The 57671-nt window shown below is 65.5% G+C and carries 44 protein-coding genes and 3 pseudogenes (2 of these 47 running past the window's edge); 33 read left to right on the top strand and 14 right to left on the bottom strand.

The features are described 5' to 3' along the window. The 3 genes in view from murJ to MKAN_RS14035 are tightly spaced (each overlapping or abutting the next) and all read right to left on the bottom strand, a layout consistent with a single transcriptional unit that may run on beyond the window. Positions 1–2647 carry the 5' portion of a murein biosynthesis integral membrane protein MurJ gene (gene murJ / locus MKAN_RS14045; protein ID WP_023368983.1) on the bottom strand. The gene continues 917 nt to the left of window position 1, outside the view, so the window shows 2647 of its 3564 coding nt (coding positions 1–2647); its start codon is at positions 2645–2647; its stop codon lies beyond the left edge, outside the window. Continuing rightward, positions 2644–5055, bottom strand: coding sequence for a hypothetical protein (locus MKAN_RS14040; protein ID WP_023368982.1), 2412 nt, complete (start codon positions 5053–5055; stop codon positions 2644–2646). Before MKAN_RS14040 ends, murJ begins: the two co-directional genes overlap by 4 nt. Continuing rightward, positions 5052–5792 carry an NUDIX hydrolase gene (locus MKAN_RS14035; protein WP_023368981.1) on the bottom strand — a complete coding sequence of 247 codons (741 nt, stop codon included), beginning with the start codon at positions 5790–5792 and terminating at the stop codon, positions 5052–5054. The genes MKAN_RS14040 and MKAN_RS14035 overlap by 4 nt, the downstream gene beginning before the upstream one ends. 322 nt (positions 5793–6114) lie before the next feature. On the opposite strand from MKAN_RS14035, the gene MKAN_RS14030 reads away from it, so the two are divergent. The 33 genes and pseudogenes from MKAN_RS14030 (at position 6115) to MKAN_RS13880 (ending at position 44275) form a co-directional block, all read left to right on the top strand. After that, positions 6115–7557, top strand: a complete 1443-nt coding sequence (locus tag MKAN_RS14030; RefSeq protein WP_023368979.1) for a CCA tRNA nucleotidyltransferase — start codon at positions 6115–6117, stop codon at positions 7555–7557. A 24-nt stretch (positions 7558–7581) separates the two neighbouring features. Then, positions 7582–8091: a hypothetical protein gene (locus MKAN_RS14025; protein ID WP_023368977.1), complete on the top strand. Its 510-nt coding sequence runs from the start codon at positions 7582–7584 to the stop codon at positions 8089–8091. Between the two features lie 83 nt (positions 8092–8174). Further along, positions 8175–8489 carry a DUF2563 family protein gene (locus MKAN_RS14020; RefSeq protein ID WP_036395216.1) on the top strand — a complete coding sequence of 105 codons (315 nt, stop codon included), beginning with the start codon at positions 8175–8177 and terminating at the stop codon, positions 8487–8489. Beyond that, positions 8471–8708 (top strand): annotated as a pseudogene (locus MKAN_RS33000) (putative alpha/beta hydrolase); the annotation flags it as partial. The gene MKAN_RS14020 and the pseudogene MKAN_RS33000, both read left to right, overlap by 19 nt. Positions 8709–8758: 50 nt before the next feature. Further along, positions 8759–8953 carry a YrhB domain-containing protein gene (locus tag MKAN_RS14015; protein WP_023368973.1) on the top strand — a complete coding sequence of 65 codons (195 nt, stop codon included), beginning with the start codon at positions 8759–8761 and terminating at the stop codon, positions 8951–8953. 221 nt (positions 8954–9174) lie between these two features. Further along, the gene (locus tag MKAN_RS14010) at positions 9175–9486 is read left to right on the top strand and encodes a WXG100 family type VII secretion target (RefSeq protein WP_023368971.1); all 312 of its coding nucleotides are present in this window, start codon (positions 9175–9177) and stop codon (positions 9484–9486) included. Then, positions 9479–9769 carry a WXG100 family type VII secretion target gene (locus MKAN_RS14005; RefSeq protein ID WP_023368969.1) on the top strand — a complete coding sequence of 97 codons (291 nt, stop codon included), beginning with the start codon at positions 9479–9481 and terminating at the stop codon, positions 9767–9769. The genes MKAN_RS14010 and MKAN_RS14005 overlap by 8 nt, the downstream gene beginning before the upstream one ends. Positions 9770–9854: 85 nt before the next feature. After that, positions 9855–12266, top strand: coding sequence for a WXG100-like domain-containing protein (locus MKAN_RS32595; RefSeq protein ID WP_133163501.1), 2412 nt, complete (start codon positions 9855–9857; stop codon positions 12264–12266). A 19-nt stretch (positions 12267–12285) separates the two neighbouring features. Beyond that, positions 12286–12582 (top strand): hypothetical protein, encoded by a 297-nt coding sequence (locus tag MKAN_RS13995; RefSeq protein WP_036395217.1) that lies wholly within the window; start codon positions 12286–12288, stop codon positions 12580–12582. Between the two features lie 135 nt (positions 12583–12717). Further along, positions 12718–13152, top strand: a complete 435-nt coding sequence (locus tag MKAN_RS13990; protein WP_371685991.1) for a hypothetical protein — start codon at positions 12718–12720, stop codon at positions 13150–13152. A 1441-nt stretch (positions 13153–14593) separates the two neighbouring features. Further along, on the top strand, positions 14594–15310 hold the full coding sequence (locus MKAN_RS32750; RefSeq protein WP_099184445.1) for a DUF5631 domain-containing protein: 717 nt from the start codon (positions 14594–14596) through the stop codon (positions 15308–15310). A gap of 227 nt (positions 15311–15537) precedes the next feature. Beyond that, positions 15538–16569 (top strand): hypothetical protein, encoded by a 1032-nt coding sequence (locus MKAN_RS13980; protein ID WP_023368956.1) that lies wholly within the window; start codon positions 15538–15540, stop codon positions 16567–16569. 210 nt (positions 16570–16779) lie between these two features. Continuing rightward, positions 16780–17001: a hypothetical protein gene (locus MKAN_RS29690; RefSeq protein WP_080674079.1), complete on the top strand. Its 222-nt coding sequence runs from the start codon at positions 16780–16782 to the stop codon at positions 16999–17001. A gap of 938 nt (positions 17002–17939) precedes the next feature. Beyond that, on the top strand, positions 17940–18122 hold the full coding sequence (locus MKAN_RS13975) for a hypothetical protein (RefSeq protein ID WP_023368955.1): 183 nt from the start codon (positions 17940–17942) through the stop codon (positions 18120–18122). Between the two features lie 171 nt (positions 18123–18293). Continuing rightward, on the top strand, positions 18294–19166 hold the full coding sequence (locus MKAN_RS13970) for a transglycosylase SLT domain-containing protein (RefSeq protein WP_036395091.1): 873 nt from the start codon (positions 18294–18296) through the stop codon (positions 19164–19166). A gap of 3 nt (positions 19167–19169) precedes the next feature. Beyond that, a pseudogene (eccB, locus tag MKAN_RS13965) lies at positions 19170–20649 on the top strand (type VII secretion protein EccB). A gap of 4 nt (positions 20650–20653) precedes the next feature. Then, positions 20654–24871, top strand: a complete 4218-nt coding sequence (locus tag MKAN_RS13960) for a type VII secretion protein EccC (RefSeq protein WP_023368951.1) — start codon at positions 20654–20656, stop codon at positions 24869–24871. Positions 24872–24979: 108 nt separating this feature from the next. After that, the gene (locus MKAN_RS32995) at positions 24980–25372 is read left to right on the top strand and encodes an LppA family lipoprotein (protein WP_080674078.1); all 393 of its coding nucleotides are present in this window, start codon (positions 24980–24982) and stop codon (positions 25370–25372) included. A gap of 417 nt (positions 25373–25789) precedes the next feature. Then, positions 25790–26020: pseudogene (locus MKAN_RS13950) on the top strand (PE domain-containing protein); the annotation flags it as partial. 78 nt (positions 26021–26098) lie between these two features. Then, positions 26099–27322 (top strand): PPE family protein, encoded by a 1224-nt coding sequence (locus MKAN_RS13945; protein ID WP_023368948.1) that lies wholly within the window; start codon positions 26099–26101, stop codon positions 27320–27322. Between the two features lie 89 nt (positions 27323–27411). Further along, positions 27412–27738: a WXG100 family type VII secretion target gene (locus tag MKAN_RS13940; protein WP_036395097.1), complete on the top strand. Its 327-nt coding sequence runs from the start codon at positions 27412–27414 to the stop codon at positions 27736–27738. Positions 27739–27797: 59 nt separating this feature from the next. Beyond that, positions 27798–28085 (top strand): WXG100 family type VII secretion target, encoded by a 288-nt coding sequence (locus MKAN_RS13935; protein ID WP_023368946.1) that lies wholly within the window; start codon positions 27798–27800, stop codon positions 28083–28085. A 121-nt stretch (positions 28086–28206) separates the two neighbouring features. Continuing rightward, a complete protein-coding gene (locus MKAN_RS13930; RefSeq protein WP_023368945.1) occupies positions 28207–29037 on the top strand; it encodes an ESX secretion-associated protein EspG in 831 nt (276 codons plus the stop codon). A 91-nt stretch (positions 29038–29128) separates the two neighbouring features. Continuing rightward, the gene (locus tag MKAN_RS13925; RefSeq protein WP_023368944.1) at positions 29129–30154 is read left to right on the top strand and encodes a MinD/ParA family ATP-binding protein; all 1026 of its coding nucleotides are present in this window, start codon (positions 29129–29131) and stop codon (positions 30152–30154) included. Further along, positions 30151–31680: a type VII secretion integral membrane protein EccD gene (gene eccD / locus MKAN_RS13920; protein ID WP_023368943.1), complete on the top strand. Its 1530-nt coding sequence runs from the start codon at positions 30151–30153 to the stop codon at positions 31678–31680. The genes MKAN_RS13925 and eccD (MKAN_RS13920) overlap by 4 nt, the downstream gene beginning before the upstream one ends. Further along, entirely contained in the window at positions 31665–33329 is a 1665-nt protein-coding gene (gene mycP, locus MKAN_RS13915) for a type VII secretion-associated serine protease mycosin (protein ID WP_036395099.1), read from the top strand. The genes eccD (MKAN_RS13920) and mycP (MKAN_RS13915) overlap by 16 nt, the downstream gene beginning before the upstream one ends. Continuing rightward, entirely contained in the window at positions 33326–34951 is a 1626-nt protein-coding gene (gene eccE / locus MKAN_RS13910; protein WP_023368941.1) for a type VII secretion protein EccE, read from the top strand. Before mycP (MKAN_RS13915) ends, eccE (MKAN_RS13910) begins: the two co-directional genes overlap by 4 nt. 66 nt (positions 34952–35017) lie before the next feature. After that, positions 35018–36877, top strand: a complete 1860-nt coding sequence (eccA, locus tag MKAN_RS13905; protein ID WP_099184442.1) for a type VII secretion AAA-ATPase EccA — start codon at positions 35018–35020, stop codon at positions 36875–36877. A gap of 125 nt (positions 36878–37002) precedes the next feature. Then, on the top strand, positions 37003–38343 hold the full coding sequence (mycP, locus tag MKAN_RS13900; RefSeq protein WP_023368939.1) for a type VII secretion-associated serine protease mycosin: 1341 nt from the start codon (positions 37003–37005) through the stop codon (positions 38341–38343). Next, complete coding sequence (eccE, locus tag MKAN_RS13895; protein ID WP_023368938.1) at positions 38340–39737, top strand: type VII secretion protein EccE; 1398 nt, start codon at positions 38340–38342, stop codon at positions 39735–39737. The genes mycP (MKAN_RS13900) and eccE (MKAN_RS13895) overlap by 4 nt, the downstream gene beginning before the upstream one ends. Positions 39738–39836: 99 nt before the next feature. Beyond that, positions 39837–41234: an EspB family ESX-1 secretion system-associated protein gene (gene espB / locus MKAN_RS13890; protein WP_023368937.1), complete on the top strand. Its 1398-nt coding sequence runs from the start codon at positions 39837–39839 to the stop codon at positions 41232–41234. 5 nt (positions 41235–41239) lie between these two features. Next, complete coding sequence (locus MKAN_RS13885) at positions 41240–41578, top strand: YbaB/EbfC family nucleoid-associated protein (protein ID WP_036395221.1); 339 nt, start codon at positions 41240–41242, stop codon at positions 41576–41578. Positions 41579–41971: 393 nt separating this feature from the next. After that, positions 41972–44275, top strand: a complete 2304-nt coding sequence (locus MKAN_RS13880) for a hypothetical protein (protein ID WP_023368935.1) — start codon at positions 41972–41974, stop codon at positions 44273–44275. 145 nt (positions 44276–44420) lie between these two features. Here MKAN_RS13880 and MKAN_RS13875 read toward each other — a convergent pair whose 3' ends face one another. The 11 genes from MKAN_RS13875 to eccA (MKAN_RS13820) all read right to left on the bottom strand — a co-directional run. Continuing rightward, a complete protein-coding gene (locus MKAN_RS13875; RefSeq protein WP_023368934.1) occupies positions 44421–45227 on the bottom strand; it encodes a hypothetical protein in 807 nt (268 codons plus the stop codon). Between the two features lie 113 nt (positions 45228–45340). Beyond that, positions 45341–46876, bottom strand: coding sequence for a type VII secretion integral membrane protein EccD (gene eccD / locus MKAN_RS13870; protein ID WP_023368933.1), 1536 nt, complete (start codon positions 46874–46876; stop codon positions 45341–45343). Further along, positions 46873–49320 carry a MinD/ParA family ATP-binding protein gene (locus tag MKAN_RS32990; RefSeq protein WP_080674076.1) on the bottom strand — a complete coding sequence of 816 codons (2448 nt, stop codon included), beginning with the start codon at positions 49318–49320 and terminating at the stop codon, positions 46873–46875. The genes eccD (MKAN_RS13870) and MKAN_RS32990 overlap by 4 nt, the downstream gene beginning before the upstream one ends. 116 nt (positions 49321–49436) lie before the next feature. Next, positions 49437–49724: a type VII secretion system ESX-1 WXG100 family target ESAT-6 gene (gene esxA / locus MKAN_RS13855; protein ID WP_023368930.1), complete on the bottom strand. Its 288-nt coding sequence runs from the start codon at positions 49722–49724 to the stop codon at positions 49437–49439. Positions 49725–49760: 36 nt separating this feature from the next. Then, positions 49761–50063: a type VII secretion system ESX-1 WXG100 family target CFP-10 gene (esxB, locus tag MKAN_RS13850; protein WP_023368929.1), complete on the bottom strand. Its 303-nt coding sequence runs from the start codon at positions 50061–50063 to the stop codon at positions 49761–49763. Between the two features lie 92 nt (positions 50064–50155). Further along, positions 50156–51256: a PPE family protein gene (locus MKAN_RS13845; protein ID WP_036395225.1), complete on the bottom strand. Its 1101-nt coding sequence runs from the start codon at positions 51254–51256 to the stop codon at positions 50156–50158. 48 nt (positions 51257–51304) lie between these two features. Further along, a complete protein-coding gene (locus MKAN_RS13840; protein WP_023368927.1) occupies positions 51305–51601 on the bottom strand; it encodes a PE domain-containing protein in 297 nt (98 codons plus the stop codon). Between the two features lie 140 nt (positions 51602–51741). Beyond that, positions 51742–53514 carry a type VII secretion protein EccCb gene (gene eccCb / locus MKAN_RS13835; protein WP_023368926.1) on the bottom strand — a complete coding sequence of 591 codons (1773 nt, stop codon included), beginning with the start codon at positions 53512–53514 and terminating at the stop codon, positions 51742–51744. Then, entirely contained in the window at positions 53511–55748 is a 2238-nt protein-coding gene (gene eccCa / locus MKAN_RS13830) for a type VII secretion protein EccCa (RefSeq protein WP_023368925.1), read from the bottom strand. Before eccCa ends, eccCb begins: the two co-directional genes overlap by 4 nt. Then, positions 55748–57190, bottom strand: a complete 1443-nt coding sequence (gene eccB / locus MKAN_RS13825) for a type VII secretion protein EccB (protein WP_023368924.1) — start codon at positions 57188–57190, stop codon at positions 55748–55750. Before eccB (MKAN_RS13825) ends, eccCa begins: the two co-directional genes overlap by 1 nt. Before the next feature lie 3 nt (positions 57191–57193). Then, positions 57194–57671, bottom strand: the final stretch of a protein-coding gene (eccA, locus tag MKAN_RS13820) for a type VII secretion AAA-ATPase EccA (protein ID WP_023368923.1). It continues 1244 nt past the right edge of the window; only the last 478 of its 1722 coding nucleotides appear in the window; its start codon lies beyond the right edge, outside the window; the stop codon is at positions 57194–57196.

Genomic DNA, 57671 nt, shown 5'->3' with positions numbered 1-57671 from the left:
GCAGCGGCCACTGATTGACCAGCAAGGCATACAGCGCGGCGCCAATGCCGCGGATGTCGTCTTGCGGGTTGGCTTCCGGCATGGTTGCCGGATAGGCCAGTACCACGTCGCCTTCGATGCTGACACGCACCCGGCTGGGGTGGTCGATCGAGAGGGCCACACCGGCGCGGTGCGCGGCGTCGGCGGCCGCGGCCAGCGACTGCATCGCCCGGATTGCCCCCACGGGCGACGGCGCGGTCTCGGCGACCTCGCGCAACGAACCGCCACGGATCCATTCGGCGACCACCAGACCTCCGGAACCGGTGTGCAGGACGTCGAGCACCCGCGCGATACCGGGTTTCTCGATACGGCTCAGCCGCAGGGTGCGGGCCAGGATTCCCTGGCGCACCTCCTCGGACAGCGCGCCCTCCGGGTCGACGAATGTCAACGCCACCTGGCGATCCAGCGCGGTGTCCAGCGCCTGCCAGAACCGCAGATGCGGTGTGCCGCCGTGGAAGATAAGCAGACGGTAGCGGCCGTTGGCAATGCGGGCGCCTGGAACCAGGTTGACGTCGTCCCGCGGCACCGACGGTTCCGGGCCACGCTCGCGTGGCGCATCGAACGGAATCGGCCCGCGGGTATCGGCGTCGCCGTTGAGCCGGTCGGGCCGGCGGGGCCGCGACCCGGCACCCCGATCGGGGTCGGCGGGAATGTCGGGCTGAAAGTCGTCGGCAACCGGCCGCGGTAGGTCGGTGCCGGAGACGGCGTCGGACGAGGCGGCGCTATCCGATGGGCGGTCGGTCACCTCCGGTCCTTTCGCTATCCGGGCTCTGATTGCCGGAGGTCTGCGCCGGATCGGCTGATGGACCGCAGTTTCCCCCGGCGGGGACGACTTTCTTTGCTCAGGGTACGTGACGCGGTAGCGGCCAGACGATCCATCCGCCGCAGTGACCTCGCGCCGACCGGGTTTGCCGGGCCGAACGCCGAGGCGATGCTGGATCACCCGCAGCGCCGCCTGTGCCTCCGGGACCTGCGCGCCGAGCATGACGGCGGCCAGAATCGGCACCATGATCAGACCCAGCACGAGCAGCCGCAGCAGTGAGCCGGCCCCACCGCCGTGGGCGGTCAACTGAGCCAGGCCGAGCAGCCGATCCACGACATGGGCAATCAGGCCGGCCAGCAACGAGGCGGCGGTCGTCACCAGGATGGTGCGCCCCTCGTGGGCGCCGATCAGCTGGCCACCGCCGGGCCGCAGCGCCCGTCGCAGCAGGTAATAGCCGACCGTCGCGCCGGCCAGGAATCCGAGCCCGTTGGCCAGGCCCAGATAGCCGGCAACCAATTCCGGGTCATCGGTGAGATGCGGCGCCAGTAGCGAGGCGACAATCTTGACGCCGGTGATGACGACGATGATCAGGATCGGGGTCCAGGGTTGCTCGCGGGCGTAGAACACCCGCAGTTGCAGCAGCACCAGCCCGTAGGGAATCAAGGTGAATGCCGACAACGCGATCGCGGCGCCGAGGTATCCGGCATCGACTTGGCCGAAATGTCCGTAGGCGAACAGCGCAGTGCCCATTGCCGGCCCGCCGACGGTCATGAAGGCCACCGTGGGGATCAGCGTGATCATCGTCAGCCGGGTGGCCAGCGACAGGTCGGCGAGCACGGCCGGGATGTCGTCGGCGGCGGCGTTGCGGCTCAGTCGCGGCATCACCACGGTCAGCACGGTGACACCGATCATGCCGAATGGCAGCATCAGGACCAGCCAGGTGTAGTTGTAGATCGCCGGGCCCGACGCCGCTGCCGTGCTGGCGATCTGGTTGCCGACGACCAGGCCGAGCTGACTGATCAGCACATACAGCACCATCGCGGCGGCCATCGCGCCAAATCGCTTGAGCCGCTGGTCGATTCCCCAGAGGGGCCGCAGGCTGATGTGCTCACGCCCGATCGCCACCAGCAGCACGGCGGTTTGGGCGAACACCCCCAACGTGGTGCCGATTCCCAGCACCAACAGCTTGGGGTTGCCCATCTTGACCGGATCGACCGACAGCTCACCGGGGACCGCCAGGTACAGCCCCAGGGTCGCGATGGCGACCACGTTGTTGACGACGGGCGCCCACGCCGGCGGCCCGAACACGTTGCGGGTGTTCAGGATCGCCATGAACACCGACGACAGGCCGTAGACGAGGACCTGGGGGAGTAGCAGGTAGGCGAAGGCGGTGGTCAGCGGCTCGTTGACTTGCGGATTGCGACCCAGCATCAGCCGCACCAGCAGCGGCGCCGCGGCCACCGACAAGACGGTGGCCACGACCAGCAACGTGGTAGCCAACGTCACCAGTCGCCGTACGAACGCGGCGCCGCCGTCGGGGTCGTCCCGCTCGGCACGGGCCAGCACCGGCACGAAGATCGCGGTGAAGGTGGCTTCCAGGACCAGCGCAGCCACCAGGTTCGGCAGCTGGTTGGCCACCGAGAACGAGCTGGACAATGCGGCGCCCAGGATCGCGGCCAGCAGCACGATGCGGGCGAAGCCGGTGAGCCGGCTGATCAGCGTCGCGAACGCCATTCCCCACGAGCGCGACACCAGGGCGGCGTCGGACAGTTCAGCCCGGCGCCGGGCCGGCTGCTGATCCGGGCGCTGCGTCGCTGGGTGCACTCGCCGCGGAGCCGGTTTCATACCCGGTGCTCTTCTTCGACCCGACGATCGGGCGCACCAACCTGTTGGGTGTGCCGGGCCGAGGGCGGGTCCGGGCGATCCAGGTCGGCGCGGTCGGGCTGGCCGCGGAACCGGTGCCACAGCCGCCGTCCGGCCAGTGTCACCAGCACTGCCGCGGCGGTGAGGGTGATGGCGAACAGAACCTTGCCGTAGGCGTTGGAGTGCACCGACAACCGCACGGGCTCGCCCAGCGCCATGCCGTCGGGCGTTTTGAGTGCGACGTCGATGGCGACCCGCTGGGTGAAGTTGACTTCGATAGGTACCCGCAACGGCAGATATCCGGGCGGCAGTTCGATTTGGCCGACGTCGGTGACCGTCATGCCGGGAGGAGCGTCGACCTGCAGCTTGACCCGGATGGGTACGGCCAGACCGTTGTGCAGCGCCAGGGGAAGCGGGCTGTGTTCGGTGGCCAGGGTGTAGGAGCCGCCCGGGTTGACGATGGTGACCGCACCGAAGAAGTCATTGATGGTGTTGCCGACCACCGCCAGTCGCTGCTGGGCCAGGCCGTTGCGGGTGTCCGGTGGCACCGACTGGCTCAGCGCGCGCAGCATGTCCTCGCGAAGCGGCGCGGTGTATTGCACGCCGGTCAGTCCGGTGCGGTCATCGGTGGTCAGCGCCGCGGTGAGCTTCCACAATCGGCCGACTTGGCCGGCGATCTGCGCGGTGATGTCGTCGCCGAACCGGCCGCGAGCGGTGGCGGGGTTGGCCTCGGTGCCCAGGGGCTGCGGTGGCTCGGTGTGCGCCGCCGCGTCGGCGATCAGTGCCGGCAGCGGACGCGGCACGGCCAGTCCGGCGTGAATGGTGGTGGCCAGGGCGGTCAAGATGGACTGCGCGTCGTCACCCTGCAGGTTCCACGTCGCCGGTGGCACCAGGATCTGGGTGCGCGGGGCGGCGTCCGGGTACAGGCTGCGCCACAGCAGGGCACCCAGGGCGTCCTGGCGGCGGGCCGTGGCTGAGTCGTGACTGATGTGAACCGACAGCGACGAGTCGAGGTAGGTGGGAACGATCGGGTTGGCGCCGGCCGCGGCCAGCGCGGCGCCGACAGCCGGGTCGAACGGCGCGGCGACCAGCTGGGGAGACAGCCGCCGGGGGGTGATGTCGGCGTTGGCGGAGGTTCCTTGAGCGGTTTCGGACATGTCGGGGGCCGCAAAGTCGGCTGCCGCGATGGCGACCATGCCGTCGTTGGCGCTGAGCAGGTCGACCGCACGCCTGGTCAATGGCCCGTCCGGCATCAGGGTTGCACCCCGCACGGAGTTGATGTCGAGGATCTTGTCGACGATGTCGGCGGCGCTCACGGTGGCGATCGTGCTCAACCCGGCGTCGTTGACCCGCTGCAGGGCGTCCAGGTCGGCTTGGGCGTAGGGCAACGGCGCCACGCAGGTGCGATGAGCCAGTGCCCGCAGCCGGTTCAGCCAGATGGTGGCCGCCGCTTGGCCGGTTCCCGGGTGGGTGGGGGTGCCGGGCAGCTGCCCGGGGCCGTCGGGCGAGTCGGACACCACATAGCCGGCGGTCATCGCGTTGACGGTGACCAGCAGATCCGGATCGACCGCCAGACACAGGGCGCGGGTGACGGCGCCCTCGGGGTCGACGTCGCGGCTGGTGGCGAGCTCGGCTGCGGAGAGCAGGGTGTCGAGTCGGCCGCCGTTGGCCAGCGAGTTGGCCAGGTCGTCGTCGACGAGCCGCACCGGAATGGTGCCGCCCGGGACACCGGGGGCCAGGCGGGGCCGATCAGCGAGCGGCCACAGCATGGTGATCCATACCGGCTTGGTCGTTTCCGGTGCGACGGCGGTGTCGAAGCCGGTTGCCCTATCGGACTTGTCGGGGGGCACTCCCACGACGGGCAGCAGGAACCGGGCGTTGTCGAGCCGGGCGGGGGCCCCGTAGTCGGGTGTCCCGTTGACATTGACCAGGATCGGGAAGATGCCGGGTTGGTCGATTGTCAACGACGGCTTGGTCAGCGAGCGCAGCGGAGCGGACAGGGTGAACCCCGCCCCCTGTCCGCGCTGCAGTTCCGGGGCGACGGTGACGAAGTCGGCGGCCGGCTGGTATTGGTCGGTGCTGCCGTCGAGTGACGTGCGCAAGGCCGCCGACGACGTGACGGTCCCGGCATGCTCGAGCCGGACCATGACGTCACGGACGGGGCGGTCACCGATGTTGGTTACAGTGCCGCTGACGGTGACCACGGGGTCGCTGGTGGTGGTGACGACGTCCGGGGTCACCTGATCGATGCGCACCTGCACGAATGGCGTGGGGGTGGGCTCACCCGCGGTCGCGCGCGGTGCATGGAGCACGCCCGTGAAACCGGCCACGATGCCGATCACGGCGGCGAGGCGCCACAAACCGGCCCAAGGCACTCGCAACGCAGTCACGGCCCGTGAGAGTTCTTTCGGCTCGGCGGCGATCCGTCGGCGTGCCGGGTGCGTGAGTGGGTCTGCGGCCGTCGCCGCGGTGAGCTGGGCGGAAGCGGAGGAAGTGCGGCCGGGCCGTCGGTCTGCAACTTGTCGATCAGTTCGTCGGCCACCTCGGCCAGGCGGCGTTCGTCGGCGTAGGCCAACCGTGACGGCAGCTCGCGGATCGGCACCCAGGCGACCTCGGCGACCTCGAGATCCTCGTCGCAAAGCTCGCCGCCGGAGAAACGCATCAAATAGTGATGCACGGTCTTGTGCACCCGGCGGCCGTCGGTGACGAACCAGTAGTCGATGCGACCCAACGCGGCCAGCACGCTGCCGCGGATTCCGGTTTCCTCGGCGACCTCACGGATCGCGGTCTGCTCGGCCGTCTCGCCCATTTCGATGTGCCCCTTGGGCAGGGACCACAGCATGCGTCCGCGCCGGTCGATACGGCCGATCAGCGCCGCGACCTGCTCGTCGCGCGGTCCGTCGATACCGTCGATGACCAGTCCTCCGGCGGATGTCTCGTGCACCGTGCGCAGCCGGTCCGGACGGCCGCGCCGCGAGCGGGGCCGGGCAGGCCTTGCCGATGACGGGGTGGCGGCGCCGTTGCCGGCAGGTTGGGCGTCCGTAATTTTTTCGGCGGAGGCCGCAACGCCACGACCGCGGCGCCGGCCTCGGCGCCGACGTGGTTTGGCTTGTTCGCCCTGCGACACCCAAGCGATATTAGCTGGCACGGGCTGGTCTTCCGGATGTACTCGCCGTCGTGGGCTGCATCGTTGGTGCAGGTTCGGGTGGCCCGGTCGCGCGCGGGCACGCCGGTGGGTGGCCGGCCCTGGACGAGGCGAGTCCCGTCGGCCACTTACGTCACAGGAGTCTCTGAGTTGGTGGGGCGCGCGTTGCTCACCTTCGCGCGGCTGCGCCGCGGCCATCCGACTGAACCCCGCTCGGTTGATCGGCCTCCCTCGACGAGCCGGCAGATACCCCTCAGCTACCTGTCAATGCCACGCTGATCGATTCCCATTAGGCTGATCGAACGTGCCCGACACCGTCCAGGACGCCGACCTGCTGACCGCAGCCGCGGTCGCCCTCAATCGGCATACCGCCGTGCTTCGCGAGCTCGGATCGGCATTCGCCGAAGCGGGCCACGAGTTGTATCTGGTCGGCGGTTCGGTGCGCGATGCACTGCTGGGCAGGTTGAGCCCCGATCTGGATTTCACCACCGACGCCCGTCCCGAGCAGGTGCAGAAGCTCGTGCGCTCCTGGGCTGATGCGGTATGGGACACCGGTATCGACTTCGGCACCATCGGGGTCGGCAAGGACGCCTACCGGCTGGAGATCACCACCTTTCGGGCCGACAGCTACGACCAGGTGTCGCGGCATCCCGAGGTGTCTTTCGGCGACCGCCTCCACGACGATCTGGTGCGCCGCGACTTCACCGTGAACGCCATGGCGGTGCGAGTCACGCCGAACGGTCCGGGCGAATTCCTTGATCCGCTGGGCGGTTTGGCGTCGTTGCGGGACAAGGTGCTCGACACTCCGGCACCACCGTCGGAGTCCTTCGGCGACGACCCGTTGCGGATGTTGCGCGCCGCGCGGTTCGTCTCCCAACTGGGCTTCACCGTTGCGCCGCGGGTGCGGACGGCGATCGAAGAAATGGCCCCGCAGCTGGGCCGGATCAGCGCCGAGCGGGTGGGTGCCGAACTCGACAAGCTGCTGCTCGGCGACGACCCGGTCGCCGGCATCGACCTGATGGTGCAGAGCGGAATGGGTGAGGTGGTGCTGCCCGAGGTCGGCGGCATGCGGATGGCGATCGACGAACACCACCAGCACAAGGACGTCTACCAGCATTCGCTGACCGTTTTGCGGCAGGCGATGGCGCTGGAAGACGAGGAGCCGGACCTGGTGCTGCGCTGGGCGGCGCTGCTGCACGACATCGGCAAGCCCGCCACCCGCCGACACGAGGCCAACGGCGGGGTGAGCTTCCACCACCATGAGGTAGTCGGCGCCAAGATGGTCCGCAAGCGGATGCGCGCGCTCAAATACTCCAAACAGATGATCGACGACGTCTCGCAGCTGGTGTACCTACATTTGCGGTTTCATGGCTACGGCGACGCCAAGTGGACCGATTCCGCGGTGCGCCGCTATGTCACCGACGCCGGACCGTTGCTGTCACGGCTGCACAAGTTGGTGCGTGCCGACTGCACCACCCGCAACCAGCGCCGGGCCGCGCGGCTGCAGGTCAGCTATGACCGGCTGGAGCAGCGTATTGCCGAGCTGGCCGCTCAGGAGGATCTGGCCCGGGTGCGCCCGGATCTCGACGGCAACCAGATCATGAGGCTGCTTGACATTCCGGCGGGTCCGCTGGTTGGTGAGGCGTGGCGCTACCTCAAGGAGCTGCGGCTTGATCGGGGGCCGCTGAGCACCGAGGAAGCCACCGCCGAGCTGCTGGCCTGGTGGGAAACTCGGGGGAACCCCTAGCTCGGGCATTGCGTCAGAACGGTTGTGGACTACTGCTTGGGCGGGGACGACGGGACGGCGGACATCTGGAGTCGCGCTGCCGATCTCGATCTTGATGGCGACGGCCGGTTCGATGCGATCGGGCTGGATGTGGACGGTGACGGAATGCCCGACGATGCGCTGGCCGATTTCGACGGCGACGGGCTGGCCGATCATGCCGTTCTGGATGTCGACAATGACGGCACCGCAGAGAGCTACTTCACCGACGACGGGTCGGGGACGTGGGCGGTCGCGCTCGATCGGGGCGGACAGGTGCGCTGGTTTGGGCTGGATGGCGTCGAGCACACCGGCGGTCCGCTGGTCGACTTCGACGGGTACGGCCATGTGGACGACAGGTTGATCGACAGCGACGGCGACGGACTGGCCGACCGGGTGCTGTGTGCCGGGGACGAGGGTGTGACCGCGTATGTCGACACCGACGGGGACGGGCATTGGGACGTACGGCTGCGCGATGCCGACGGCGATGGCGCCGCCGACGGCGCCAGCCCCTTGTGAATTGACCGGCACACGCACTGCCGTTAGCCTGGCCCGCAACTGCCAAGCCAAGCCGGCATCAATGCTCTCCGAAAGAGGTGGCGATGTTCGTTGACACTGGATCACTGCGCTTGGGGGCCAACGATTCTCACCGTGCGGGTGACCATGCCCAGGACGGAGCCGGCTGTCTGTCTCGCGGACCACTGCTGTCGGGGATGTTTGGGGAGTTTGCCGCAGCCGAGGCATTTCATGGCGCGGTCACCTCGGCGCATGCTCAGCAAGTGAAAACGTTGCAGGCACACCAAGATGCGCTCACCGCGGTCGGCGGCAACGCGCGTCGAGCTGCGGTGGGATTCACCGGGATGGATGACCGCAACGCCGCGGAACTGCGGGCGGTGCGATGCAGCTCCGCTACATAAGCATTCCGTTATTGGTCGGCGAGGCCGGCGGTGATCCCTGGGCGATTGACTCCAGCCTCCAAAGTGGGCGGCCCCGCACAGATTTCCGTTTTAGCCCAGGCATTTCATGATGCGGGCCGCTGTACCGCTGAGTCCAGCGCGGCCTTCGACGTGGCGGGGTCTACGACCATTCCCACTACTTTGATGACGGGTCGGAATCGCTTCGAGGTATCGATGAATGAAATGGACCTGAAAAGCGCTCGCATGCGTGCTGTCGAGGCGATTAACACATGGCGGAAGCAGAGCGGCTGGGCGAGCTGATGATCGTCGATTCGGCGATCGTGGAAACCGAAGACGCATGGCACTTTCCATACGAGGCGGTCGCGTTCGTCGTACATGGAGATATTTCTGCTGCCTTGGCCGGGAATGTGCCGGTGAAGGTACCGAGGGATGGCACCCCTATCACATACGAAGCACGCGGGTAACGAGGAGCGAGTCGCAATGTGTTGTAGGGCATGCCATTTGATGGAACCGTATCGGCAAAGCCAGGGGTTTCGTCGGGTTGAGCCGGTCTAGCGATGCCTGATGACGGTCGACAGGACCGACGGGCGGCGCGCTACCGCCACCTTTGGTGTCGTACCTCACTCCGTCAGTCGTAGGCGCCGGCTGAATTGTGGCACCGTGCTGATGTTGTTATTTTGCCGCCATGGACGCTGGTGACACGCTGCGAGTAGACCCTGTGGTGATGCAGGGTTTCGCCGAGTCGTTGCGCGGCGCGGCCGAGCATCTTGCAGCTCAGTTGGCCGAGCTTGATTCTCAGGTAGGCGAGATGCTGGGCGGATGGCGTGGCGCGTCGGGCAGCTCTTACGGGTCGGCGTGGGAGTTGTGGCATCGCGGGGCCGGCGAGGTGCATCTGGGGTTGACCATCTTGGCCGAGGCGATAGCGGAAGCCGGAGCCGGTTACCAGCAAAAGGAGTCCGCCTCCGCGCAGGCAATGCGTGAGGTCGGCGGTGGCTGAGCCGTTTCGGGTGGATCCGGCCGCGTTGGCTGACGCGGTGGAGCGGATGGCTGAGTTCGGCCGTCATGCCGAGAGCATGCTCGCCGAAATCGAGGCGCTCGTGACCCGTTTGCATGTGACGTGGACCGGGGAGGGTGCGGCGGCTCATGCTGAGGCGCACCGGCATTGGGCTCTCGGTGAAGCCATGATGCGCCAGGCGTTGGCTCAGTTGAAGGCAGCTGGGCACAGCGCGAAGGCCAATTACACCGGCGCGATGTCGACGAATTTCACCATGTGGTCGTGAGCTGATGGCACCGTTGACCGTGGATCCCACGGCTTTGGATAGCTCGGGCGCGGCGGTGGTGGCTGCCGGTGAGAATTTGGGGTCGGTGACCTCGACGCTGACCAGCGCGCTGGGCGGCTTAGCGGGGATGGCTGGTGATGATCCAGCCGGTGCGCAGTTCGGACGTGCCTACGATCAGACGGCGGCGACGGTATTGCAGGCGATGGCCGTCACGCGCAATGGGTTGTCCAATCTCGGCGATGGCGTGCGGATGACCGCGCACAATTATTCCTTGGCCGAGGCGATGTCGGATGTCGCCGGCCGGGCCGCGTCGCTACCGGTGCCGAAATCGACGAGCTGTGTCGCTGCGGCGTCGGCACCGTCGGCGATTGGTAACGGTGATAGCGCCCCGCCGGGTTGGGGCTGGGTGGCTCCTTACATCGGGATGATTTGGCCCAACGGGGATTCGGGGAAATTGCGTGCTGCGGCCGCGGCATGGCGTAACGCGGGCGCCCAGTTCGCGGTGGCAGAAATCCACGCGACCGCTGGGCCGATGGCTGCTATTCGCGCTCAACAGCTACCGGAAGCAGGGCTCATCGAGGAAGCATTTTCTGATGCCTATTCCAGCACCACCGCCATCGTGGGGCAGTGTCAGACGATCGCGACTGGGCTGGAAAAGTATGCGGCACATATCGATTCGGTGCATGCGGCAATCCTGGACTTGCTATCCCGCATCTGTGATCCGCTGACCGGGATCAAAGAGGTCTGGGAATTTCTGACCGACGAGGACGAAGACGAGATCGCACGTATCGCTCATGACATCGCAATGGTGGTCGACAATTTCAGCGCCGAAGTCGATGCATTGGGCAATGAGGTCGGCACTGCGCTCGCCCAGGCGAAGGAGACGATCACCACGATGGGCCGCCACGCGGCCAGGGAATGGAATCAGTTCTTGCATGGCAATCCCGTGGGTTGGTTGCTCAACTTCACCGGGCAGCGGTTCAAAGGCATGGGCAAGATCGCTCGGGGACTGGGCGAAGCAGTCTGGAACTATAACGAGATCCGAGCTGTAGTCGACCCCGTTGGCTTTGGCCGCACTGCCGAAGGTGCGCTGGAGGAGTTGGCGCCGCTGGTTGGTTTGGGAGGCGACCACGCGCCCGGAGTCTTGGAGTCCTGGAAGCAGACCCTTAAAGACACTGTTCACTGGGATGATTGGGCAAGGAACCCCGCAGAAGCCTATGGAGAATTAGAAGCCGACGTCGCGATGGACGTTGTCGCCAAGGGGCCGTCCGCGAAGGCGGACCAGCTAACTGACATGGCCAATAGGCTGAAAGCGCTCAGGGAGCGGTTGTTCGGACGCTCCGCCCCCGGCGCCCCGAATCCTGCCCAGGCGCCTACAAGCGCTGAGCCCAAAGCTGGACCGCCCGAACGGACTTCGCCGCCAACAGATCAACAGCCGCAATCCGGAAGCCCGACACCTGGGCCGCAGCCAAAGCCTGGGTCCGGAGACAGTCCGCTACCTAAGAGCCCCACCGAATCCAAGACACCAGTCGAAAACAAGCCAGCAACCGGAGAGTCGACCAAACCTGCATCGGGCGAGAACGTAACGCCAAATCGTTCCCAGGCGGATGAAAGTGCAACGGGTCGGAGGCCTGTGTCGTCCAGTTGTCCCGCCGAGCCAGCGCTACCCGCTGAACACCAACACCAGCCGATTCCGGCCGAGGCGTCCCCCCCGTCGAACGGACGGGGACCGGGCTCCACGCCGGCCGGTAAGCGTGGGACCGAATCATGGGTGCCGGTGAACAAGGTCCACCCGTCGGGAGGCGATGGCGCGACCGGCGGCGGCGATCTGGCCGACCATTCGAAGCCGTCTTCCTCAACTGCCGCACACGAAACTAACCCCGGCTCACAACCTGGAATAGAGGAATCTCCGCCCACCTCTAGCGCGGGCGAACACCCCTCCGAAGCCGCACGCAACAGCGGCGACGAAACATCAGATCAACACAGGAAGCCGTCGGGCGAACATCAGCTTTCGAATCAACTCACCGATGACATTGATACGTCTTCAGTCGATAGCGATTACTATCCGCCGGGAAGTCTGCCTTCTTATGAAGAGCTGCGCGATCTGACGAGGTCAGAGGCTGACAAAGCATTCTATTGGTCCGGGCGGGACGTTAGCGGAGTTGGAGTCGGACCGGACGGTTCGGGGATTGCGGAGCATTTCGCGGGCGAAGCAAATGGTACGACGCTTGAAATGTTACTCGAGCACAATGGGCTCAAACCTCTACCGAGGTGGAACGAACTCGATCCAGAATCAGTTAGGTTCTGGGAGGAAGCATCTGCCGCATATGCTGATAACGCCACAGGGACAGTCACTGCAATCGTTGGCTGCAACCTCCGGCCGGGTAATGTCTGGCAGACCATTGAGATTCCTCGATTGATAGGCAATCTCAATGTAACTAAGATAATTCAAATTGATCCAGATACTGGGCTATCGACAGTAATATTTGAACGTTAGCATAAGGGAGGCTATCGAGATGGAACCCGCGAGCGATATAGATATTAGCCGAGCGATTGAATTGTATCTAAAACATTATCCGGGGAAGAATGACGAAGAATTTGACTCGCACTTTGGATCGGCTATTGCGCCAATCGCGCGAGCGCAGGTACGGGCGATCTTAGATCAAGCGATGAGGGTCGAAGTGGATTGGACGGGACGGACATTAGTTGAAGGCGGCGAAGTCGTTAAGTCAGTGATGCGCGACAGGCACCCTGAGCTTTCGCCGCAAGCCATCGCATCAATCGGGCACTACTACACGTACTTGATGCGTTGACGTAAGAAATGCACATTAGAGAATACGATGGCACTCCGACCATTAAGCGGGCAACTGATGACTGGCGATACGATCGGCGACGTGACCACGCCACCTTCGCCCCTGCGGCCCGCGCGCACTTGGCCCCCTCTTGTCTTGGCTGCACTTGCTACTTTGGTGGCGGTCGCAGCGCTGATCGTGGCATTAGGTGGTCCGAAGCCCGCACCACCGCCGCCGACGGGTGCGGTGCCTACTTACACTGCCGCCGAGACTGCCGCTGCTCAACAGCAGCTGTGCGACACATACAAGCTGGCAGCCCGAGCCGTTGGGGTCGACACGAACGGCAATAACCCGGCGTTGGCCCGCATCGCACTTACCAATGCGGCCGCCATGCTTGACAACGCAGACGGCGACCTCGCCCTCGATGCAAGACATCGCAACGCCGCGCGGGCGCTAGCGGCGGCATACCGCACGCTCACGGCGAAGAGTAGTAGCGACGCCTTCACTGAAGCCGAGTATCGGGCTGCGCTGGCCGACGTCAACGCCAGGGAAGCGACTATGAAAGAGGTGTGTGCGGATGGTGGCGGGTGATCTGCCACCCGGCAAGTGGACGGCGGCGCTAATTGGGCCATGGTGGCCGGCATCCGCAACGATCCTCCGCGCCGCCGCTCAACACTGGATCGCGTGGATGACTCAAAAGCAAGAACTTGCTCAAAGTTTGCGTAATCAACGCGAGCTCCTGTGTCGGAACCAGGGGAAAACGGCCGAGGACCTCATAGCTCGGTATTTCGAAGGCGAAACGTCCGAGTTAGACAAAGCTGAGAAATACCAAAAGAAGGCGGATGCGTTTAATTCGGGTGCTGATGCCATCGACTATCTACGCAGCCGCCTCTCGGACATCGCAAACACTGGCAACAAAGATATCGATGACGTTCTTGCATCGAAAAAGCCAGTGCCTGAGCAATTAGCCGAAATCGAGGTGATCCAAGCCCGCTGTAACGCGGACGCGGCGAACGCCTCCCGCGATTCTGTCGATAAGATCGTTGCTGCCATGCAAAAGATCCTTGATGCCGAAGGCATTGGAGCTGACGCACGAGCTTGGGCTCGCGAACACGGGTTCAACGTCGACGACGCTTCACCTCCGCGCACTATCGCTGGGACCGACTTGGATTCCGCCACAACTGGTCCGGGTGCGCGTGGCGGCAATGCGGAGAATTTCCAGAACGCTGACGGACCGGCGCCGCAGCAAACGGCGGGTGGGGGCAGCTTCACCGGGAGCGGCGGACAGGCGGCGAACCCGCAAGCTTCGCCGCCAAGGACTGGTAATTCGAGTTGGAGTGGCAGCGGAGTACCGGTACCCGCAGGACCACCCCCCACGGGCCCGGCTCCTGCTCCACCGCCGGTTATTGGCACCGGGATGCCAGCGCCAACGATGCCGGGTGGAGGACTATCGCCCACGACCGCGGGGCAAGGCATATCGCCCGCGTCGTTAGGGCAATCGGTCGCCACCGGAATGATGACGGGACAGCCGGCTGCGGCCGGCGCGCAGTCATTGTCGGCCGGGGCGATGCATGCGATGGATCCGGGCTCGGCCTCGCCTGCGCAAACGCCTGCGCCTCTAACACCGCCGACGGTAGCCGCACCGACCATGGCCGCGGTCGGTATCGAATCGGCCGCAATACACCCTGCTGTCGACGCCGCCGCAACCCCCGCCGGCCCTCCCGTGATGTCAACCGGCGATAGCGGCACAGCGTCGGTGACACCGGCGGTAGTAACCGGCGCGCCGATACCCGCTGCACCCGCGGTAAGCGGTCCGGCTGTGGCGGCCGGACCACTGCCGGCATACGGCGCAGACCTACGGCCTCCGGTCGTAGCGCCCCCGGCCGTGCCCTCGATTCCGGCGGGACCGGTCTCCGGTGCGGCGGTAGCACCGTCTGTGTCGTCGTCTCCGTCTGCGGGTGGCCCCCTAGTTTCTCCGGTGGAGCGCTCAGCGGCGTCGATAGCGAGTGGGCAGACTGCAAACTCGTCGGCCATGACGGGTGCGTCGGCAGTGTCGGCCGCTACCGGCGCGACGGTTGGCGTGGTGACTACTCGGGCCGTCGAGCAGCAGCGGCTGCAGCGAATCGTGGATGCGGTGGCTCGTCAGGAATCGCGACTGTCGTGGGCGGCTGGGCTGCGTGACGACGGCTCAACCACATTGCTGGTCACTGATCTGGCCGGCGGGTGGATTCCACCCCACGTCCGATTGACCGCCAACGTCACACTTCTCGAGCCGACGGCCCGACGCCGAGATGCCAGCGTGGTCGATTTGTTGGGAGCCGTGGTGACCGCGGCGGCTCACGAGCCCAATGCCTACGTTGCAGAGCCTGGCCCCGACGCGCCAGCGTTGACCGGTGATCGGGCAGCTCGCTCGGCTGCACCAAAAGTCGATGAACTCGGCCCGACGTTGGTCGAAGCTGTGCGCCGCCGCGACGGCCTACCGCGCATAGCGCAGGCCATCGCGGCGCCTGCGGTACGGAGAACCGGCGTCCTTGAAAACGAGACGAAGATGCTGCGGGATCGCATCGCCGCGATTCAAGAGTCGGTGCTCGACGCATATCCCAATCAGGACCTATCCGCTGTTGGCGATTGGATGCTCATGGCAGCAATCGATGCGCTGATCGACGGCCATGAGTATCTCGCGAACTATCACATGGCCTGGTACGCGGTGATTTGTCGCCGCGGGGGTTCAAGCGGGTTTGCGGCGTGAACGGTCGTCGATACGCTGTACCGCCAACCCTGCCGGAAGGAGCCAGAAACGGCTGTCCGAGGGGTCAAGGCGCACGGGACTACTGATCGTGGACAGCTCGCCGGCCCTGACATGAATACCGGCCAGGCCGTGCTGTGACAAAATGATGATGCTGCGTACAGCGACACGCGATCGAGCCGCCAAGAAGCGGGCCGCAGGTCTACACAGGTGAAGGTTTGGGGTGAAGCATGACCGGAGATCAGAATCCGTTCCCGTTCCCCTTCCCAGGTCCCGGAGTTCCGGCGATTCCGCCCAGCCCCAGCGGAGTTCCGATCAAGGTCACACCGGAAATCCTCCAGCAGGTACTTTATGGACCGCTATCGCCGCCGGTAGAGCCGAATATCGTTCCGCCACCCGGACCCGCACCCGCCGACCAGGGTCAATCAGCACTCGCCGCCGCCGGCAATCTCGGAGTCCTCGGCGACGCGGCGTCTAGCGCCCAGGACGACCTGGATCGCCGGGCGCACGCTGCCGATGCCGGGCGTAAGTTCCAGACGAATGAATCCGATGCGGCCCAGCAGTTCCAAGGCGTCGGTTCCCAGGCGGGGGCCCAGGGCGCCACCCAGATGATTCAACAGGTCGTGTCGGGCATTACGGGCGCGGTCGGAGGGGCGGTCGGCGGCATCTTGGGACCGCTCACCCAACTTCCACAGCAGGCAATGCAAGCCGGTCAGGGTGCCATGCAGCCGCTAATGAGTGCGCTTCAGCAATCGCACGGTGCCCAAGGATTGGATGCAGCTGACGGGGCCCGGCTTGTGGACAGCGTCGGCGAAGAACCAGGCCTTGACGGCGGAGCCGGCGGCGGTGCCGGCGGTCTGGGCTCCGGCGGCGGTGGTGGTGGCGGTACGACTCCTACCGGGTATCTGGGTCCGCCACCTGTTCCAACATCGTCACCGCCGACGACTCCCGCAGGGGCACCATCCAAAGCGGTGACGGGAACGCCGACCGGCGGTACGTCGCCTGGGTCGACGTCGATGGCTGGCACCGGGATGCCGATGGTGCCGCCTGGCGCGCTCGGCCACGCCGGCGAAGGTGGAAGTAAGGACAAGCCGATTGAGAAGCGAGTAACTGCTCCGGGCGTGCCCAATGGTCAGCCGGTCAAGGGTCGTTTGACGGCACCGCCCAGCGTTCCCGTGAAAACTGGCGACGGCAAACCGACGGTTACCAAATCGACCCGCCGGATCGTGGTATTGCCGACTGACGAGGAAGCCAAGAAATAGCTTTCGAGCTGAGCCGAAACGGCACGGGCGCTGGTTCACGACCAGTGGTTGGCAGGTGTACCCCAGGTCAAAGCACTTCTCTCGGAACACGTTGGGCAAAACATACGACCTCTGCGCCCGCCACCGACATCACCTGCCTGGTATCCGTGTCGCTTCCCGCGATAAGCTACGGCACACTGCGCTGGGTTGCAGCGCGATGAAAGGTCAGCAATGAGCAGAGAAATTGCCGGAAAAGTATTCTATACGCCCGAAGAAGCCGAGCAAGCAGGCCTTGTCTCGCCCACCCCGGAGGAGATTGCGAGGGCACAAACACTTTTCGACGATTTTCAGAAAAAGGTGGACTCCGTACCGCCGAATCGCGCGAGGGAAGTCTCACCAAAATTTTGGGATGATACTTCAGGCACGGAATATGAACGGCCAGGCAAGAGCTAACTGGTAGGAACCGATAGTCGAACCGCGGCCTTCGCGCTGCCGGTGGATGACCACGGTTGGTAGCTAGCTAGTTAGCACAAGACGATCCGGAATCGCCGGCTGGGGGTGGTTATTTGCCACACCACATCAGGCGGATACGAATGCGGACCCCGAACAGCAACGACAACCCGCAGCTTGCAGCGGCACCTAGTTGGCCTTTAGTTGGCCTCCGAGATCACCCGGACATCAGCGACCACCACCACGTGAGGCAGATGGTTGCTGCGGCCTTGAACTCGCTGATCACCGCGCCCACGTCAACGCCAAGGAAGCCGTGATGAAAGAGGTGTGCGCGGATGGCGGCGGATGTCCTCCCACCCGGTAAGTGGACAGCGGCCCTGATTGGGTCGTGGTGGTCAACACCCTCGACTGAATTGCACGCCGGCGCCCAGCATTGGGGCGCATCGATGACTCAAAGACGAGAGCTCGCCCAGAGTCTGCGGAACCAGCGGAACGTCCTGTCACAGAACCAGGGCAAAACCGCCGAGAATCCGATTGCACGGTATTCTGAGGGCGAGCAATCCAGACTTGATATCGCGGAAAACATAGAGGTCAAATCGAAAGTCTTCAGCTCACGTGTTGATGCGATGGATTACCCCGGCGGTGCCCAACGGCGAGCCGGTCAAGGGCCGCTTGTCGGCCCCGCGCAGTGGTCCGGTGAAATCTGGCGTTCGCAAACCGCCCGTGGTTACTAAGTCGACCCGCCGGATCGTGGTCTTGCCGACTGACTGACGAAGCGAAAGAATAACCCGCGGCTTAGGCGCGGTGTGGTTTGGTGATGTCGTTCAAAATTCAGCCGGATGAAATTGTATTGCACGAGAGTTCAATTAATCGCGCAGCCGCCCGCTAACTGCGGTCAGGGTGAGTAGTCGGGTCGTCACACGGGAAGTAATGTCACGGTCGTGCGGTATTACCCAACGGCATCGTCGATCGAATGGCGCAGACTGCTGCTTTGCAGCTACCCTGCTCTCAACAAGCGGGCCGGTGTCCCGTTCGATGTGGTCGGGACGAAAGGCTGTTCGGCAGCGGGTGTCAACACCTATTCCACGGCGTGGGCGTTCGCTGACCAGAAGTTGCGGGAGTAGTGGCTCAAATGTTGGTGTCCGATGCGGCATGCGAGGTGGTGACGGGCGAACTGGCCGATCACCCGTCGGCGAATTTGAGGGCTAAGTTCCCAGAAATGGGAAGCGGTCTCAGTGAGGGGGCGCCGGCTCCCCTAGGAGGGCAGTCGGCTCAAGTCGGACGCTGGAGAATCGTTGACTGATCCCGTGACCACGCGGGCAATTGCGTCGCTATCCCGCGGCCATCGCCTCTTCGCGCGCCCCGCCACGCCGGCCGACATCGGCAGCGTCCCAACGCACGTCCAGGCGTACGCCGACGCGATAGCGCAGGCGAGGGTAGCCCAACCCACCGTTGCGGCAATCCGGTCCGATAGCTCGGTACAAGTGCTGCGCCGGCTGGCCGACACCGATGCGGAGCTGGCGCAGATCGCCGCATCAGCCCAGGCCGATCACGCGCACGCCAGCGTCGTGACGCGCGCGGTCCTGGACGCCGCTAAGGCCGATGCCTTGCCGTCCGTTGACACTCCGCTGGGCCGGCGCGAGGCGATGGCCCGAATGGTGGCGCGGCTACGAGCCCAGCATCGATACATCGCGCGGTCCAAGGCGCGGGCTAGGCTACATGCACTGCGGCTGCGGCGGCTCCACTACGTGCGGACCGCAAGAAGAAGGCATTACGAAGCCACACCCACCGGACGCCGAGCGGTATTGGCTGCAATTCAAGAAGCTTTGGACATCAAGGGTATTCACGATCCCGTCGTACGCGCCAGGTGGGCCCGTGGTATGGATCTGGTGGCGCGGCGCGAGTCCAACTACGATCCGAAAGCCGAAAACCACTGGGATTCCAACGCCGCACGGGGCACGCCCAGCAAGGGTGCTTGGCAGTTCATCGCTCCGACGTTCGCGCGCTATCACCAACCTGGCACATCGACCGACATCCACGACCTGGTAGCCCAGGCGTGCGCGTTCATCAACTATGCGCGCGGCCACTACGGCGTGGCCGCCGATGCGTCGAATTTGGCCGATCGGATCCAGCAGGCCGATCCTCGCCGAACACCCAAGGGGTACTGAGAAATGCCGTTGAGTTTGTCCAACCGCGACCAGAATTCCGGTCACCTGTTCTACAACCGGCGGTTGCGCGCAGCGACGACCCGCTTCTCGGTGCGGATGAAACACGACGATCGCAAACAAACTGCCGCGGTTGCGTTGTCGGTGGTGTTGGTCGCTATCGCAGCAGGATGGATGATGCTGCTCAATGTGCTGAAACCCACTGGCATCGTGGGAGATTCACCGATCATCGGTGACCGCGATTCCGGCGCCATCTATGCGCGCATCGACGGTCGGCTATATCCAGCGTTGAATTTCACGTCCGCGCGTCTGGCAACCGGGACGGCCGGGCAGCCGACATGGGTCAAACCGGCTGAGATTGCCAAGTATCCGACCGGTCCGCTGATCGGCATTCCGGGTGCGCCCCCGGCGATGCCGGTAAACCTGGGCGCCATCTCGGCGTGGGCGGTGTGCGACACCGCCGGTCGGCGGCGACAAACCGGTGGTCACCTCGATCGCGGGCATGCTCACTGGCGGTGGCCGGGCGACTCCGCTCCGCGATGACGCCGGGCTGCTGGTCACCTTCCAGGGCAGCACCTATGTGATCTGGGGAGGCAAGCGCTCACAGATCGACCCCGCCAATAGGGCGGTTACCTTGAGCCTGGGACTCGACCCAGCGGTGACGATGCCGGTGGAGATCTCGCGCGCGCTGTTCGACGGGTTACCGGCGACCGAGCCGCTGCGGGTGCCGCAGGTGGCCGAGGCAGGATCCCCGTCGAAGTGGGTGCAGGGATCCCAGGTCGGTGCGGTGCTGCAAGCCCAAACCGCCGGCGGAGGAAGCCAGTTCTACGTACTGCTGCCGGACGGCGTGCAAAAGATCAATAGTTTCGTGGCCGATCTGCTGCGCAGCGCCAACTCCTATGGATCGACGGCGCCGCGACTGGTGACTCCCGACGTACTCGTCAACACACCTCAGGTGACCTCGTTGCCGGTGGAGTACTACCCAACCGGACGGCTGAATTTCGTTGACACCGCAGCGAATCCGACCACCTGTGTTTCTTGGGAGAAGGCGTCGACGGATCCGCAGGCCCGCATCGTCGTCTACAACGGCCGGGGCTTGCCGGTTCCCTCGTCGATGGACAACCGAATCGTGCGATTGGTGCGTGACGACCGTAACCCGGCGTCGGTGGTCGCCAACCAGGTTCTGGTGTTGCCGGGTGCGGCGAACTTCGTGACCTCGACCAGCGCTGTGGTCACCGCCGATTCGCGTGAATCGCTGTTCTGGGTATCAGCTAACGGCGTGCGATTCGGAATCGCCAACGACGAATCGACGCTGCGCGCGTTGGGTCTGGACCCGTCCCACGCCGTGCAGGCGCCGTGGCCGCTGCTGCGGACCTTCGCAGCGGGACCGGCATTGTCACGCGAGGCTGCGCTCTTGGCTCGCGACACGGTGCCGACACTGGGCCAGGTGGCTGTGATGACGACGACGGCGAAAGCGGGCGGCTAGCAGGATGTCGAAGAAAGCATTTCCCATCAACCGTGCCAAGATCGAGCCGCCGAAACCGGTTCGCGTGGCGCCCAATGCGCCGATAGCACTACCGGAACGCGAACCGCGCAATATCTGGGTGATGATCGGCGTGCCGGCGCTGATCGTGGCGCTGATCGGCACCATCGTCATGCTGTACGTGTCGGGTGTGCGCAGTCTGTCAACCGGGTTCTTTCCGCTGATGGGCATCGGCGCGTTCAGCATGCTGGCGTTTTCCGGTCGATTCGGCCGGGCGCGCAAGATCACCTGGGGCGAAATGGAAAAGGGTCGCCGCCGCTATCTTCGCGACCTCGACGTCATCCGTGACGAGATCCAGGACGCCGTCTGCGCGCAACGCTCGTGGCAGCATGCGGTGCATTCCGATCCGCGAGGTTTAGGCGCCATTATCGGCGGACCCCGAATGTGGGAACGCGGCCGCGGCGACGTCGACTTCCTGGAGGTGCGGCTGGGCACCGGCGTGCAGCATGCACCCGATTCCGTGTTGTCGGTGACCTGGCCTGACATCTCCTCCGAGGAGGAACTCGAACCCGTTACCGGGCAGGCGTTGCGAGATTTCATCTTGGAACAGCGCAAGATTCGCGATATCGCCAAGGTGGTGAATCTACGATCGGCACCGGGCTTCAGTTTCGTCAGTGAAGACTTGGATCGGGTGCGGTCGCTGATGCGCTCGATGCTCTGCTCGCTGGCGGTGTTTCACAACCCGCGCGACGTCAAGCTGATGGTGGTGACGCGTAACCCCGAAGTCTGGTCATGGATGGTGTGGCTGCCCCACAACCTGCATGACGAGCTGTTCGATGCGTGTGGATGGCGGCGGTTGATCTTCGCCACCCCCGAAGAGCTGGAGGCGACGCTAGGCGCCGAGCTGCACATGAAGGGAAAGCGCGGCGCGTGGGCGCCGCCGACGGCAGCTAGCCCAACGGCAATGGGCTCCGCGCTGGAAACCGGCCAAGGCGCAGATGCGGTGGATTTGGGACCGCACTTGGTGATTGTTGACGACAACACCGGCAGCCCCGATGCATGGGAGAGTGTCGTCGGGCAGGTCGGCAAGGCCGGTATTACGGTGCTGCGTATCGCGTCGCGGGTGGGAACCGGCGTTGGATTCGGTGACGACCAGGTTTTCGATATGGCTGAACGAGATGGCGCGACAAGCGGTTCCGTCGCCCTCAGACCCGGCACAAATGGCGCTGATGGCTCCGAATTCGAGGACGATGACGCCCGCCCCACGCCGCTGCTGCGGGCGCGCGGCAAGTTCTTTGCCCACGCCGACCAGCTGTCCATCCATCGCGCCTACCGATACGCGCGCGCGATGGCGCGGTGGTCGCCGACAAGCCGCAGCGAGATCGCCGACTCGACCAGCGGCGCCGCCGAGCTACTGCGGGCACTCGGAATCAGCGATCCGCGCGAACTGGATGTTGACCGGCTGTGGGCCGAGCGCCGCGGCCGCGGCGACGAACGGTGGTCGGAGATCCCGGTCGGCGCCAAACCGAACGGCGAGCTGCAGAACATTATCATCCGCGCAAAAGACTTCGGCGGCTTCGGGTTTCATTCAGTGGTCATCGGAACCAGCGGGTCGGGCAAGTCCGAGTTCTTCTTGTCGTTGGTCTACGGGATCGCGCTGACACACTCGCCGGAGACGTTCAACGTCATCTTCGTCGACATGAAGTTTGAATCTGCGGCCCAAGACATTCTGGGCATTCCGCATGTAGTTGCCGCTCTGTCAAACCTCGGTAAGGACGAGCGCCATCTGGCGGAACGTATGCGCAGGGTCATCGACGGCGAGATCAAACAGCGCTATGAGTTGTTCACGTCGGTAGGTGCGCGCGATGCCAACGACTACGAAGAGATCCGCCTCGCCGGCCGCGATCTGCCGCCGGTACCGGTCTTGCTGGTCATCGTCGACGAATATCTGGAGTTGTTCGCCAACCACGAGAAGTGGATCCAGCTGATCATCCATATCGGTCAGGAGGGCCGCGGCGCGAACGTCTTCTTCATGTTGGGCGGACAGCGGCTGGATCTGTCGTCGTTGCAGAAAGTGAAGTCCAACATCGCATTTCGGATCGCGCTGCGAGCCGAATCCGGCGATGACAGTCGGGAAGTGATCGGTTCGGACGCGGCTTACCACCTGCCGTCCAAGGAGAACGGTTTTGCGCTGCTGAAGGTGGGGCCACGCGACCTCGAGCCGTTCCGCTGCTTCTACCTGTCCGCGCCGTTCGTCGTGCCGAAGAAAAAAGAAGTGGCAAAAACCATCGACATGACGTTGACCAAGCCCCGACTGTACAACTGGCAGTACCAGCCGCTGGACCCCTCCGACGCCGAGGCGTTGGAGGCCGCGGCCGCCGCCGATGCGGAACCCGACGAATTCCTCTACCACGACGACGGATTCAAGAAGAAGAAGATTGTCGACGTGTTGCGGGAATCGCTACGGGCCGTACCGCACCGATCGCCGCGACGGCCGTGGTTGGAGCCACTGGAAGACGCCGAACCGGTTGATGTCCTGGTGGCTGGATATCGCGGCAAGCCATGGCATGTCGACTACGGGGACAACCCGGGGCTGATGTTTCCGGTCGGCGTCATGGACATCCCCGAAGAATCCAAACAGGTCGTGTATGCGATCGACGCCTTGCGCAGCAACATCATCGTGGTCGGCGCCAAGCAGCGCGGCAAGACGACCACCTTGATGACGCTAATGGCTTCGGCCGCAACGATGTACAACCCGTCCCGGGTGACGTTCTTTTGCATCGGCGGGGCCACCATGGCTCAGGTCGCTTCGCTACCGCACGTTACCGACATCGTCTCGCCCAAGGACGCTGAAGGCATCGAGCGCATCTTGAGCACCATGGACGCATTGATCGATTCGCGCGAAGAGGCGTTTCGGCGGGCCAGAATTGATCTCGACGGATTCCGCGAGCGCCGCTTCGGCCCGGGCAGTGACGGGATCGGAGGCACCGACCCCAACGACACGTTCGGCGATGTCTTCGTGGTGCTCGACGACTACGACGATTTGTACTCCCGCGACAACACCATCGGTGATCGCATCATCTCGCTGAGCAGCCGCGGTCCGGAATATGGTGTGCACCTGATGGTCAGCGCGGGTGGCTGGATTCATGGCCAGCGACAAAGTCTGCTGCAGAACGTCACTGCGCGAATCCAGTTGCGGCTGGCCGACCCCAGCGAGAGCCAGATGGGGCATTCGTCGATCGAATCGCGCGAGGCCGCACGGCGGACACTCAACCGCCCCGGTTTCGGTTTGACGGAGAGTTTGCACGAGCTACGCGTCGGTGTTCCGGCGCTGGCTGATCCCGCCACCGGCGAGCTGGTCAACATCACCGAAGTCGGGGAACGAATCGCCGAAGTCGCCGGCGTGACGAAGCACGCAAGCCTGCAGCGGCTGCCACAGCGGGTCGAACTGAAGGCGATCCTCGAGTACGAGGCCGCGCACCCGAGCGGCGACGACCTCACGATTGCATTTGCGATCGGTGAGCGGCACCAGCTCGGACCGGTGCCGCTCAAGCTGCGGGAGAGCCCCGGGTTGATGATCCTGGGCCGCCAGGGCTGCGGCAAGACCACCGCACTGGTGGCCATCGGTGAGGCGGTGATGAGCCGGTTCAGCCCGGAAGAAGCCCAGCTGACGCTGATCGACCCCAAGACCGCCCCGCATGGGCTTCGCGACTTGCATGGCCCCGGCTACGTGCGGGCATACGCCTATGACCAAGACGAGATCGACGAGGTCATCACCGTGCTGGCCCAACAGGTCTTACTGCCCCGATTGCCTCCCAAGGGCTTGAGCCAGGAAGAGTTGCGCGCGCTCAAGCCGTGGGAGGGGTGTCGGCATTTCGTGCTCATCGACGACCTCCAGGACCTGCGCAAGGAACAGACTTACCCGCAGAAGCCGCCCGTGGGTGCGGCGCTGTGGAAGCTGATGGAGCGCGCCCGCCAGATCGGGTTGCACGTGTTCACCACGCGTAACAGCGCGAACTGGGCGACTATGCCGATGGACCCGTGGATGAGATTCCAAACGTCAGCGAAAGTGGCGCAGCTGTATATGGATAACGATCCGCAGAACAGAATCAACCGAATGGTTCGTGCGCAAGCGTTACCGCCCGGACGCGCTCTGTTGGTGGACACCGATGACGCGGTCGAAGGAGTGTTGGTAGGGATCCCGTCGACGCTTGCCACACGGTAAGAGTCCCCAGGATGGAAGGCAGCGTTTCAGAGTCGCGGACGGCGCGATGCGGCTCCGGTTCGTAAGCATTCCGCTGCTGATCGCCGAGGCCGGCGGCGACCCTGGCCGATTAACAACAGTCTCCAAGTTGGCCGTCCGGCGCAGATTTCGTCTCTGGGGCAAGCATTTCACGACGCGGGCCGTTGCACCGTCGAGGTGGACGGCAAGCGAAATTTTCTGCCGGATGCAGTTGCCGTCCGGGTGTCGGTCTCCGACGTCTGGACCATGATTGTGGAGCCCGGCAGGGTAGCCGCTGCCAAAATCGGCGCCACCAACGTCCAGGTCATGCGGGACCAGCCCGGCGACCATCATGTGTGGTTTTCCGGTCCGACCGGGACATTCATCAAGGTCGGCTATCGGGGCAACCTCGTAGTCTACGGCTACACCGGCTGCAGACTACCCGCGAGACACGAAGTAGTCGTTTTGGCAGAACGGCGAGATAATTTGTGCGCCAGAAGCTAATTCGCAGTCTCGAGATCGCCGCGGACAACAGCTGGCTGCGTATGCCGCATCGATCGGTGTCCACGCTTCGATCGCCGCCGCTTCCGTGCATTGCACTCATCTGCGCCGTGGTGACCACCGTAATGCCTGTCGTCCTGGTGGCGGCCCGCGATGGCAGGGTGCGGTGGGTATGGGTAGGGCCGCCATGTTCTATCGCGGCGCATTTCGTCGGAGCATTGATCGCGAATTGGGCTCACTCGGCCGGCATCGCTCAGACCGGCCCACGGTTGCCGCAGCGGCACGTATACAGCACTTGCCCGCCGAGCTTGAAAGCCGCAGGTCATACCCCCAGTCAACTTGTGAATACATCATCCGCCGACTCGCACTAGACTGATCAACCAACACGTCTCGTCGCGAGACCACATTCGGAGGGTAAACATGGTTTGGTCTGTGCAACCAGAGGCAGTTCTGGCATCGGCAGCTGCCGAGTCGGCGATCAGCGCCGAAACCGAAGCTACGGCCTCCGCGGCAGCACCGGCCCTACTCGGGACGACCCCGATGGGCGACGATCCGGACTCCGCGATGTTCTCGGCGGCACTGAACGCCTGTGGTGCCAGCTATCTGGGTGTGGTCGCCGAGCATGCCGCCCAGCGCGGATTGTTCGCGGGAGCCCAAGGCCTCGCGGCGGGGGTGTCGGACTCCACCGAGATGCTACGCGCAGCGGCATCGGCGCTGGGTTAAATCCGCATGCCCGATCCAGGATGGGCTGCGCGTACACCTGAGGCCAACGACCTGCTGCTCAAGGCAGGAACCGGAATCTCCACGCATGTGGCCAACCAAACGGCTTGGACCACTGTAGGTGCCAGCCACCACGCCTCAGGTATTGCGTCGGCGATCAACACCGCGGCGACCGCGGCGAGCTGGCTTGGCCTCGGCTCGGCTGCCTCGGCGCTCAACGTGACCATGCTCAATGCTTCCCTGCACGGCCTAGCCGGCTGGGTTGACGTCAAACCGGCGGTGGTCTCGGCGGCGATAGCGGCGTTCGAGATGGCCAACAGTGCCATGCGCCCGGCTCCGGAGTGCATGGAGAACCGTGACGAGTGGACGGTCGACAACCACATCAATCCGCTTGTCTGGGGGGCGCTGACACCCCGAATCATCTCGCTTGATGTCGAGTATTTCGGGGTGATGTGGCCAAACAACTCGGCCGTGGGCGCAACCTACGGCGGGATCCTGGCGGGGTTGGCGGAAAGCCTGGCTATTCCGCCGCCGGTCGCGACCATGGGTGCGTCACCGGCGGCACCGGCCCAGGCGGCTTCGGCTGTCGGGCAGGCTGCTGCGGAAGCCGCGGCTGGGGACGGCATGCGGTCGGCCTATCAAGGGGTGCAGGCGGGGACATCCACCGCCGGCCAGTCAACGTCGGCCGGCGAGAACTTTGGCAACCAAATCGGCACGTTCATGCAACCGGTCCAGTCGATGATGCAAGCGGTTCCTCAAGCTTTGCAGGCTCCGTCCGGGCTGATGCAAGCGCCGATGAGCGCCCTGCAGCCCTTGCAGTCGATGATGGGCATGTTCGCCAGTCCCGGCGCTCTCGGGATGAGCGGCGCGGCGCCCGGGGCTTCGGCGGCCTCGGCCGCAGCGGGGGCCGCGGCGACCGAGGCGTCGCTTGGCGCCGGGGGCGGGAGCGCCTCTCTGGGCGGCGCTGGCATGTCCGCTACCAGCTTCACTCGTCCGGTCAGTGCGTTTGAATCGGGAAGCAGTGGTCGTCCGGTGGGACTGCGGCCAAGCGGGGCGCTGGGCGCTGAAGCCCTACGTTCGCCGACGACAACGACGATGAGCGGCGCGCCCATGGGCGGCATGCCGGTGGGTCATGCTGCCGCAGGCCACCGCGGATCGCACGGCAAGTCCGAGCAGCCGGCGACCGTGCGGGTAGTCGACGACCGCGATGTCACGAACTGGCGCAGAGGGTGAATCGACAGCTCTAAGTAGCAGCCATACACTTCGCTTCATGCCCGATAGACAAGGGCGAAACGGCTCACCGTAGTTAGGAGAAAATCCCCATGCCAGACGGCACTATTCAAGTAACACCGCAGATGCTGCGCAGTACCGCTCATGACATTCAGGCCAACATGGAGCACGCGATGGCCATAGCTCAGGGCTACCTGGCCAACCAGGAGAACGTCATGAACCCGGCGACCTGGTCTGGTGCTGGTGTGGTTGCTTCCCACGCGACCGCTACCGAGGTCGCCAACGAGTTGAACAAGGTCCTGACGGGCGGCACCCGGCTGGCCGAAGGCCTGACACAGGCCGCGGCCCTGATGGAATCGCACGAAGCGGACTCACAGCACGCGTTCCAAGCCCTCTTCGGCGGCGGCCACGGGTCCTGACCTACCGATACGTCTCCATATACCTCTAGTCCATAAACCGCTTCGGAAGGAAATCCATCATGGGAGACCAAATCACCTATAACCCGGCAGCCGTATCCGATTTCGCTACAGACGTGGGATCGCGGGCCGGGCAGCTGCACGAAATTCACGAAGACACCTCCAACAAGACGAATGCGCTGCAGGAATTCTTCGCGGGCCACGGTGCGCAAGGGTTTTTCGATGCGCAAGCACAGATGCTTTCGGGGCTTCAGGGTCTCATCGAGACGGTGGGTCAGCACGGAACCACGACCAGCCACGTGCTGGACAATGCGCTAACAACCGACTCGGCGATCTCGAATTTGTTCTAGTTCCACCACTTGCGCCAGCGGCACCAGCTGTGTCCGCTGACGTGGGTCCCAAGTGGGGTGGGGCATACGCGCGATGCTGCGCGGTGCCCCACCTTCTTTTTCTACATTGAGGTGAAGCGCCATGCTGACGACGACGGTCGACGGGCTGTGGGTGCTGCAAGCGGTAACCGGGGTGGAACAGATCTGCCCGGAACTCGGTCTGCGGCCGTTGCTGCCGCGGCTCGACACTGCCGAACGGGCACTGCAGCATCCGGTGGCCGCCGATCTCAAAGCCGCGGGAGCGCTCGACGAATCAGGCAACGCCGATCCCATGATCCGCGAATGGCTCACCGTGCTCTTGCGACGCGACTTGGGGTTACTTCTGCTCATCAACGTGCCCGGCGGCGAGCCGACGCGGGCAGCCATCTGCCGCTTCGCCACCTGGTGGGTCGTTCTAGAACGCCATGGCGAATTGGTGCGGCTGTACCCCGCCGGCATGGCCAGTAACGAGACGGTGGCGGGTGAACTTGTCGTGGGTCAGATCGAACAGTTGTGCGGCGTCGCTGAAGCAGCGCCGTTGCGGCCGGTCACCGTGGATGCCGAGGCGTTGCTGGAATCGGTACGCGACCCGGGCAGCCTGCGTTCCTTCTTGGTCAGCCAGCGTCTGGACGTCGACCAGTTGCAGATGCTAACCATGGCCGCCGATCCGGCACGGTCTGCACACGCGGCAATTGTGGGGCTACAGGCTGGTATCGGGCCGGAGAAGACGGCGCGCCTCCTCATCGGTGATACCGCGGTAACGATCATCGACACCCAGGCCGGACGCATCTGCGTGGAAAGCGTGATGTCGGGGCAACGACGCTACCAAGTGCTCTCCCCTGGTTCGCGAGGCGACATCGGTGGTGCGGTGCAGCGCCTCATCCGCCGCTTGCCCGCCGGTGACGAGTGGTACTCCTACCGGCGTGTGGTGTGAATAACAGTAACGCGGAATGGCGCGTTGCCGCAGGTGCGGGGCAACTGCGCGAGGTAAACGTGGAATCACGAATCATGTTAGCATCGCCGTCGTGACAAGCCCTTGGAATGACCCGAATATGTCAGACGAAGGAGCGCTCGGACGGGGGGATCCATCAGTTCGGCGCCACTTTCGGGATTCGGTATCCGACACCATGCGTATTACCGATCTGGCGGCCCCCCGGAAAATTCCTCCAGGGTCGGGCTGGCGGAAATTCATTTATGCCGCGTCGTTTCATAAAATTAACCCGGGAGAATCGCCCCGGGAACGACACTACCGCGATTTACAGGCGCGCATCCGGAGGCATATTCGTAGGCAGTACGTGATCACGGTGGTTTCCGGCAAAGGCGGCGTAGGGGTAACCACGATGGCCGCCTGCATCGGCGGTGTGTTCCGCGAATGCCGGCCGGAGAACGTGATTGCGATCGACGCGGTTCCCGGCTTCGGCACGCTGGCCGACCGCATCGACGAGTCGCCGCCGGGAGATTACGCCGCCATCATCAACGACACCGATGTCCAAGGCTATGCGGACATCCGCGAGCACCTCGGGCAAAACACCGTGGGATTGGACGTACTGGCGGGAAACCGCACTTCAGACCAACCCCGACCGCTGGTTCCCGCAATGTTCTCCGGGGTGTTGTCGCGGCTGCGGAGAACCCACACCGTCATCATCGTCGACACGGCCCCAGACCTCGAGCACGATGTCATGAAGCCGGTGCTGCAGAACACCGACACCCTGGTGTTCGTGTCCGGCATTACTGCCGACCGGTCCCGGCCGGTGCTGAGGGCGGTGGACTACCTCAGGTCCCAGGGCTATCACGAGCTGGTCTCGCGAAGCACGGTAATCATTAATCACACCGACAACATCACCGACAAAGACGCCTTGGCGTACCTGACTGAGCGCTTTACCAAGGTCGGTGCAACAGTGGAAGCGATGCCGTTTGACCCGCACCTGGCCAAAGGCGGGATTATCGACACGGTCCACGAGCTGAAGAAAAAGTCGCGGTTACGGCTTTTTGAAATAACCGCAGGCCTGGCCGACAAATATGTTCCCGACGCCGAGCGGGCCGCGCCGTGACGTCCCCGCATAAGGTTGCATTCCCGGCACGGTGCGCGGTCAACATTTGCTACGACAAGCATCTGAGCTCGCAGGTGTTTCCCGCCGGAATTCCGGTGGAGGGATTCTTCGAGGGAATGGTCGAGCTGTTCGACGCCGATCTGAAGCGTAAAGGGTTCGACGGTGTTGCGCTACCGGCGGGCAGTTACGAGCTGCACAAGATCAACGGTGTCCGACTGGACATCAACAAGAGCCTCGACGAGCTCGGGGTTCAAGACGGCGACACGCTGGTCTTGGTGCCCCGCGTGGCCGGCGAGTCGTTCGAGCCGCAATACGAGTCGCTCTCGACGGGATTGGCGGCCATGGGTAAGTGGCTGGGCCGTGACGGCGGGGATCGGATGTTTGCCCCGGTAACTCCCCTGACAGCTGCTCACACGGCGATAGCCATCATCGCCATGGCGGTTGGAGTCGTGGTGGCACTGGCGGTGCGGACCCGGACATTCACCGACAGCCTGGTTCCGGCTGCGGTGGCTGGTGGGATCGGCGCCTTGCTGGTGGTAGGCGCCGCGGTGGTGTGGTGGGGTTGGCGGGAGCGACGCGACCTGTTCAGTGGCTTCGGCTGGCTGGCGGTGCTGTTGCTGGCCGTCGCCAGTGCGTGTGCGCCGCCGGGTTCGCTCGGCGCGCCGCATGGGCTGATCGGGGTCGTCGTGGTACTTCTCGGCGCGGTCGCGATTGGTGTAGTGACCCAAAAGCGTTGGCAGACCGCGGTTGTCACCGCCGTGGTGACGGTGTCCGGGATCCTGGCCGTGGTGGCGGTGATCCGGATGTTCCGGCCGGCTTCGGTGCAGGTGCTGGCAATTTGGGTGCTGGTCGGCCTGCTGGTCCTGGTCAGGATGACACCCACCATTGCGCTGTGGGTAGCGCGGGTACGGCCCCCGCACTTCGGTTCGATCACGGGCCGCGACCTTTTCGCGCGCCGAGAGGGGATGCCCGTCGACACCGTGTCTCCGGTCAGTGAGGCCGACACCGAGGACGAGGACAACGAACTCACCGACATCTCTGCGCGCGGCGCAGCGATCGCTGCTTCGGCGCGCCTGGTCAATGCGGTGCAGGTAGGTGTGTGCACCGGGGTGTCGCTGGTGCTTCCCGTCGCGGTGTGGGGGGTATTGACGCCGGAGGGCCCGTGGGCTTGGTTGGCGCTTCTGGTGGCCGGTCTGGCAGTAGGGATCTTCATCACCCAGGGCCGCGGATTCGCCGCGAAATACCAAGCGGTTGCCTTGGTATTAGGAGCGTCGGCTGCGGTATGCGCAGGCGTTGTCAAGTACGCTCTTGCTGCTCCACGAGATGTCCAGGCCGGACTTTTCTGGCCTGTCCTGGCGGTGGTGATGTTTGCCGCATTGGGTTTGGCCGCAGCCCTTTTGGTGCCGGCGCTGCGGTTCCGGCCGCTCATCCGGCTGGCCGTGGAATGGCTGGAGGTGCTGGCGATGATCGTGTTCTTGCCGGCGGCCGCGGCTCTAGGGGGGCTGTTCGCATGGATTCGTCACTGAGCCGACGGTGCTTGCGTGGCGCGGCGGCGACGGTCGCTATCGCGCTGGTGGCCATCTGGACCGACCTTCCTGCCGCACAAGCCATCCCACCACCATCGGTGGATCCGGCGCTGGTACCTCCAGACGGACCGCCCCGGCCCGACCAACCGATGCGTCGCTCCAATAGCTGTTCAGCTCCGATCTCCGTGAAAAACCCCGACCTGGCGCAGCTTGCACCCGGCTTCAACCTGCTCAACATCAGTAAGGCGTGGCAATACAGCACCGGTAACGGAGTGGCCGTCGCCGTCATCGACACCGGCGTCACCCCGAACCCCCGCTTGCCGGTGGTACCCGGTGGTGACTACATCATGGGCGAGGACGGCTTGTCCGACTGTGACGCGCATGGGACAGTGGTGAGCTCAATCATCGCCGCTGCGCCGCAAGGTATTTCACCCATGCCGCGGCCCATGCCGGCCACTCCGGCGTTTCCCCCGCCGGCGGGACCGCCGCCGGTCATCGCCGCACCGGCGCCGCCGGTGGAGGTCCCGCCTCCCGCGCTTCCGCCCCCACCGCCGACACCGGTGACGATCACCCAAACCGTTCCGCCGCCACCGCCCCCACCGCCTGACGAAGCGGGCGCGATGGCGCCGTCCAGTGGGCCGCCGGATCCGCAGACCGAGGACGAACCGGCGGTGCCGCCGCTACCGCCGGGCGCCCCGGACGGGGTGGTGGGGGTTGCCCCCCACGCAACCATCATCTCGATCCGCCAGTCCTCGCGAGCTTTCGAGCCGGTCAACCCGCCACCGGCGGATCCCAACTCCGACGAGAGGGTGAAAGCCGGCACGCTCAATACGGTGGCGCGCGCAGTGGTGCATGCGGCCAACATGGGCGCCAAAGTGATCAATATTTCGGTCACCGCATGCCTACCGGCGGTCGCCCCCGCCGATCAGCGGGCGCTGGGCGCCGCCCTGTGGTACGCGGCCACCGTCAAGGATGCGGTGATCGTCGCCGCAGCCGGCAACGACGGGGAAGCCGGTTGCGACAACAACCCGATGTACGACCCACTGGACCCGGCAGATCCGCGGGATTGGCACCAGGTCAAGGTGGTCTCGTCGCCGTCGTGGTTCTCGGACTACGTACTGTCGGTCGGTGCCGTGGATGCCAGCGGCGCCCCCCTCGACAAGAGCATGTCGGGCCCGTGGGTCGGCGTGGCGGCACCGGGAACCCACATCATGGGTTTATCGCCACAAGGCGGTGGACCGGTCAACGCTTATCCCCCCTCGAGGCCGGGTGAGAAGAACATGCCGTTTTGGGGCACCAGCTTCTCGGCGGCCTACGTCAGCGGCGTGGCGGCGCTGGTACGGGCCAAGTTTCCCGACCTGAGCGCGCATCAGGTGATCAACCGGATCGTGCAGTCGGCACACAACCCGCCCTCGGGGGTCGACAACCGAGTGGGATACGGGCTGGTCGATCCCGTCGCCGCGTTGACGTTCAACATTCCTGCCGGCGAACGGCTGGCCCCAGGATCCCAGAGCCGGGTAATCACCCCCGCGCCGCCGCCCCCGCCCCCGGATCACCGGGCGCGCAACATCGCCATCGGGTTCGTCGGCGCAGTCGCCGCCGGCGTCCTGGTGGCGGCGATCGCGTCCCGGCTGCGGAGGGCGCGATGAGGCCGACACTGACCGGGTTCGATCAGCTCAGTGTTAGGCGGGTCGTTGGAGTCTGGGTGGTATTCGGGCTCGCATTGGCGGGTTGGGCGGTGGGCGGCTACGTCGGCGCGGGAATTGCCCTGGCGGTGGGCATCGCGGTGGTGTTCGTCCGGTGGTGGGGCCAGCCGGCGTGGTCATGGGCTGTGCTGGGGTTGCGGGGCCGGCGCCCGGTCAGTTGGGACGCCCCAATTACGGTGGCCAACAACCGGTCTGGTGGTGGGGTTCGGGTCCAGGACGGTACCGCGGTGGTGGCGGTGCAACTGGTTGGCCGAGCGCATCGCGCAACCACGGTGACCGGTTCGGTGACCGTCGAATCCGACAACATCATCGATATCGTGGATCTGCTGCCGCTGTTGCAGCATCCCCTGGGCTTGCAGCTCGATTCAATCAGCATCGTCACAATCGGCTCCCGAACCGGCACTGTCGGGGACTACCCGCGGGTGTACGACTCAGAGATCGGCACCCCACCCTATGCGGGTCGGCGCGAAACCTGGCTGATCATGCGGCTGCCGATCATCGACAACGCCCAGGCTCTGCGGTGGCGCACCAGCGTTGGGGCTGCGGCAATTTCGGTCGCTCAGCGCATCGCCGGCTCGCTGCGGTGCCAAGGTCTGCGCGCCAAGGTGGCGACCGCCACCGACCTGGTCGAGCTGGATCGCCGGTTGGGGTCGGACGCGGTAGCCGGCAGCGCGCAGCGGTGGAAAGCCATTCGGGGAGAATTGGGCTGGATGACCACATATGCCTACCCGGCCGAGGCGATTTCGTCGCGAGCTCTTCCCCAGGCATGGACCCTGCGGGCTGACGAGGTCGTCCAGAACGTGACGGTATATCCCGACGCGACCTGCACCGCGACCATTACGGTGCGTACCCCCACCCCAGCCCCCACCCCGCCCAGCGTGATCCTGCGCCGCCTCAGCGGAGAACAGGCCGCGGCCGCGGCAGCCAACATGTGCGGCCCGCGCCCGTACCTGCGCGGCCTGCGGCGCAGCGTGTTGCCCACGCAGCTGGTCAGCGAGATCGGACCGTCTGGTGTGCTGGTGGGCAAATTGCCCAACGGCGATCGGCTGATGATCCCGGTTACCGATGCCGGTGAGCTGTCGCGGGTGTTCGTGGCCGCCGACGACGCCATCGCCAAGCGGATCGTGATTCGTACGGCCGGTGCCGGTGAGCGGGTCAGTGTACACACGCGCGACCACGAGCGGTGGGCCAGCGTACGGATGCCAGAAGTCAGCATCGTCGCAACGTCACGGCCGGCGCCGCGCACCACAGTCAGCGTCGTGGAATACGTGGGACGGCGGAAGAGATACGGCGACAGCACATCCGAAGTCGTCGGCAATGATATCGGCGATGTCGCAATTGCGCCCACACCGCGGCCGGCCAGTGTGATCACCATCGCGCCGGCCGGCACCGCGCTGCCCGAGGGGCATCGGCACGGATTCGAGGTCACCATCGAGCAAGTCGACCGTGCCATGGTCAAAGTCACTGCGGCAGGACAGAATTGGCTGGTGGAGATGGAGATGTTCCGCGCCGAGAACCGTTACGTCAGCCTCGAACCCGTCACCATGTCGATTGCTACACAGTGACTCGATCAACGTTGCGGCACAACGTCATGAGGCGGACGTCCCACTTTCGGGACGAATACCACCACGCTGTCGAGGATGGTGGATACGATGGGTGATTTGCTCACTGCCCGTAGGCATTTCGATCGAGCTATGGCGGTCAAGAGCAGCCAGGGACCAGCGGCCGCGTTACCCGAGTTCGTCGCCGCCACCGACGCCGACCCGTCGATGGCCGACGCATGGCTGGGCCGCATCGCCTGTGGCGACCATGACCTGACGTCGCTCAGACAGCTCCACGCCAACAGCGAATGGCTGCACCGCGAAACCACGCGGATCGGCCGGACGCTCTCGGCCGACATTCAGCTGGGTCCCTACGTCGGTATCACGGTGACCGACGCATCGCAGGTGGGGCTGGCGCTGTCGTCCGCACTGACCATCGCCGGGGAGTACGCCGAGGCCGACGCGCTGTTAGCCAACCGCGAACTCTTGGATTCGTGGCGCAACTATCAGTGGCATCAGCTGGCCCGCGCATTCCTGATGTTCGTCACGCAGCGTTGGCCCGATGTGTTGTTGACTGCCGCAGAGGATTTGCCGCCGCAGGCGATCGTCATGTCCGCGGTAACAGCCTCGATTTGTGCGCTGGCCGCTCACGCCGCAGCCCACTTGGGGCAGGGCCACGTCGCACTGGACTGGTTGGACCGTGTCGATGTGATCGGGCACAACAAGTCGTCGGCCCGCTTCGATCCCCACGTGCTGACTGCATCCATTGGCCCGGCCGACATTCCGCTGCTGGTCGCGGATCTGGCGTACGTGCGCGGAATGGTGTACCGCCAGCTGCACGACGACGAAAAGGCTCGGATCTGGCTGTCCAAAGCGACCATCAACGGTGTGCTGACCGACCCGGCCAAGGAAGCGCTGGCGGACCCGAAGCTCCGTCTGGTCGTGACCGACGAGCAGACCATCGCCAGCCGCACCGACAAGTGGGATCCGGCAACGGCGAAAAGCCGCGACCAACTCGACGACGACGACGCGGCCGAGCGTAGGGCCGAGCTGCTGGCCGAGGGCCGCGAACTGCTGGGCAGGCAGGTCGGTCTGGCCGCGGTGAAGCAGGCGGTGGCGGCGCTGGAAGACCAGCTCGAAGTGCGCATGATGCGGCTGGAACACGGCCTGCCCGTCGAGGGGCAGACCAACCATATGTTGCTGGTCGGGCCGCCGGGCACCGGTAAGACCACCACCGCCGAAGCGTTGGGAAAGATTTATGCGGGCATGGGAATCGTGCGCCACCCCGAAATTCGGGAGGTCCGCCGCTCGGACTTCTGTGGCCACTACATCGGTGAGTCCGGTCCCAAGACCAACGAGCTGATCGAAAAGTCGCTTGGCCGAATCATTTTCATGGACGAGTTCTACTCCCTGGTGGAACGCCACCAGGACGGCACCCCGGACATGATCGGCATGGAGGCCGTCAACCAACTGTTGGTAGCGTTGGAAGCGCACCGTTTCGACTTCTGTTTCATCGGGGCCGGGTATGAGGACCAAGTCGACGAATTCCTGTCCGTCAACCCGGGTTTGGCCGGCCGGTTCAACCGCAAGCTGCGGTTCGAGTCCTATTCGCCGGCCGAGATCGTTGAAATCGGCCAACGGTACGCCACGCCCCGCGCCAGCCTGCTCGACGACGGCGCGCGCGAGACGTTCCTGGATGCGGCTACCACCATCCGCAACTACAGCACTCCCGGTGGACAGCACGGTATCGACGCGATGCAAAACGGCCGGTTTGCCCGCAACGTCATCGAACGCGCCGAAGGATTCCGTGACACTCGAGTGGTCGCCCAAAAACGGGCCGGCCAGCCGGTGTCGGTCGAGGATCTGCAGGTCATCACCGCCGCCGACATTCGGGCCGCCGTGCGCAGCGTGTGTTCGGACAACCGCGACATGTCCGCCATCGTCTGGTAGCAAACCGTGACCCGGCCCCGGCGGGAAAAGCGTTGTTTACGCAGCCGTTACGTCTAAAATGCACGCAGACCCGACACGCAGATGCCAGGACGGCGACGCGGCTCAATGAACGGAGTGATTCCGGGGTGCACCGGATCTTGCTGACGGCGGTTGTGCTGGCGTTGCTCAATGCGCCGCCCGCGTTGGCCATCAATCCGCCGTCGATCGACCCCGGTGCGGTACCGCCCGACGTGACCGGTCCCGACCAGCCCACCGAACAGCGCGTCCTGTGTTCGAGTCCTACCACCTTGCCGGATTCGAGCTTTCACGATCCACCGTGGAGCAACGCCTATCTCGGCGTCTCGGAGGCGCACAGGTTCGCAACCGGGGCCGGGGTGACGGTGGCCGTGATCGACACCGGTGTCGACGCCTCGCCACGAGTGCCGGCGGAACCGGGCGGCGACTTCGTCGACCAGGCCGGCGACGGCCTGTCCGACTGCGACGCCCACGGCACGCTGACCGCCTCCATCATCGCGGGGCGGCCCGCGCCCACCGACGGGTTCGTCGGCGTCGCCCCCGATGCCCGGCTGCTTTCGTTGCGCCAGACGTCGGAGGCCTTCGAACCGGTTGGCAGCCAACCCAATCCCAACGATCCCAACGCCACCCCGGCGGCCGGGTCCATCCGCAGCCTGGCCCGCGCGGTCGTGCATGCGGCCAATCTGGGTGCCGGTGTGATCAACATCAGTGAAGCGGCCTGTTACAAGGTGACCCGGCCTATCGACGAGATCAGCCTGGGCGCGGCGATCAATTACGCGGTCAACGTCAAGAACGCCGTGGTGGTCGTTGCTGCCGGCAACACCGGTGGCGACTGCGCGCAGAACCCGCTGCCGGACGCGTCGGCCCCCGAGGACGCGCGTGGCTGGAGCAAGGTGCAGACGGTCGTCACACCCGCGTGGTACGCGCCCTTGGTGCTGACCGTCGGAGGCATCGGCGAAAGTGGTGTGCCCAGCTCCTTCTCGATGCATGGACCGTGGGTGGGTGTGGCGGCTCCGGCGGAGAACATCGTCGCCCTCGGCGACCTTGGCGAGCCGGTGAACGCCCTGCCGGGGCGGGAGGGGCCCGTCCCGATCGCGGGCACCTCGTTTGCCGCGGCCTATGTTTCGGGTCTGGCGGCGCTGGTGCGGCAGCGGTTCCCGGAACTGACGCCGGTGCAGGTGATGAACCGGATCACCGCCACCGCGCGACATCCGGGAGGCGGGGTCGACAACCTCGTCGGCGCCGGCGTGATCAATGCGGTGGCGGCGCTGACGTGGGACATCCCGCCGGGACCCGCGTCCGCCCCGTTCAACGTCAGGCGAATTCCGCCGCCAGTGGTGGAACCCGGCCCGGATCGCGGGCCGATCACCATCGTGGCGCTGTCGGTTCTGGGCCTGACGCTGGCGCTGGCACTCGGCGGACTGAGCGCGCGGGCGCTGAGGCGCCGATGAGGAATCCGTTCAGTCCAATACGGTTACGGTTCAGCACCGGTCACACATTGGTCGTCGCGGCGCTGGGCCCGCCCTGCATCATGCTGTTCCTGCACACGCGCTACTGGTGGGCGGGCATAGCGATAGTCGCGGTAGCCACCATCGTGGCCACGGTGACCTTCTTCGGCCGTCGGGTAACCGGCTGGGTCGCAACGATGTTCGTGTGGCTGCGCCGGCGCCGCAAGCCGCCCGACGTTCCTTCCGAGCCGGTCGTCGGTGCCACCGTCAAGCCCGGGGACCACGTCGCGGTGCGGTGGCGACGCGAATGCCTGATCGCGGTCATCGAACTCAAGCCACGACCGTTCACCCCAACGGTCATCGTCGACGGGCAAGCCCACACCGACGACGTCTTGGACACCCGGCTGTTGGAGGAGCTGCTGGCGGTGCACTGCCCCGACTTGGAAGCAGACGTCGTGTCGGCAGGCTACCGTGTCGGCAACACGGCCTCGCCGGATGTGGTGAACCTCTACCAGCGGGTGATCGGCGCCGACCCGGCGCCGGCGAACCGCCGGACGTGGATCATGTTGCGCGCCAACCCCGAACGTACCCACAAGTCGGCGCAGCGGCGTGACGCCGGGGTCGCCGGGCTGGCCCGGTATCTGGTGGCCTCGGCCACTCGAATCGCCGACAGCCTGGCCAGCAATGGTGTCGACGCGGTGTGCGGGCGCAGCTTCGACGATTACGACCACGCCATCGACATCGGCTTTGTCCGGGAGAAGTGGTCGATGATCAAAGGCCGCGACGCGTACACCGCCGCCTACACCGCACCGGGCGGCCCGGACTTGTGGTGGTCGGCACGCGCCGACCACATCGTCACCAGGGTCCGCATCGCTCCCGGGATGCCACCGCAGTCCACGGTGCTGCTGACCACGGTGGGCAAGCCGAAGACGCCGCGCGGCTTCTCCCGCCTCTACGGCGGCCAGCGGCCCGCGTTGCAGGGGCAGAACCTCGTTCCCAACCATCACTGTCAGCTCCCGATCGGATCGGCCGGTGTGCTGGTCGGCCAAACCGTGAACCGGTACCCGGTATATATGCCGTTCGACGACGTGGACGTGAGCATCAACCTGGGCGACGCTCAAACCTTCACGCAGTTCGCGGTGCGCTCGGCCGCCGCCGGCGGAATCGTGACGGTTGGTCCGCACTTCGAACAGTTCGCCGGCCTGATCGGTGCGCACATCGGTCCGGTGGCCAAGATCGCGTGGCCGAACGCGACAACCTACCTGGGCCCGCACTCGGGCGTCGACAAGGTGGTCCTGCGGCACAACCTCATCAGCACCCCGCGGCATCGCGAGTTGCCGATCCGGCGGGTGTCCCCGCCGGAAGAGAGTCGCTACCAGATGGCCCTGCCGAGGTAGAACAGTGTCGGCAAGCCCGGGCACGGCCGAAATATTTGGTGCAGGAACCGCGCGCATCAGCGACGATAATGGCTGTAGCACTAAGGAGGATGATCCGAGATGAGCCAGCCGCAAACCGTGACGGTGGATCAACAAGAAATTCTGACCAGGGCCAACGACGTGGAGGCCCCATTGCCCCCGGGCAAGGTTCCGCCCACCGATGTGCCCAATCCACCATGTGCGCTGACGGCGGCCAAGAATGCGGCCCAACAGCTCGCGTTATCGGCGGAGAACATGCGGGAGTTCCTGGCGGCTGGTGCCAAGGAGCGGCAGAAGCTGGCGACCTCGCTGCGCAACGCGGCCAAGGCGTATGGCGAAGTCGATAGCGAGTCAGCGACCGCCCTGAACAGCGATGGCAGCGGAACTGTGGAGGCCCAATCGGCCGGCGGCGCTGGCGGAGACAGCTCGGCTGGGCTGCAAGACACACCGACGGTCGCGGCCGCTGGTGATCCCGACTTCACCGATCTCAAGACTGCGGCAGTGAAGCTTGAATCCGGAGATCAAGGCCGATCGCTCGTCGATTTCGCGAACGCGTGGAACGATTACAACTTTGCGTTGCAGGGGGATGTCAAACGGTTCCGTGCCTTTGACAATTGGGAGGGTGACGCGGCTACCGCGTGTGAGGCCTCGCTGGATCAACAACGGGAGTGGATACTCCACATGGCCAAATTGAGTGCTGCGCTGGCCAAGCAAGCTCAGTACATCGCGCAGCTGCAAGTGTGGGCGATTCGATCCCACCCCTCGTCAGCGGACATCGCAAAGCTCGAGGAGTTGTCCAAAGACCCCGCGTATAAGGATCAAGCCATCAAGCTCTACGCCGAATATCAGCAAAAGTCGGAGCAGGTGCTTTCCGAGTACAACACCAAGGCGACCCTGGAACCGGTGAATCCGCCCAAGCCTCCAGCCGCCATCAAGATCGATCCACCGCCGCCCGCTCAGCCGCAGGGATTGATCCCCAGCTTCTTGATGCCGCCCAGCGACGGCTCGGGCGGAACTCCCGTGACCGGGATGCCGATGGCGCCGATGGCCCCGGCCGGCGGGGCTGGCGGTGGCATGCCGGCCGGGACCAGCGCAGAACTGACGTCTGCCGCTCACCAGGCGGCAGCCAACCTGTCGAAGGACCCGGGGATGAAGCCGATGTCGCTGGGCGGCGGCGGAGGCGGCGGCGGTATCGGTGGGGCACCGCTGGGGGAGCCGGCGGGCCTGGCGGGCACCGACTCGGTGCGGCCGGCTGCCGCGGGCGACATCGCCGGCGCGGCTCAGGGGAAGGCCGCCGCGGGCAGTGGGATGGGCGGGGGCGGCATGGGAATGCCGATGGGGGCACACGGCCAGGGCCAGGGAAGCTCCAAGTCCAAGGGCGCCCAGCAAGACGACGAGGCGCTATACACCGAGGACCGTGCGTGGACCGAGGCCGTCATCGGTAACCGTCGTCGTCAAGACAGCAAGGAGTCGAAGTGACCAGCATGGAAATGGACCCGCATGTCGCCCAGACATTAGCGCTGGCGGCACGGTTCCAAACGGCCCTCGATGGGACGCTCAATCAGATGAACACCGGATCTTTCCGGGGCACCGATGAGACCGAGACCGTCGAGGTGACGATCAACGGACACCAATGGCTCACCGGGGTCCGTATCGAGGAGGGCCTGCTGAAGCAAGTGGGTGCGGAGGTCGTCGGAGCGCGGGTCAACGAAGCGTTGATGAATGCACAGTCCGCGGCGACGGCTTACAACGACGCGGCGGGCGAGCAATTGGTCGCGGTCCTGTCCGCCTTGTCAGACACGATGAACAAAGGGCTGATCTAGCTCGCTTCTCAGCCACGTCGGCGACGGCCCGGACGCTGACGCTCAGCGACCGGCCGAGCCCTTCCGGCGCGTTTCCGCGCCGTCTCGCGCCGTGCTACGCGCACCCCGTCCAATCGCGGTTTGAGCGATGCAGTGATCACCATGCCAGGGCTGCCGGCGTCCGTGCGGAGCCGGATTCGGCGGCCGTCCTGATCCCAAATTGCCGCATCTAGCTGGTCTTAACCTCGGTTAGGCTTGTTAACCATGACGTCCGGTACCGCTCATCAGCCGTCGCCGCATCAAAGCTGGCGCCGCGGCTATGGAACGTGCGCGCCGGTCGAACGATTCACTGCTGGCACCGACCCGGCAGGTCTCGTCGCTGCGGCCTGGCGGCGGTTGGGAGGAGAGTAGGCGATGGGCATTCCGAGGCCGATAGGAGAGTACGCCGGGCAGATGCTCGAGCCGAACGGGTGGCCGGAATCCGATGAGGACACCTTCTACGACCGGGCGCAGCAGTACAACCGGGTCTTGCACCAGTTCACCGACGTGATGGATGCCTGCCGCCACCAACAGGTCGAGGTCTTCGACGGCGGTGTGTGGACCGGTGGTGCGGCCAACGCCGCCAACGGTGCGCTGGGGGCAAACCTCGGCCAAATGAGCACGCTGCAGGATTACCTGGTAACGGTGATCACCTGGCACCGCCACATTGGCGGGTTGATAGCCCAGGCAAAGGCGGATATCGGCAACAACGTGGACGGGGCGCAACGAGAAATACTCGCTCTGGAGAACGACCGCGACATGGACGCCGACGCGCGCAAAGCCGCCATCGAGTCATTGGTGCGCGCCACGCACAGCGCCAATGCCAGCCTGGTGGCGGAAGCCGCTGAGCGGGTCTCGGCGTCCAAGAACTGGAAACCGCCGCACAACGCACTCCAGGATCTGCTCCACCAGGTAACGCCTCCCACCCCCGAGGTGCCGTCGCTGGTCGTACCAACTCCGGGTAAGCCTGCTCCCGCGCCCCCGGCCCCGAAGCCCTTCGAACCGACACCGGTCAACCCCCACAAGCCGGTGACACCTGGTGCACCGGTTACTCCGGTCAACCCGCGCCCGGCCCCACCGGTCACGCCGGGCAAACCGGTTACCCCCGGTGTACCGGTTACTCCCGTCACCCCCAGGCCGGTCCCCCCGGTTACCCCGGGCAAGCCGGTGACCCCGATCCCACCGGTTACCCCGGGCAAGCCGGCCAAGCCGGTCACCCCGGTTACCCCGGTCAAGCCGAAACCGGAGCAGCCGGTCACCCCGGTCACCCCGGTCAATCCCGCCCCGGCCCCGGCGCCGGCCCCGGGCCCATCCACTCCCGTTTCACCGACACCGGCGCCGGCGCCGGCGCCGAGCCCGCAACCGGCCCCGGCGGGCCCGTCGCCATCACCGAGCCAGCCGTCGATGCCGAGCGATCCTGGGACCCCGTCGACGCCACATACCCCGTCGACCGAGCCCGCTCATGTGAAGCCGGCCGCCGCGACGGAGGCGCCGTCGGTGCCGTCCGCGCAACCGACGGCTCCGTCGGGCCCATCGCATGGCGACGACGGGTCGTCGTCGCAGCCAATGGCACCCGCAGCCGCGGGCGGGATGCCGGCTGCCGCGCGCGGAATGTCCGGTGGAACCGCCGCTCCCGCAGCATCAGCGGGGGCCGGCCCGAGCAGCGGGCAGAGCGCCGCATCCAGTGCGGGCTCGCGCGCCGCCACTGGGCGGGCACCGTTGGGCCCAGCCGGCAGGGCACCGGCAGCAGCGACACCCCGCCCGGCATCGGCGCGCATCGCGCCACCGGCCCGACCGGCGCCGCCGCCGGAGGCGCCGGAGAAGGAAAAGCGCGAGTCGGCAGACGACCTCACGGTGTTGCCGTCGGTGCCGGTTTCGGCGGCGCGGGCGGCGCGCGATGCCATTGCCGCGGCGTCCGGTGCCCGCCGCAGCAAGTCCGACCCGCTGCGGTTGGCGCGTCGCATCGCAGCCGCATTGAACGCGCCCGACGTCCACGACGAGGGGGATTACGGGTTCTTCTGGGTCACGGCGGTGACCACCGACGGCGAAATCGTGGTGGCCAACAGCTACGGCCTGGCCTACATACCCGACCACGTGCAATTGCCCGCGAACGTGTTCATGGCCAGTGCCGATCACGCCATTCCGGCCGACGAAAAGGCACAATTCGCCACCTACCCGATACTGGCCGTGCAGGGATGGGCCGCGTTTCACGACCTGAAGCTGCGGGCGGTTATCGGAACCGCGGAACAGTTGGCCAATTCCGATCCCGGCGCGGCCAAGATCATTTTGGAAGCGGACGACATCCCCGAGAGCGGCAAGATGACCGGCCGTCCGCGGCTGGAGGTGGTGGATCCTTCAGCGGCGGCCCAGCTGGCCGAGACCGAGGACCTGCAGCTGCTTGGCCTGTTGCCGCCGGCGCCGGCCGATGCCAACCCGCCGGACGACGAGCGGCACATGCTGTGGTTCGAGCTGATGAAGCCGATGACCAGCAGCGCCACCGGCCGCGAGGTGGCCCACCTGCGGGCGTTCCGGGCCTATGCCGGGCACTGCCAGGAGATCGCCCTGCACCAGGCATACGGTGCGGCCGACGCGGAGGCTCAGCGCCCTGCGGTCGAGGACTGGCTGTACTGGCGATATGTCACCGGTTTGCTCGACAGCGCCCTGACCGCGGCATCCTGAACCCGCTGATTCCCGGGGCCACATCAGCCCCGGGGCCGTAGGCGACGCCGAGTTCTAAGTCTAAGTGAGCCCGAAAAGTTCCGAGTGGACGTCGCGCTGAGCTGAGGGGTAGACCTCGGCGAAAGCGGTGCGTAGCCGGCTAGAGCTAGACGGGTGTCGCGACCGAGCCCGCCGACGCGTTGCCGCTCGTTGCGGCGTGCACAGGAGCGCTGACCAACGTGGCTGCGCCGGCTGCGGCACCGTCCTCGTCGTCTTTGTCCTCGTCTTTCTCGGTGTCATCGACGAGCTGACCCTGCTGCTCCGGCTTGGTGTCGGAGGCGAGCTGAGCGGGCGATGCGCCTTGCGAGCTCTGTGAGGCCGCTTGTTGCGCTGACTGACTGATGGTCTGTGCGATCGGAGATGCTTGCTGCGCCATCTGGCCGGCTTGTGGGGCCAGCTGGACGACCTGTGGCACCGTCGCAGCCACCCGCGGCGAAAGCGCCTCGGCCTGAGCACTTACCGCCTGGCCGAGCTGCGACACCGCACCCGCGGGTGCACTCAGCAGTTGCGCGGCTGGAGCACCCAGCAGTTGCGCGGCTGGAGCACCCAGCGATTGGGCAGACTGTCCGGTCAGGCTTGCCGCGGCGCCGGCTACTCCGCTGGCTTCGCGCTGTTGGCCATCGGAGCCGAACTGGTACTGCGTCAAAGCGTCGCCCAGCGACTGATCGGCTTTGCTATAGATGTCAGCCGCGGTGGCCATGCTGGTTGCCGTCCGCTTGAGAGCGGCGCTGACGCCGGGCAAACCGTCGGAAACCAATGATTCGATTCCCGGCATCGTCTCGTTGATCGCTGCCGATACCGGATCGGATCCAGTCGCCGCGATTGGTGCCGGAAGCGTCGGGAAAACGAGGTCGGCGAGTTTGCTTCCAGCGGCAATCAGGCGGGCGGGATCGACGGCCAGTGGTTCAGCCATCGCAAAATCCCTTCTGTAGGTTACCCATCGAGCAAATTTTACCCGACATCACATAAGGCCAATCGCGCTAATTTCGGTCACCGGCGCAGCGCTATAAAAGCCACGCCGACAGCTCAGAAGCGGATATTACGAACCATGTCGAAGACACTGGTGATCCACAGCAACAGGGGAACGATGGATGCCACCATTGCGCCGTCGATCAATTCCAGAATCCGCTTCATCACCGGCGAGACGCGACGAACCTGAGCCGTCGCTCCCACGACAATCAGGGCCACCACAGCAGTGGCGAGGTAAATGGTCAGCATCAGCCAGGCGTAGTGCGGGTACCAGAGGCTGAGCCTGACCGCCAGACCTGTCGGAATCACCACGGCCGCCGCCAACATTGCCCACGCACACCACCGGTCTGCGTACAGCCGCGACCGGAACCCACAGATCACGGTGATCAGGCCCGCGACCACCAGGCTGTGCACGAAGAAGTGTCCGTGCACCACAACCGCGATCGAACCAGCGGCAAGGACCAGGGTCCCGGCCGTGACGTAACCGATGAGCAGTTGCTTGGCCAGTTTGCTGCGCTCGGTCAGACGTGCGGCGGACGCCGGCGCGGACGCGATGATGGCCTGCCAGGTCGGGGTCTCCTCGTTGGTGGCGTCTTGGGCGGTGACGGGATCGAGCAATTCCTCGTTGTCCACGGTTTCGCCCGGAACGGGGATGGGCGGTAGCGCAATCCGCGCGACGGCGACGGTCAGTTTGGCCGCATTCGTGACGATGAACAGCCCGAATGCGATCGCGCCCGCAGGGACCCAGTGCTGGTAGCCGTAGCCGAAGGCGACGGCGGCGGCAATGGTCGCGATCGATGTGATCGCGACGAACGACGCCAATTCATGACGCCGCCGAGGACCGCCGCGGGTCATCAGCGTCAGGAACAACACGGCCGTGGCGGCAGCCGCGATCTGCGGAGCTCCCAGCGAGTTGACTCCACGCGGCAGCGGAACGGCGATCGCCGCCGCGGCGGTGAGCGGTTGGTAGGCCGTAAGCAGCAGGCTCTCGGCCAGGTCCAGTTTCTGGTAAAAGCGCTTTGCGACAAAGCAGCCCACTAGGACCACGACCCCGATGATGCCTATCGCCAGCGGCCAGAACGGGCTGCGGCCGGTTGCCCACCACGCCCGCACGGCGACCACGGTGATCGGCAGGGTCATTACCGGTATTGCCACGTGAACGAAACGATCCAGGGCCGAGCGGTCGAACTCCGGCGATTCGTCAAGCACCGCGATCGCGTCGATGACGTCTTCAACGAGCGGCCGATACCGCTCGGTCCGGCTCACGGTCACCAGGGTGAGCAATGAGCCGTCGACCACCCCGGCTTCGTCGAGCGATTGATCCAGTCTCAGCGGCGGGAATCCGGGACGGGCGAAGGCCCACACTCCCTGTGCGGAAAAGTCGAAGCCGGCTAAGACGTCGGGCGGGGTGTCTTCCAGCAGATCGGCCAGCACCGCGACGGTGTCGTCGATGTAGGTTTCCATGGGCGCCGCCGCGGGGAGCACCAGGTCCGTCATTCGTTTGCCGGTCAGGATGGTCACCCGGGTGGTCGCGGGTTTGGGCGGAGTTGTTCCCGCGGCGGCGGCAGGGGCGGCAACGGCAGGTGCGCTCATCGGCGTCCGGCCCTTTCAAAATCGTCGGATAAAGCTGCTGCCAGCTCGAGGATTCGTCGTTTGTAGACCGGGCCGAGCTGGTCGAGGTGAATTTCGCCGCCGGCCGCGATGTGCTTGTCCCACGGTAAGACGACCACCCGGCCTGGCTGGAGCTGCTGTTCGAACTGCCGGACCACGTGCTTTTCCGCGACATTGGTCTCGCCGACAGAGACGTGGTCGACTACCACGCAGGCGCGGTTCAGAAGGTCCTGATATCCGTTGTGACGCAACCACTCCAGGGCAATCGCGGCTTGACGAGCGCTGTCGATCGATACGTTCGTCACGATCACTATTGCCGACGATGTTTCCAGTACGCTGCGGGTCACCGGGTCGAAGAGCCCGGCTCCGCAGTCGGCAATGACGAGGTTGTAGAACTTGGATACCTTGTCGACGGCGACCCGCATGTCCTCACCGCTGAGCCCGCGGCGTGCGGTGGTGTATTCCTGAGTGGGCAGGATTTCGAGATTGGCGGCGTTCACGCTGGTGTGCGCGCGGACGTCGTTGTAGTGCGACAACTCCGGGTCGGCCAGGAGATCCGCAATCGACGAGGGCGACGAACGGCCCGCGCGTTCGGCGAGGTTGCCGCAGCCCGGATCCGCGTCGAGCACCAGGATCCGGTCACCCCGCACCTGCGCCAGTGTCGTGCCCAGCGTGACCGTCGTGGTGGTCTTGCCGGCACCGCCCTTGAGGCCGAGCACCGCGATCTGATACGAGCCGCGAGGTCTTCTGTTGACCCGGTTACGCAGGCCCAGTTCGTACTTCTCGTCGGGTGACAGTCCGACGTTGATCCGAGTGATGGAGTGCACCCAACGCCGCCACCCTCGTTTGGACACCAGCTTCGCAGGCTTTCCGGCGCGACGACCATCGACGGGAGCAGGCTCACTCTGTGGCCTTGTCGGGGCCGGAGCAGGTGGGGGTTGGCCCTGGGCGGGAGAGTGCGGCGGCTGAGCGCGCACCGGGCCCGGGGGCTGAGCCCGAGTGGGCGCCAGCCCGGACGGAGTCAGCACGGTTGTTGGTGTCGCGTCAGCGGCCTGATCGGCGCGCCGCCTGGCGCGACGGCCGCCGGTGGGTTCGGGATGGGTTTCGGTAGGAGGTACGGCCGCGGCAGCCGCGGCCTCCGGCGGACGATCGACGTCGGAGTGGCGTTGCGGTAACCACGCGAACGCGGACGCCGGTCCGACCCTGGACGCCGGTTGCGTCTTGTCTGTCGCCCGGTGTTGCGGAAGGGCGGCACCAGCTGCCGACGGCACCTGGTCGTCGTCCGGTTCGGCCCGATAGCGGTGACCCCGGCGGGCGCGTCGTGAATGCCGGGGAGCATCGGATGGCGGTTGTTCGGGGGGCGGAGCAGGTTGCTGCGGTTGCTGCTGCTCGCCGGCCCGAACGCTGTGTGGTGACGTTTCGGTCGCTAGCGGCCGGGTCGGCGCGGTAGGCGGCTGCGGTGGTTTCGGGGCAGCCGCAAACGGTTCGGTGGCGGACCGCGATGGTTGCGGTGCCGCCGGCGGGGATGGTGATCGCCAAGTCGTGGCGGGTGGCGGCGGGCCGGGGCGACGCGGGGCTTCGGGTCGAGGTGGTGTGGGCGTCGGCGGCGCGCCCGTCACCATCGGCGCGACTGGTGGTTTGGGTGACGGCGGTGCCGGTGGCGGTTCGGCCGAGGGCTGCTTGCCGGCCGGCGGTTCAGCAGCGGACACCGGTTTGCCGGGCGGTGCAGTTTCCGGGGGTCCGGGCGGAGCCGGTGCTTCGGCGGAGGCTTGCGGTCGTACCGATGGTGGGACCGGTGGTTCGGGTGGTGCCGGCGGCGGTTCCGGTGGGGCCGGTGGGGGTCCGCCGATCGGCATGGGAGGCAGCGGCGACTTGGGCCCGGCGGGGGCGGCTTCACCGATCGGCGTCGCCGGTGCCGGTTCGGCCGCTGCCGGCTTATCCGCCGGTGGTGGCTCTGGCGGTTCAGCCGCCGACGTATCCCGCGATGGTGGTTCTGGTGGTTCGGGTGGTGCCGGCGGCGGTTCGGGTGGGACCGGTGGGGGTCCGCCGATCGGCATGGGAGGCAGCGGCGACTTGGGCCCGGCCGGTGCCGGTTCGGCGGCAGCTTGCGGAGGTGCCGGTGGTTCTGGTGGTTCGGGTGGTGCCGGTGGCGGTTCCGGTGGCGCCGGTGGGGGTCCGCCGATCGGCATGGGAGGCAGTGGCAGTTTGGGTGGTGGCGGTGGCGTCTCTACCGACGGTGGCGGCGAGGTCGCTGCGGCCGGGGGAAACGGTTGCGACCAGTCGATCGGTGTCGCGGGAGTGTCGCCGTTGGGTTTGGTGGGTGGTGGATAGGGTGAACTCGCATCGAAGTACGATTCCGTGCTCTCTTCTTCTGGAGGCTCCGAACCTTCAGCGGGCCGAAAGAGTTTGTCATAGTCGGCCGGCATGAGAACCTCTCAGAAGTTCGCCAATAAAAGGACAAAGCACGAGAAGGGGCGAGATTCCCAAAGGGTTGAACTCGCCCGATCTCGTGCTTCGGTATTGTACGCGAATAGGGTGTTACCTATGCGAACATCCCCGTCACGTTGCCCTCGGTCGAGGCCATGGCCTGACCGGCTTCGCTGATCGTGCGCGAGAGGTTCTGCAGCGCGTTGTTCAGCTCCTGAGCGGTGGCGTCCCACTTCTGCTGGACACCCTGGTAGGCCTCCGAACCGCTACCGCCCCAGGCCGCAGCCAGTTTGGTCAAAGACTGCTTGCCCTCGTCGAGAAGGGAATGAATGCTGGTGACATTCCCCTGAATTGCGCTGGCCGCGGCCTCGATGCCCGCGAAATTCCACTGCTGCTCTGTCATGTCCTATTGCTCCGTTTCTTTGTGGTGATTAGGGGGTCAGAAGCCCATTTGTGAGGACAGCGCCTGCTGCTGCTCCTCGTCGGCCTTCGAGTATTGGACGCCGGCCTGACGAATGTTCGTCGAAATTTCCTCGAGCTCGGCCTTTTGTTTGTTGGCCGCCTCTTGGAAGCGCACCACCGCGGCCTGGGCCGCCGTGCCCGCCGCACCACGCCATTGGGCCTGCAGCGAAGCAGCGGTTGACTCGACCTGGTCGATCTGGGTCTTCAGGTCACCGGAGATCCGCTCGAAGTTACCTGCCTCCTGCGCGAGGGTAGCGGCATCGGTCTTCATCTCTGCCATGCTGGACTACTTTCTCTCTTTCTTTTCCTCGCCAAATTGTTGGCAAGTCTTCCGGCCCGGGTGGCCGGGAAGTCTGTTGTTTGCGGGGACTATCACCAGTCGTCCTCATCGTCCCAGTCGTCTTCGTCTGCGTCGTTGCGCTCCTGGGTGAGCGTGGCCGGTGCGGCCAGCCCAGGTCGGGAAGAACCGCCGGCTTGTGCTCCCTGTCCCATCGCGCCGGCACCGACCGGGGCCGCTCCGCTGGTCGCCGACGATCCTGCAGCGGCGGCCGGTTGCACGGCCGGGCCGACAGGCTTGTCGAGCAGCTCGCTCATGAGCGGGGTGCGGGTCAACGTCCCGCCGGCGCCCGGCAGCGCCTCCCCGCGCAGCAAACCCGCACCCATACTGGCACCGGATCCGCCCGCCAGCGGGTGGTTGGACAGCGGACTGGTGCCGACCAGGCCCATCTGCAGAGCCTCGTCGTCGGCCGGATTGCTGCCGGCCATGCCGCCGGTCTGGCTGAACATCGACGTCATCTGTTGCATCGGCTGGGTCAGCTGCTGCATGGGCCCGCTCGCCTCGGCGAGCTGCGTGGCCGTCTGCTGCAGCTGGCTGGCCGGTACGCCGGTGACCTGTGACGCCATGTCGAAGACCGGACTCGCCGCCAGGCTCTGGCCGCTCATGCTCGGGTCGAGGATCGCGGTCATCGGCTCGAGCTTTTCGAAGAGCGTGTTAGCCAGGGTTTCGGCCTGGTAGACGTCCATCGCCAGGGCGGCCTGAGTCCACATGCGGATGAAGTAGTCCATCTCGTTGAAGGCGATGGGCACGGTGTTGATGCCGAAGAAATTGGTCGCCATCAGAATCGCGGTGGTGATGTGGTTTGCCGCGATCTCGACCAGCGACGGCGTGGTGGCCATCGCCTGCGTGTACGCGGCCGCCTGCGCCGTGGCCTGCAGGCCCCGCGTCTTGGCCTGCGTTGAGGCTGTCTGCAGCCAGGTCACCATCGGCAGGGCAGCCGCGATGGCCTTGTCGCTGCCTCCGCCGGTCCACGCTTCACCCAGCGAGTTCAAGCGAGCAGTCAATTCGACGGCCTGAGCGTCCAGGGCGGCCGCGAACGCCGCCCAGCCCGTGGCTGCGGCCAGCATCGGAGCCGGGCCCGCGCCGGCCATCAGCCGCGCGGTGTTCAGCTCCGGCGGCATTGCGTGCCACCACATGGCGATCACTCCTTTTGGTTGCGTTGTCTTTGTCGGTTGGTTGACCTGTCAGGCGACGACGCCGGCGGCGCCGTCGTCGACTTGCGAATATGTTCGGGCGATGTCCTGGACCGCGTCTCCGGCCCGTTGCAGTTCGGCTTGGGCCGAGCTGTTGGAAGCCAGCATCTGCGCGCCCGCGGAGGCGAATGCCGCGGCCGCCTGGGCCGAGACCTCGTCGGCACCTGCGGGCACCAGCCCGGTCACCGACGTCACCGCCGTCGCACCAGCTGCCACACCACCGAGCGCGTTATCGCTCACTTGCCCGCCAATGTCGGCTGCGGCGGCGGCGTGTGACATTTCTTCCATTTGCCGACTTCTTCTCCTGGTATTTACCGTCTAGCCGTTAAACCGTTTAGTTATAGCCGGAAACAAACCCCGACGATGAGCACCGCGCTGGGCTCCGATTACCGCGGTCTCGGGACCTCCTCGCCGCGATTGAAATAATCTTAACCGGGGGTTGGGGGTGCTGCGAACACTTCTTCTGGAGGCTCGATGTAGGGGGCCTGGATGACCTCTTTGCCTTCCGGTGAGACCAGAAATGCCTGGCCAGGGGGCCTCCGCTTGACCTTGAACTCGCTCGACGGGAATTCCTGCTTCTCGCCCGAAAGGAACATTGTGGGGGCGCCCGACCCGAATGCTGCGCCCACGAACTTGTCCATGGTCGCCTTGTATGCCTGGCTCATCTGGCAGGTCACAATGATGTGCAGCCCGATATCTGTCGCAGCCGGCAATAACGGTGCCAGTGGTGCCATTGGGGGCATGCCGCCGGCGGCACCCACAATCATGTGCCAATCATCGACCAGGAGCACGACATCGAATCCGCTCCACCACGAACGCGAGCGCAATTGTGCCGTCGTCAGGTCGGTGGGCGGCAGCCGCTTCTTCAAGTTGACTGCCAGGGCCTTGACCGCCTCGTCCAGGCTTGCGCTGTTGCGGTTGATCGCACCGGCGGACAGTAGGTGGCTGTCGGGCACCGCGTCAAGCAGGCCCGAGCGGTAGTCCGCGAGCATGAATCGCACCTGATCGGGACTGTTGCGGGCACAGATAGCCCGGGCGATGGCGTGGGCAATGGTGGTCTTGCCGGACTTGGCCGCACCGAAGATCAACAGGTGCGGGTTCGAATGCATGTGCGCGTGTGCCACCGACAGGTCCGTCTCGCGCAACCCGATCGGGATCTCCCAGCGAGTGCGGTAATCGGACTCCGGCCCGGGCGGGTTCGGGTCGAGCTCGTACAGGTGAATCCGCTCGGGCAGGACCCGGACCGGCGGCGCCTGGTCGGTGTGCTGGGCCGCGATCTGCGCGACCCCCGCGGTCATCGCCTCCACCAGGTTCTCGGTGCTGTGCACCCCATCCAACCTGGGCGCCCCGATCATCAAGTGGTGCTTTTCCATCGACACTGCCCGGCCCGGACGATTCGCCGGGATCTCCCGGGCAATCCGGTCGATTTGGGTTTCGTTGACGTCGCCGAGTCGGAACTCGATCTTGGTGCCCAGGTAGTCACGGACCCGTGACTTCAGCTCCGTCCACCGCGGCGTCGAGATGATCACGTGCACACCGAACGACAGCCCCTGTGCCGCCAGGTCCTGGACCTGCAATTCAAGGTCGGGAAACTCGCTGACGAAGGCCGGCCACCCGTCGATGATCAGAAATACGTCACCATAAGGGTCGGCCGCGACGGGCTGGTTCGGATCGTCACGCAGCTGCCGGTACATGGCGATAGAGCCCACCCGGTGTTCCTTGAAGGTGGTTTCTCGTTGCCGCAGCACGGATTGCATCTCGGCGACCACGCGGTTGACCTTGTCGGGCTCGGAGCGGCTGGCCACCCCGCCGACGTGCGGCAGGTTTTCCAGATAGATCAGACCGCCGCCGCCGAGGTCGATGCAATAGAACTGGACATTGCGCGGTGAGTGGGTGGCAGCCGCCGACATCACCAGCGTCTGCAGCAAGGTGGACTTCCCGGTCTGCGGTGCGCCGCCGATACCGATGTTCCCGCCGGCGCCGGATACGTCGACTCCCCAGACGTCCTGGAGGTGGCGGCGCGGTTCGTCCATGATACCCAGGGCGAAGCGCAGCGGTTGGCGCCGGTCGCGGGCGACCAGCTCGTCGAGCGGTGTGGGATCGGTCAGCGGTGGCAGCCACATCTTGTACGCCCGCGACTCGGCGGTGCTGAGTTGGTCCAGGATGACCTCGCGCAACGTGCGTGTCTCGGTATTGGTCACGACGTCAAGGCCTCCTCGAGCATCGGGGCCGCGGTGAACGGTCGGATTCGCAAGGCCTGCTTGGGAATCTGCGGACCGGCCTTGCTGCCGTCGCCATTGGCGTCGACCCCCGCCGGCGGAACATACGGCCCGCTGATATAGAAGGTGCTGAACTTGACGGGGTCTTCCATGCCCACCCGCAGGAACCCGACACCGCTCTCTTTGTTGGTGATGTAGACCGCTTCCGGAGTCCCGATCACCGCCTTGGACTCATGAGAGCTGGTGGTGCGCAACGCGATTCGGTAGGTCAGGTTGGGTTCCAGCTTGTCGATGCGAACACCGCCGGTCTGCAGCGACTGGGTGGCCAGCAGCAGGTGCACCCGCAGCGATCGGCCCACCCGGCAGATCCTGTCGAACAGGCCGATGAAGTCGGGATGACTTTGCAGCAGCTCGGCGAACTCGTCCACGACCACGAAAAGTGTTGGCAATGGTGGAAGATCGGCCCCGCGTTCCCGGTATTTCTCGTACTCGGCGACTCCGGAAAGGGCGCCGGACGCGCCGACCTTTATCCCGGCCTGGCGCAGAATCGACTGGCGGCGGTCCAGTTCGCCGGTCAACACCTCGCCCATCCGGCTCACCAGCTCGGCTTCCTCGGCCATGTTGGTGATGACGGCGGCGGTGTGCGGAAGCTTTTCCATTCCCAGGAATGTCGAGCCGCCTTTGAAGTCGGTGAGCAGCAGGTTGACCTGATCCGGGTGGGTCATGGCCACCAACGACAGGATCAGCGTCCGCAGAAATTCGGATTTCCCGGACCCTGTGGTGCCGATCAGCATCCCGTGCGGCCCGCCGCCGAACTCCGCACCCTCCTTGATATCCAGGTACATGACGTTGCCGGTCTTGAGTTCGTGGCCGAAGGGAATCTTGAGTCGATCACGGTCGGTGTCGGTGTACATCCGCCAGCGGGAGGGGGTGATCTCCTCGACGGTCTTGGCGCCCACCAGTTGATGCCATTCGGTTGCGACCTTCTTCTGGACGCGTGACGTCTTGTCCAGGATCGTGCCCGTGATCGACCAGCCGGCCAGCTTGCGGGCAAGACGGGCCGCTTCCTGCGGTGACATGCTGTCGGCGACCGAGGTCACCAGGCGAAACTGCTGGCCCGGCAGCCGGTCGTCAGCGGTCCCGTCCTCGGCGACCCGGATGCGGTAAGCCGAGCCGCGGTGGTTGCCCAGGGTGAGCACCGTGACACCGGCCCGGCCGTCGGGCGGGAAACCGGCCTTGCCGCCGGTGAGGTCCACGACGACGACATAGGGGCCGGTAGGAAGCGTGTCGGGAGCGTGCGGCCCGCGCGCGGCCAGGTCGGCCAGACCATCCGGGCGCGTGTAGATCATCCGGACCGGCCCGGCGGCGTCGGTATCCGTCTGATGCTGAACGTGCGGCAACCATTTGAGCCAGGACCAATCGGGGTCCTCCGGATCGTCGGTGAGGACCCGGATCTGCAATAGGTCCGGCGGATGGAACACCGCCAGATGGCAGATCATGGCCGTCAGCAGCCGGTCGGCGCCCGGCCGCGCACCGCCGATCGCGATCGTGGGAAAGGTGCGCAACTGCAGCAGTTTCGGGCAGTCGTGGATCAGCCCATGGGTGCGCAGGAACTTGACCACCCACATGTGGCTGACCGGCTCGAGATACGGTTGCGGTGCCGCGGAGGTCGCGGCCAATTCGCCGCCGACGGCCGGTTTCAGCAATCGATCCACCGCCGGCTGGTCGCCGATGCCGATCCGGGTGGCCGCGTAGAAGTCGCTGTTCGCCGGCCGCGACCACTGCCGCTGGGTGCCGACGAGCGACAGCAGATCGTCGGGATGCGGGGCGTGGTAGCCGAAGAACGCCACCTGTGAGGTGGCCGAGGACGTCACCCGACCGCGGAGCCCGGCCAGGTAACGCAGATATTCCTTGCGGTCGGCGTTGATTTCCGGCACCTTCTTGCCACCGCCGCCGGAACCCCCGGCCAGGGAGCCGACCATCATCACGATCATCATCAGCGGCATCATCAGCATGTAGGGCGACAGCTGCCTACCGCCGGCGAACATGATCGCGATCATGCCGAGCATGGCGCCACCCATCACGTAGGGCAGCACCTTCTGCACGCCCGAGGGCGGAATGTCGATACCGAGATCGTCGGGCGGCGTGAGGCTGATCTCGCCCGGGGTCAGCCGCGGGCCGCGAGTGATGGTCGGGGTAAATTTCTTCGTCGTCATCAGGGGGCTCCGGGTGTTCCGGCGGGAACTTTTCGTGGACTCGGATCGGCGGGAAGCGTTTCGTGCTCCAACAGGGCAGCGTCTTTGGACAGCACCGGCCCGTCAACCAGCAGCCGAACCACCTCCCAGGGAGCGGTTTTCGGGGAACCCAGGCCCAGTGCCTTGGCGGAATCGGCGTTGGGGACCCCGTACCGCACCCCCTCCGGGTCGATGTAATACATCGATTCGCCGTAGCGGGGATCCGGGGACTGCAACTGGACGAACTTGCCACCGTCGATGTACACCGTTGCGGTGCCCTGGATCTGCTTGATACCGCTGTTCATGGCCGGCGGCGGGATCGGCAGATGCCGTCCGGACAGCACCGTCGTCTTCGGCGACTGATCTCCGGCTCGGCGTTCCCACATCCAGCACAGGGTGGGTTCGTCCGGCCGGGACATGATCTTGAGCTGCTCGGCGGGCAGCGGTGAGTCGTAAACGCGTTCGGGAATGCGCACGACCAGGCTCGGCACGACCGCCGGCGGTGCCACGAGTCCGTGCGACTGGGTCGCACGCAGCGCGGCCGCCGTTGTCGCGTTCACCGCGGCGATGCCGTCGGGCAGCACCACGTAGTATTGCGGCCCTTTGTCGGTGTGGATCTGAAATACCGAGCCGATCACCAGATCATCCGGTAGCCCAAGGGTATTCGGTGTTCCCGCGCCGGGTATGGGCGGCAGCTGCCAGGCGCCCATCGCGGGCAGGGCATTGAACATGCCCTCCGACATCGGGACCGGCTGGGCGGTGACGGGGATCCCCATGGCGGAGGTGAGGGCCCGGTCGCTGAGGTCGATCGAGTGGCGACCCTTGGCGGTGACGATCCAGGTTTGACCCTGGTAGGTAGCCAGCGTTGCCTCGTTGGCCTCGATCGGGTTTATCGACGAATCGATCAGCAACGGCATCACCAGGACCGACGTCTGAACCGCGGCGGAGGCGGCGCCGGGCCGGACGACGGTGTCGCACAGGGTCCACGTCGAGGTGGTGTCCCCGGAAACCGGTGTGGCGTAAGGGGCGCCGGGGATCCCGATGGTCTGACCCAACGGCATCCGGCTCAGTTCCGAGGACTTCACGGTGGCGGGGCTGGCCGGGTTGCCCAGCACCAGCCGCGCCGAGGTCAGGTTGTAGACGGGGTGCAACTGTCCCGACACGATCACATACAGCTGGTTGGTCGCCCGGTCGGTGAGAAGGCTGCTGGCGCCGAGCTTTCCCTGGGGTTTGAAGAAGGCCAGCAGCCCAGCCCCGAGCAGGATCAAGACCGCGATGACGATGCCGAGCCCGACCGAACGGCTGTAGAACTGCAGCGGGTCGTCGAACATGCGGGTGTCGCGCCGCACGATGGCGTGCTCGAGGCGGCGAAGCAGGAAGCGCCAGCCGCTGACCTGAACCTTGGTGGTGAGGCGAAGCCCCATGGTTCACTCTCTCATGTTGAGGTGCGCATGCACAGAGGCGATCGCCTCGGCCATGTCTGCGCCGTTGATCTCTTGCAGCCGGTCCACATCCAGAGATTCGATGTCGATGCCCTGCGCCAGACGCATGTCCCGGTATTGCTCGGCGGCTTCGACCAATTGCCGTGCGTAGCGGCCGTTCCCGGCGATGTCGAGGGCTGGGCGGCCGCGCAACGTCCGCTCGTGCAGCATTTTGGCGGCCCGCAGGAACTCGTCGGCGGCTTCGGCGCTCAGCGTCGAATCATTGGCATTGGCAATGACTTTCGCGATCTCCAGGAGCTCTTCGGGGCTGTAGGTGTCGAACTCGATGCGGGTGGCGAAGCGGGACCGCAGGCCCTCGTTTGTTTCCAGCAGCCGGTCGATGTCCGAACTATAACCGGCGATGATCACCACCAGCCGGTCCCGGTCGTTTTCCATGCGGGCCAGCAGCGTGTCCATCGCCTCC

It is taken from the genome of Mycobacterium kansasii ATCC 12478 (assembly GCF_000157895.3).
In the GTDB taxonomy this organism is placed as follows: Bacteria; Actinomycetota; Actinomycetes; order Mycobacteriales; family Mycobacteriaceae; genus Mycobacterium; species Mycobacterium kansasii.
This window is presented reverse-complemented; position numbering and strand designations above follow the sequence as displayed.

What these genes read in the sequence shown, in the direction of transcription:
- MKAN_RS14010 (WP_023368971.1), top strand. Translation starts at nt 9,175, where the DNA reads ATGGACGCTGGTGACACGCTGCGAGTAGACCCTGTGGTGATGCAGGGT.
- espB (WP_023368937.1), top strand. Translation starts at nt 39,837, where the DNA reads ATGAGCCAGCCGCAAACCGTGACGGTGGATCAACAAGAAATTCTGACC.
- MKAN_RS13980 (WP_023368956.1), top strand. Translation starts at nt 15,538, where the DNA reads ATGACCGGAGATCAGAATCCGTTCCCGTTCCCCTTCCCAGGTCCCGGA.
- mycP (WP_036395099.1), top strand. Translation starts at nt 31,665, where the DNA reads ATGGATTCGTCACTGAGCCGACGGTGCTTGCGTGGCGCGGCGGCGACG.
- eccB (WP_023368924.1), bottom strand. Translation starts at nt 57,190, where the DNA reads ATGGGGCTTCGCCTCACCACCAAGGTTCAGGTCAGCGGCTGGCGCTTC.
- MKAN_RS29690 (WP_080674079.1), top strand. Translation starts at nt 16,780, where the DNA reads ATGAGCAGAGAAATTGCCGGAAAAGTATTCTATACGCCCGAAGAAGCC.
- MKAN_RS13960 (WP_023368951.1), top strand. Translation starts at nt 20,654, where the DNA reads ATGTCGAAGAAAGCATTTCCCATCAACCGTGCCAAGATCGAGCCGCCG.
- MKAN_RS13840 (WP_023368927.1), bottom strand. Translation starts at nt 51,601, where the DNA reads ATGGAAGAAATGTCACACGCCGCCGCCGCAGCCGACATTGGCGGGCAA.
- MKAN_RS32750 (WP_099184445.1), top strand. Translation starts at nt 14,594, where the DNA reads ATGACGGGTGCGTCGGCAGTGTCGGCCGCTACCGGCGCGACGGTTGGC.
- MKAN_RS13945 (WP_023368948.1), top strand. Translation starts at nt 26,099, where the DNA reads ATGCCCGATCCAGGATGGGCTGCGCGTACACCTGAGGCCAACGACCTG.
- MKAN_RS13845 (WP_036395225.1), bottom strand. Translation starts at nt 51,256, where the DNA reads ATGTGGTGGCACGCAATGCCGCCGGAGCTGAACACCGCGCGGCTGATG.
- MKAN_RS14015 (WP_023368973.1), top strand. Translation starts at nt 8,759, where the DNA reads ATGGCGGAAGCAGAGCGGCTGGGCGAGCTGATGATCGTCGATTCGGCG.
- MKAN_RS13930 (WP_023368945.1), top strand. Translation starts at nt 28,207, where the DNA reads ATGCTGACGACGACGGTCGACGGGCTGTGGGTGCTGCAAGCGGTAACC.
- MKAN_RS13880 (WP_023368935.1), top strand. Translation starts at nt 41,972, where the DNA reads ATGGGCATTCCGAGGCCGATAGGAGAGTACGCCGGGCAGATGCTCGAG.
- MKAN_RS13935 (WP_023368946.1), top strand. Translation starts at nt 27,798, where the DNA reads ATGGGAGACCAAATCACCTATAACCCGGCAGCCGTATCCGATTTCGCT.
- MKAN_RS14020 (WP_036395216.1), top strand. Translation starts at nt 8,175, where the DNA reads ATGTTCGTTGACACTGGATCACTGCGCTTGGGGGCCAACGATTCTCAC.
- MKAN_RS13995 (WP_036395217.1), top strand. Translation starts at nt 12,286, where the DNA reads ATGGAACCCGCGAGCGATATAGATATTAGCCGAGCGATTGAATTGTAT.
- eccE (WP_023368938.1), top strand. Translation starts at nt 38,340, where the DNA reads ATGAGGAATCCGTTCAGTCCAATACGGTTACGGTTCAGCACCGGTCAC.
- esxB (WP_023368929.1), bottom strand. Translation starts at nt 50,063, where the DNA reads ATGGCAGAGATGAAGACCGATGCCGCTACCCTCGCGCAGGAGGCAGGT.
- MKAN_RS32990 (WP_080674076.1), bottom strand. Translation starts at nt 49,320, where the DNA reads ATGCCGGCCGACTATGACAAACTCTTTCGGCCCGCTGAAGGTTCGGAG.
- MKAN_RS13940 (WP_036395097.1), top strand. Translation starts at nt 27,412, where the DNA reads ATGCCAGACGGCACTATTCAAGTAACACCGCAGATGCTGCGCAGTACC.
- MKAN_RS13885 (WP_036395221.1), top strand. Translation starts at nt 41,240, where the DNA reads ATGGAAATGGACCCGCATGTCGCCCAGACATTAGCGCTGGCGGCACGG.
- eccE (WP_023368941.1), top strand. Translation starts at nt 33,326, where the DNA reads ATGAGGCCGACACTGACCGGGTTCGATCAGCTCAGTGTTAGGCGGGTC.
- esxA (WP_023368930.1), bottom strand. Translation starts at nt 49,724, where the DNA reads ATGACAGAGCAGCAGTGGAATTTCGCGGGCATCGAGGCCGCGGCCAGC.
- eccD (WP_023368933.1), bottom strand. Translation starts at nt 46,876, where the DNA reads ATGAGCGCACCTGCCGTTGCCGCCCCTGCCGCCGCCGCGGGAACAACT.
- eccCa (WP_023368925.1), bottom strand. Translation starts at nt 55,748, where the DNA reads ATGACGACGAAGAAATTTACCCCGACCATCACTCGCGGCCCGCGGCTG.
- MKAN_RS13875 (WP_023368934.1), bottom strand. Translation starts at nt 45,227, where the DNA reads ATGGCTGAACCACTGGCCGTCGATCCCGCCCGCCTGATTGCCGCTGGA.